Origin of the sequence: Streptomyces sp. B3I8 (genome assembly GCF_030816915.1) — a bacterium.
In the GTDB taxonomy this organism is placed as follows: Bacteria; Actinomycetota; Actinomycetes; order Streptomycetales; family Streptomycetaceae; genus Streptomyces.
In genome coordinates this window covers 5031554-5089224 of record NZ_JAUSYN010000002.1, presented here as the reverse complement: position 1 = coordinate 5089224, position 57671 = coordinate 5031554, and the positions used below count along the sequence as shown (strand labels likewise).

The window sequence follows — 57671 nt, the reverse complement described above, 5'->3', positions numbered from 1 at the left end:
GTGCAGCCGGACGCCGAACTCCGCGCAGTTCTTGCGCAGGGTCTCCAGCTGGGCGCGGGAGACCGGGTCGGCGATCGGCTTGTCGATGTCGAGGGTCGGGGTGTTGTGGTCCTCGGTCGCGATGGTGAGGTCCAGGCGCCGCACCGTGCGACCGGTCTGGCGCAGTCCGTCGAAGGCCTGCGGGCTGGTCACCTCGTGCAGCAGGTGCAGATCGATGAAGAGGAGGTCGGGCTCGCCCTCGGCGCGCCGGACGACGTGGTCGTCCCAGACCTTCTCCGCGAGTGTCCTACCCATCGCTTTCCCTCCGGCCGGCGACGACTGTGTCCGCCGGCCCAACTAGAGATCCTTGGGGGGCGGCGCCCGTTCCCTCGAGTACCGGTGAACTCCGGGCGCCCGCCGTCGTGCCCGTGGTCACCGGGCGCGCAGTGTGGTGCTGTGTGTGTCCAAGAGTGGCGCGTTCCACGGAAAATTGAACTTGCGTTTCACAGAGTGAGACGCAAGTATCGTTGCATGGACAACAGTAGCGGCGTCGGCGTCCTGGACAAGGCAGCCCTTGTCCTGAGCGCCCTGGAGTCCGGACCGGCCACCCTCGCAGGGCTGGTCGCGGCCACCGGACTGGCACGACCCACGGCCCACCGGCTGGCCGTGGCGCTGGAACACCACCGCATGGTGGCGCGCGACATGCAGGGGCGCTTCATCCTCGGTCCCCGGCTCGCCGAACTGGCCGCCGCGGCGGGCGAGGACCGGCTGCTGGCGACGGCCGGACCGGTCCTCACGCACCTGCGGGACATGACGGGCGAGAGTGCCCAGCTCTACCGCCGCCAGGGCGACATGCGCATCTGCGTCGCCGCGGCGGAGCGGCTGTCCGGCCTGCGGGACACGGTCCCGGTCGGCTCGACGCTGACGATGAAGGCGGGCTCCTCCGCGCAGATCCTCATGGCCTGGGAGGAGCCGGAGCGCCTGCACCGCGGGCTGCAGGGCGCCCGCTTCACGGCGACGGCGCTGTCCGGCGTGCGACGCCGGGGCTGGGCGCAGTCGATCGGCGAGCGCGAGCCGGGCGTCGCCTCCGTCTCCGCTCCGGTGCGGGGCCCGTCCAACCGCGTGGTGGCCGCGGTCTCGGTCTCCGGCCCCATCGAGCGACTCTCCCGCCACCCGGGCCGCATGCACGCCCAGGCCGTGATCGACGCCGCCGGCCGCCTCTCCGAGGCCCTGCGCCGCTCGGGCTGAGCACCGCTTCCTCCCGTCGCACCGGGGAGGGCCGGCCTCAACGCCGCGGCAGACCCTCCCCGCGCGACCCACCGGACCGCGACGGCGGCCCCGAGGCCGGACGGCCGAAGGCCGCCACGCTCCCGCTCAGGCGATCCGCGGCTGATCCGCATCCCGACGAGGAAGACGACGATGCCGTCTTCACTCGCGGCGGTCATGCGCCCCTCGATCGGCCTGTCCCCCATGATGTCCTCCACTCCGCTGCCCACGGCGGTCCCGAACTGCCGGAACCCGTTGCGGACAGTGCCGCTGTCCATGTTCGGACAGCGGCACTCTCCGACGGGGATCGCAAGGGATACGGGAAGCGCGGGCGGCATGCGACTGTCGGAACCGAGCGAGCACAGCGGGGGCTCGACCGCGACGATCAAGTAGTGCCTGCGGGAAGGCCTGTTGCCGCCCGGCCTGCGGATCACGGCCACCCGGGCCGGGTACGACGAGGAGCGTCTGCGCCGGCCGCGTCTGGTGCGGGCGCTGATCCAGGTGGGCCGAATCCCGGTGAACTCGGCACGGGGGGGGTGCTCGCCGCCCTCCAGAACGAGCGGCTGGACCGTAACGAGCGGCTGGGCACCGCCGGCTGGGCCCTGCCGCACAGGCCCGCCCCGGAGCGGATCGCCGCCGCCGATCTCGACCCGGTGGAGCGCTACCGGACGCCGGACGAGCAGGTGGAGGCCGCGGTGGCGCTGACGGTGCTGTACGAGCCGGTACTGCTCAGCCCGCGCCGGCTCGCGGAAGCGGGGGAATCGCGGTGGCGGTTCTGCGAGGAGCAGGCCCGCGTCCGTCGGCGGACACGACGAAGGACCCTCCCGAGGGAGGGCCCTTCGTCTTCTCGCGTACCCCCGACCGGATTCGAACCGGCGCTACCGCCTTGAGAGGGCGGCGTGCTAGGCCGCTACACAACGGGGGCGTGGATCTTGCGAGCGTCCGAGTACCGAACCACCGCAGATCCGAGCTGGTCTACCAGGACTCGAACCTAGACTAACTGAACCAGAATCAGTCGTGCTGCCAATTACACCATAGACCAATGTGGTTTAGACCAGTTCGTACCCCCGACCGGATTCGAACCGGCGCTACCGCCTTGAGAGGGCGGCGTGCTAGGCCGCTACACAACGGGGGCCCTAGCGGCTCCGACATGATCGGAACCCGTACCCCCGACCGGATTCGAACCGGCGCTACTGCCTTGAGAGGGCAGCGTGCTAGGCCGCTACACAACGGGGGCTTCGCGGATGAGATCCGCAGGTGCAGACTGAAGCGTCTGCGAGCTGGCCTACCAGGACTCGAACCTAGACTAACTGAACCAGAATCAGTCGTGCTGCCAATTACACCATAGGCCACTGGAACGCAAGCCCCTGCAGGCTTTTCGTTCTAGTACTGCGCCGCCGGTTCCCGGTGCCTCTCGGCCCGCTCGCGGTGGCGCAGGAAGAACATTACCCGAAGGTGGACGGCGCTCCAAAACGGGTTGTGACGGCTCAGCCCCCGTCGGGGCCCGGAACCACGAAGAAGTCGGTGAGGTAGCAGGTGACCTCGCCCGCCGCCGAGCGCCCGATCCAGGTGGGGTACGCCCCGTCGCCCCAGCCGGAACTGAACGCCGCCAGGTTGTGCCCGGAGTCCGGGGCCGTGACCAGGTGGGGGCCGGGGGCCCAGCCGCTGTTCTCGAAGGCGTCCCACAGCGGCCCCTCGTCGCCCTCCGCCTCGGGGAAGGAGGCGTCGGCGGCCGCGTCGTAGAAACAGCCGGCGCCGGCGTCCACGCCGTAGCCGTAGAACTCGTCCTCGCCGAGCGCGGCGGGGTCCTGGCCGGGGCACAGCGCGGGCTCCCAGTGGACGGTGGGCTCGTCGCGGACGACCAGGCGGGCGGCGGCGACGCGCAGGTGCGGCTCGTCGGACGGGGGCTCGTCGGGCTCGGTCAGGGTCGCCACGGCGGCCTCGACCGAGTAGCGGCCCGGCTCGACGGACACGGTGAACGGTTCGGTCTCGCCGCGCCCCAGCGAGACGAACGGGTCGCACGCCACGACCTGCCCGGTGGGCAGCCACAGTTCGCCGCCGCCGGCCACATGGATCGTGCCGACGGTTCCGGAGTCGTACGCGAAGGTGGAGCCGGGGGTGAACAGCCACGCGTAGTCGCGTGCGGTCATCGGCATGACGGGGACCTTCCGTGGTGCGTCGCCCGTGCGGCCGGGGGCGAGGCGGGCGAGGGACGGTGGAATGCCGAAGACTAGTCTCAAGGCCGTGAGGTTCGCGGCCGGGTGGCCCGCTCATGGATCGGCAGGCCCGGCCGAGGGGCGACGGGCCCGGCCGAGGGCCGGCGGGCGCGAGGGTTCGGATGCCGGTAATGGCCTCGCAGCCGGTCCGGTCGCAGTCCGCGGCATCACAGGGGCGAGCAACTCCCACTCCGGATCGCCGAGTTCGTACGACGCTGCACCCCACCACGATCCGCCGCCCGCACACACGAGACTGCGGCGTGCGGCCCGTCCGCCCCGGCAAGGCCTCGTCCTCGGCCCGCGCGGGATCGACGCGAGGCGGTCCCTCAGGATTCGTCCGCCGGTCGTGACGCCGGTCCGGTCAGTCCGTACAGCAGCAGGTCCGTGAGGTTGTCGATGACGTGCCGGTCGTCCTCGCCGCCGGGGGGCGTGAGCACGGCGTAGTTGAGGGTGACGAGCATCGCGCCCATCGCCACCGCGACGGACTCGGGATCGCCGGGCAGCCGGTGTCCGCGCTCGGCCAGGTACTCCAGGTGTTCCCGGATGGTTGCCGTCTGCTCGCGCAGGTCGCGCCAGACCCTTCCCGTGCCGGGGTCGTCGGCCACCATCGCCTGGAACAGCGCGAGCGTGACCGGGCGGTTCTGCCGCATCACCGTCCATGCGGCACCGACGTGGTCGCGCAGTTGGCCGCGGTCGGTCAGGTCGTGGTCACGAGGGTGCTCCAGGCCCCTCATGCGCGCGTCGATCGCCCCCTCCATCTCGGCGAGGAGCGCCTGCAACAGCTCGTCCTTGCCGGCGAAGTGTTCGTAGAACGCGCCGGTCGAGCGCCCGGCCGCGGCGGTGATGTCGGTGATCTTCGTATTGAGGTAGCCGCGCTCGCTGAACAGCCCTCGTGCCGCGTCCAGCAGCGCGGCACGGGTCTGGGCCGCCCGGATCTTTCGACTGGCGGCACTCGCCTGCGGCATGTCGTCCTCCATCGGCTCTTGACAGGCGCCAGCGTATCGGAACAGACTTTCACCGAATCCAAATTCAGTGAAAGTCGATTCGGGGAGACATCATGCGGACGATCGTGATCGGTGGCGGGGTGGCCGGACCCGCCATCGCCCTCGCACTGCGGCAGATCGGGCACGAGGTGACCGTCTACGAGGCGTACGAGGTTCCGGTCGAGGAGGTCGGCGCCCACTTCAGCCTGGCGGTCAACGGCCTGCGCGCGCTGGAGAAGCTGGGCTGCCTGGACGCCGTGCAGGCAGCCGGACACCCCATCGACCGGATGCGGTTCCACACGGGGGGCGGCCACCTCTTGGGCGACGTGCCACGCCTTCGGCGCGGCGCCGACTCGATGCGCAGCGTCGCGCTCCCGCGCGGACGGCTCGTGGGGCTCCTGCGGCGCGCGGCGCTGGACGCGGGCGCGCAGATCGTCACCGGCGAACGCCTGGTGGGCGCGACGGAGTCGGCGAACGGCGTGGTGGCCGAATTCGCCTCCGGCAGGCGCGAGACCGCGGAGCTGCTCGTCGGCGCCGACGGCATCTGGTCGACCGTGCGCGGGCTGATCGACTCGTCCGCGCCGCGCGCGGAGTACGCGGGGCTCTACGGGGTCGCCGGAATCTCCACCATGACGGGTGTCGAGCCCGGTGTCTGGGACCTCACCTTCACGCGCAACGGTGCCTTCGTGTACACCAGCATCGACGAACAGACGCAGTGGTGGACGGCCCAGATCGGGGATCCGGTCAAGCCCGATCTGCGAGGCGTCGACGACGAGGAATGGCTGCGGCGCGTCACCGAGCTGTTTCCGGAGGCGGGGCCGAGGGCCCTCCTAGGAGCCACGACATCGATAGTCGCGTCCGGCCACCTGAACGTCTGCGACCCGATCGAGAAATGGCACAGCGGGCGGATGGTCCTGGTCGGCGACGCCGCCCACCCCGTCGGCGTCGGACACGGCGCCTCGATGTGCATCGAGGACGCACTGGAACTCGCGGTGGCGCTGAGCAGCGCCCCGACCGTCCCGGCGGCGCTCAAGGCCTACGACGAGACACGCCGCCCGCGCATCGACAAACTGCTCAAGCACGGGCACAACGCCCGCGAGAGCAAGCGGCCCGGCGCCGTGAAGCGACAGATCAACGCGGTGAAGATGCGCGTACTCCTCCCGCTCTTCGAACGGGCGCAGGGATACCTGTACGACTACGAGCCGCCCTCCCTGCCCGCCGTGGGCGCCTCACCATCCGCCACGAGCCGGCTGTCCTGACCCCGAGCGGTGTCAGCCCCGGTCCGCGGGCCCGACGCCTCACTCGACGGATGACACTCCCCGTGTGGCGCCGCGCCGACGACGGCGCGGCGCCACACCCATCGAGAAGGAGGAGCGGTTGCTCACCTCGCGAGTGAGGAAGAACCTTGCCATCGGGCTGGTGATCACGGTCGTCATGACGGCGCTGTCGGTGGTCGTCGCGGACGACGGCAGCAGGGTGGAGGAGCTCAGGAAGTCGCTGATGGTGGGCCTGTCGGTGACGGGGACAGTGACAGCGGCCACCTGGTTGCTGCAGCGGAGGCGTTCGGCACCATGACCGGCGTCCGGACGCCCACCGCCCTCGGCCGCCGGAGCCGCAACGCGCGAACCATGTGGCCGTCCCTTCGGGGGCGGCCACAGACGCGCTGCCAGGAGGGCCCGGAGGCGTTGGCCGGGAGATCGTCAGGGCCGGACCGGTGGCGCACTCATCGCTGCCGTCAGGAACGCGATCGCCCATCGCCGGGCCGCCTCGCCCGTCACCGGGACCTCGCAGCCGGGGGTGGGCCGCTGATGGACCTGGAGGCGGTCGACGGCTGTCACGGCGAAGATCCCCCGCATCCGGAACGACAGCTCCTCCGTGGAAAGGCCGGGCAATGCGCGTGCGAAGGCCGTGAAGTAGCGCTCGCGGACCGAGTCCTCGGCCGTGCCGGTCCAACTGCGTGCCTCCTCGGCCGGATCGCTGAGGATCGTCACGATCAGCCGGGACCTCCGGGCGCCACCCTCGTCGCCGGCCGGCATCCCGTCGAACAGCGGCCCCGCGAACGCCTCCACCAGATCACCGACCGGCGGGTCGGGGGTGCGGGCGAGCAGTGCGTCGAGCCCGGCGCACTGGGCGGCGACGATGGGCTCGACCACACGGCGGACGACTGCCGCCATCAGTTCCGCCTTCGAGCCGAAGTGGTAGCCGACGGCGGCCAGGTTCGCTCCGGCGAGTGTGGTGATCGCGCGGATCGAGGTGCCGCGGTATCCGTGCTCGGCGAAGAGGTGCTCAGCCGCGTCGAGGATCTGACTGCGGGTGTCTGGGGTCGCCACACCAAGGACTCTACATATGTTTGAATGAAACGAACGTATGAATCAATCGAACGTATGAAGGAGGCTGGCGTGAAGCTGCTCGTCTACGGCGCCGGGGTGTGCGGCAGCCTGTTCGCCGTCCAGATGCACGAGGCGGGCCACGACGTCTCGCTCCTCGCCCGGGGCGAACGCCTGACCGCCCTGCGCCGGCATGGCGTGCGGCTTGCCGAGGAGGACGGCCCTGTCAGGCAGGTGCCGGTACCGGTGACCCGACAGCCGGACGGCGAGTACGACCTGATCACCGTCTTCGTCCGCGCCCACCAGGTGGATGCCGTGCTGAAATCACTCGCCGGTGTCCGAGGTGATGTGCTGTTCCTGCTCAACTGGGCAGCCGGCCCGGAGCCGTTGGGTGCGGCGATCGGCCACGAGCGGGTGCTGCTCGGCTTCCCCTCGACCGGCGGCACGACGGACGGCGACGTGGTCCGCCACCGCAAGGCCGACTTCCTCACCCGCCGGGTCGCGATACCGATCGGGGAACCCGACGGGCGCACCACCCCGCGACTGGAACGGATCGTGGAGACGTTCCGTACCGCGGGGATCAACGCCAAGGCCGAGCCGCGGATGGATGCCTGGCTCAGGACACACGCCGCGTTCACGGTCCCGCTCGGTCGAGCAGCATACGCGGCGGGTGGCCCGGTGGCGCTGGCCGGCGCCCCGGACGCGGTACGCGGCATGCTCCACCTCATGCGACAGAACCTCGCCGCACTGGAGACGCCGCCGGTACCACGCGCGTTCACCGTGCTGCGGGCTCTGCCGCAGGGGCTCCTCGTGGCCGTGCTCCGACGCTTCCTGAAGAGTCCGACGGCCGTGCACAGCGGACTCGACGACCTTTCGCCCGCCACGGCGGCCGAACTCGAGCGGCTGGCCGAACAGCTCCGCGCCCGCGCGGGAGTCCTCTGAGCGCCCCGTGCGGCCGGCACGGCCTCACGGGCCGCAGCGGACCAGGCCCGGCGGGGCCGTCCTGCCCCACCCTCGGTGGGGCACGGTCCTGCGCACCGGCCTCGCGAAGGTCACCGTCGGCGAGGGCGGCGGCGACGGCACCCGGCTGTCGTACGTCTTCGACCCGGAGCGCGAGTCCTTCGCCGCGTTCGCCGCAGCAGCGGCGACGACCGCCGGCCCGTCCGGCAGGGCGGCCCCGTGGCTCTGTGGGACGACATCGAGCGGTCACTCGTCGCCTGGCAGGACGCGGGAAGTCCCGAGATCACCGTCGTGCGGCTCCGCATCACCGCCGAGGCGCGCACGTACTGGACCGAGGGCGATCCGTCGCTGCGGTGGCGGCACCGGATCGGCTGAGCAGCGGGGGCGGTACCCGGAGGTTCGTCGGGTGCCGCCCCCTTCCGTGCGTCGCGGTGGTTACGCCGTCAGGCGGGTCAGGGCCGCGTCGATACGGGCCAGGGTCTTCTCCTTGCCCAGGACCTCCAGGGACTCGAAGAGGGGAAGTCCCACCGTGCGGCCGGTGACGGCCACGCGGACGGGGGCCTGGGCCTTGCCGAGTTTGAGGCCGTGGGCCTCGCCGGCGGCGAGGACGGCTTCCTTCAGGGAGTCGGGGGACGTCCAGTCGGCCGCGTCCAGGTTCTCGCGGGCCGTGCGGAGGAGGGCGTCGCTGCCTTCCTTCATCGCCTTCGTCCACGACGCCTCGTCGAAGACCGGCTCGGCCAGGAACAGGAAGTCGACGTTGTCCGTGATCTCGGAGAGGACCTTCAGACGGGTCTGGGCGTGCGGGGCGATCGCCTGCCACTTGGACTCGTCGAAGTCCTCCGTGGCCCAGGGCGCGAAGGGGGCCTTCAGCCAGGGGGCGCAGCGCTCGGTGAAGTCCTTCACGTCGAGCAGGCGGATGTGGTCGGCGTTGATCGCCTCGGCCTTCTTCAGGTCGAAGCGGGCCGGGTTCGGGTTGACGTCGGAGATGTCGAACGCGGCGACCATCTCCTCGACCGAGAAGATGTCCCGGTCGGCGGAGAGGGACCAGCCCAGCAGGGAGAGGTAGTTGAGCAGGCCCTCGGGGAGGAAGCCGCGCTCCCGGTAGAGGTTCAGGGAGGCCTGCGGGTCGCGCTTGGAGAGCTTCTTGTTGCCCTCGCCCATGACGTAGGGGAGGTGGCCGAAGTGCGGGACCCGCTTGGCGACGCCCAGCTCGATCAGGGCCCGGTAGAGGGCGATCTGGCGGGGGGTGGAGGAGAGCAGGTCCTCGCCGCGCAGGACGTGGGTGATCTCCATCGCCGCGTCGTCGACCGGGTTGACGAGGGTGTAGAGCGGGGCGCCGTTGGCGCGGACGATGCCGTAGTCCGGGACGTTCTCCGGGAGGTACGTGATCTCGCCGCGGACCAGGTCGTCGAAGGTGATGGCCTCGTCGGGCATGCGGAAGCGGACGATCGGCTCGCGGCCCTGCGCCTTGTACTCCTCGACCCGGGCGTCGCTCAGGTCGCGGCAGTGGCCGTCGTAGCCGGAGGGGCGGCCGGCGGCGCGGGCGGCCTCGCGTCGCTCCTCCAGTTCGGAGGTGGTGCAGTAGCAGTGGTACGCGTGGCCCGCGTCGAGCAGCTTCCGGGCGACCTCCTTGTAGAGGTCCATGCGCTGCGACTGGCGGTACGGCGCGTGCGGGCCGCCCGTCTCGGGGCCCTCGTCCCAGTCGAAGCCGAGCCAGCTCATGGCGTCGAGGAGCTGCTGGTAGGACTCCTCCGAGTCGCGGGCCGCGTCGGTGTCCTCGATACGGAAGACCGATGTACCGCCGGTGTGCCGGGCGAACGCCCAGTTGAACAGGGCCGTGCGGACCAGGCCCACGTGGGGGTTACCGGTGGGCGAGGGGCAGAAACGGACACGGACTGCTGAGGGGACGGGTGCGCTAGCCACGCTTGACAACCTTGTTGGTGAGAGTGCCGATGCCTTCGATGGTGACGGCGACCTCGTCGCCGACGTGGAGGGGGCCGACCCCTGCCGGGGTGCCGGTGAGGACGACGTCGCCGGGGAGCAGCGTCATGGCCTCGGAGATGTTGACGATCAGGTCCTCGATGGGGTGGATCATCTCGCTGGTGCGGCCGAGCTGGCGTTGTTCGCCGTTGACCGTGAGCTGGACGGTCGCGTCGTTCGCGGTGGCGAGGTCCATGTCCGTCTCCACCCAGGGGCCGAGCGGGCAGGCGGTGTCGAAGCCCTTGGCCCTGGCCCACTGCTTCTCGCGGCGCTGGACGTCGCGGGCGGTGAGGTCGTTGGCGCAGGTGTAGCCGAGGATGACGTCCTTGACGCGGTCGCGCGGGACCTCGCGGCACATGCGGCCGATGACGACGGCCAGCTCGGCCTCGTGGTGCAGGTCCTCGGAGAAGGAGGGGTAGGCGATCTCGTCGCCGTGGCCGATCACCGAGGTGGAGGGCTTGAAGAAGGCGAACGGGGCGTCCGGGACGTCGTTGCCGAGTTCGCGGGCGTGCTCGGCGTAGTTGCGGCCGAAGGCCACGACCTTGCTGGGGAGCACCGGGGGGAGCAGCCGCACCTTGTTCAGCGGGACCTTGGTGCCGGAGAGCTCGAAGTCCGCGAAGGGGATGCCCTTGATGATGTCGAGGACGAGCTCGTCGGGGCGGTCGCCTTCGACCGCCCCGAAGGCGACGTTGCCGTCGATGGAGAACCTGGCGATGCGCACGGGATGCTCGCGCCCCTTACCTGTTGCCTGATCGTCTGTGCCGGGTGGGCCGCCCGTGGCGGGCGGGCCGGCGGGTCCGGTGACCAGGCTAACGTGCGGGGGTGGGGGTTCGCCCGGGATGGTTTTCGCCCCCGCCGCCCTTATTTTCGCCCCCCCGCCCTTGCCCTTCCCGTCCCTTCAGGGCTCCGCCCCTGCCCCGAGGGGGGTGCGTAGCCGGCTGACCGCCGGTGGGGGTGCGCCGCGCGGTTCCCCGCGCCCCTCAAGTGGGCTACTCCGCAGCCGACGCCTGGACGGGGATCTCCATCAGTACCGTGCGGCGGGGGTTGGCGGTCTGGGTGGGGAGGTCGACGGTGTGTTCCGGCTGCTCGGTGGGCTGCAGTTCCTCGGCGTCCGCCAGGTGGGCCAGCGTGGTGCGGCGCGGGTTGGCAATGTTGTGGAACATCATCGTCGTCTTCACGGTTGTACTGAACCTCGTCGGTGAGAGCGCCCCGCGGCGCTCCACTGAGGGGGCCGCTCCGGGCGGGTTGTCGGATTCGCCATCTCTGTAAAGCGTCAGGCTAAACATCCAATTCCCGGGGGAAGTCGTGAAGACGCCCTGATCCCCATGTGAGTTTGCTCACTTACCCACCCATAAAAAGGTCGAATCGGACCCTTATCTTCCGGTAACGAAAGGGACATAACTGGCTATCTGGCCATTCCGCTCCTGATCATGGCGACTGGGACACCGTGCGCGGGTCAACGGCTCGTAGGGGTACGTCCGTTATGTACGCACGCCCTCTCTACGCCCGGTGATTCACCCCTCACGTCGCGTCACCGTGATGACGGGCTTACCCATGGGCCTTGTTGGAGATCCTGCACTGTGCTGGAATCTCACGGACCGCCGCAGGATCGAGCCGGCGCACAGGGGGCGCACCAGCGCCGGGGTGGCGGCGAGATAGGGGGAACCAGCGCCGGTCACTCACGACCACCATGGGGGGCGTATTTCAGGGCGCCCCCTACGACGCCGACACCGTCCCGCCGTTCACGCGGAGGGGCGCCTGGTCCAGAGGTTGCGACGCTAGTGCAGGGACGTTTCAAGAGGGATGGCAGTGCTTCGGCGGAGCCGGAGCCGCACGGCGGGACTGGCCCCAATGCCGGCAGTTCCTCCCCCCAGCGCGCCCAGAACCCGGCGCCCACGGCCGGGCCCGACTCCTCCGGTCGTCCGGGCGGGAACTCCACCCAGGGCCGGACGGGCGGTTCCGCCGCGGCCGCTGGGCGCCCCGGCGCGTCCCCCGACGCCACGCTGCCACCGGTCAAGCCCAAGGCGGACGGTCCGAGCGGCCCCGGTCCGCGAATAGCCCTGCGCAACTGGCGCATCTCCACTCGTCTGGTCTCGCTGCTCGCGCTCCCCGTGGTCGCGGCGACCTCGCTGGGCGCCCTGCGCATCAGCGACTCCATGGACCAGATCCAGCAGCTCGACAACATGAAGCTGCTGACGGACATGACCCAGCAGGCCACCGAGCTCGCCGCCGCGCTGCAGAACGAGCGCGACCAGTCGGCCGGCCCGCTGGCCAACGGCGCCAAGGCGAACGACTTCACGGTCAAGGGCGCACGGGACCGGACCGACCAGGCGCGCGTCAGCTTCGTCGACGCCACGCAGGCGGTCAACGACGCGTCCAACGACGGCGGACTGTCGGGTGTACGCGAGTCCGTCGTCGGCCTCGTGGGCGAGCTCGGCAACCTCAACTCGATCCGCAACGACGCCTACCAGGACAACAAGAACGCCGCCCAGACGGTCGAGGCCTACCACCGGCTGATCACGCAGCTGCTCGACCTCTCGCAGAACATGGCGCAGGCGACCAGCAACCCGGAGATGATCCAGCGCACCCGCGCGCTGACGGCCTTCTCCACCGCCAAGGAGTACGCCTCCGAGCAGCGCGCGGTCATCGCGGCCTCGCTGCCCACCACGAACGACAGGTTCGGCAAGCTCTCGGACAGCGACCGGCAGTACGGCCAGTCGGCGCTGGAGGGCGAGAACTCCGAGATGAAGAGCTTCTCGGACATCTACAGCGGCAGCGCGACGGACCTCCTGGCGCCGATCTCCGACGGCAACGCCACGATCAAGGCCTCGGACAACTACGCGACCCGCGTCCTGCGCAACCCCGACGGCATGCGCACGCAGTCCAAGCGCTCGTACAAGGACTGGGTCGACGACGACTCCGACAAGCTCCTGCTGATGTCGAAGATCGAGACGACACTGCTGAGCGAGATGGAGCAGAAGGCGCGTGAGCTGCGCAACGAGTCGCAGCAGGAAGCGATCCTCTCCGGTGCGCTGATCCTGCTCGTCCTCGGTGTCTCGCTGGTCGGCGCCTTCATCGTGGCCCGGTCCATGATCCGCTCGCTGCGCCGGCTGCAGGAGACCGCCACCAAGGTCGCCCAGGACCGGCTGCCCGAGCTGGTGCAGCAGCTCTCCGAGTCCGACCCGCAGGACGTCGACACGTCCGTGGAGTCGGTCGGTGTGCACTCCCGGGACGAGATCGGCCAGGTGGCCGCGGCCTTCGACCACGTGCACCGCGAGGCCGTCCGGCTCGCCGCCGAGCAGGCCCTGCTGCGGGGCAACGTCAACGCGATGTTCACCAACCTCTCGCGCCGGTCGCAGGGTCTGATCCAGCGTCAGCTCTCGCTCATCTCCGAACTGGAGTCCCGCGAGGCCGACCCGGACCAGCTCTCCTCGCTGTTCAAGCTCGACCACCTCGCGACCCGTATGCGCCGGAACGGCGAGAACCTCCTGGTCCTCGCGGGCGAGGAGCCGGGCCGCCGGTGGACCCGCCCGGTCCCGCTGGTCGACGTGCTCCGCGCCGCCGCGTCCGAGGTGGAGCAGTACGAGCGCATCGAACTGGCCGCGGTGCCGACGACCGAGGTCGCCGGCCGCGTGGTCAACGACCTCGTCCACCTGCTCGCCGAGCTGCTGGAGAACGCGACATCGTTCTCCTCCCCGCAGACCAAGGTGAAGGTCACCGGTCACGCGCTGCCCGACGGCCGCGTGCTGATCGAGATCCATGACACCGGCATCGGTCTCTCCCCCGAGGACCTCGCGGCGATCAACGAGCGGCTCGCCTCGCCGCCCACCGTGGACGTCTCCGTCTCCCGCCGCATGGGTCTGTTCGTGGTCGGCCGGCTCTCCCAGCGCCACGGCATCCGCATCCAGCTCCGCCCGTCGGACTCCGGCGGTACGACGGCGCTGGTCATGCTCCCCGTCGACGTCGCCCAGGGCGGCAAGAAGCCGCAGGGCAAGCCCGGCCAGGGCGGCCCCACCGGTGGTCCGGCGGCGGCCGCCGCCGCGGCCGGCGCGGCCGCGGCCCGGCGCCAGAACGGCGGCCCGCAGAACGGCGGCCCGCAGGGCGGCGACTCCGCGGGCGGCGGTCTGCTCGGCGGGGCCCCTCAGCGCGGGCAGGTCGGCGCGGGCCAGGGTCCGCGGGTGGCACTGCCGGGTGCGGGCCAGGGCGGCCGGCCGGGCGGACCGGGCGGTGCCCGGGGTCAGCAGGGCGGCGGTGCCCCCTCACTGTTCGAGCAGAACGCCTTCGAGCCCGGTTCGTCCGGCGCCCCGCAGGGTCGTCCGGCCCCGGCGGGCGCGGGCGGCGGCTACGGCCAGGGGGCGCCCGGCGCCCCGCAGGGGATGCAGGCGGCCCAGGCCTTCCAGGACTCCGGCACGCCGCGTCGGGACGGGGCCGACGCCCGCCCCGCGGCCGAGGCTTCCGGGCAGTCCGGCCAGGCCCCGCAGGAGCGGCGGCCGAAGGGCTCCGGTGGCCGGCGCAGGCCGCTGCTGCCCGGCCGCGGCGGCCCCCGCGCGGAGCTGCCCGGCGGCAACCCGCAGCCGCGTACGCCCAGTTGGGGCGACGAGAACGCGCAGCCGACGCCGCGCCCCTCGCTGGACGCCCCGCGCGGCCACGAGGAGCCGGACGCCCTGTCGTCGACCTCCCGGATGCCGCGCATCGACGACCGGCAGGGGCCGGGCTCGACCGCCGAGATCCCCCAGGTCGGCGCCCCGTCGTACGACGGGTTCGACGACCGGCTGAACAGCCGGCTCGACGACCGGGCCACGAACGTCACGAACCAGAACACCGGCGGCGACTACTCCGCCCCTGGCGGGGAGTTCCCGCGCAGGGACACGGGCGGCCGGCAGGACACCGGAGCGTACGTCCGCCCGGACGTGTTCGGCGCCCCGCAGCAGAACGCGCCTCACCACAACGCGCCCCAGCACAACGGCCTTCAGCACAACGGCTCGCAGCAGGACGGTTACCCGTACAACGCCGCGCAGCCGGGCGCCCCGCGCCCGGACCGGGCGGGCGGCCCGGCCTCCTACCCGGGCCAGGACAACGGCCAGTACGCCCCGCAGCGCGGCCAGGACACCGGCCAGTACGCCCCACAGCGCCACGGCCAGGACAACGGCCAGTACGCCGCCCCGCACCAGGCCCACGACACCGGGCAGTTCCCGGCCGCCGGCCAGGGACAGAACCGGGGCCAGGGCCGGGACAACGGCCAGTACGCCCCGCAGGGCTACGCCGCCCAGGACCCCTCGTCCACCGGCCAGTTCCCGGCGCAGGGCTACGCCGCGCAGGATCCCTCCTCCACCGGCCAGTTCGAGCGGCCGCAGGTGAACGGCGGCGCCGCCGACTTCGGCGCGCCCCGGCCGCCCGCCCCGCAGCGTCCGGTGCACCGCGAGCCGGAGGCGCTGCCCCCGGCCTCCGGGCCGGGCGACGGGCGGACCCCGCTGTACGACAACCTCGAGACCAACTGGTTCCACGGCGCGGGCCGCGCCGACGAACCGCAGCAGCAGGTGCCCGCCCCGGCACCCCGGTCGGCGGCGGCCCGGACGCCTGCTCCCGCGCACACTCCCCAGCCCGCTCCCGAGCGGCGTCCGGCCGAGGCGGCCTGGCGCAGCTCGCCCAACGACGACCTGGTCCGGCAGGCGGAACGCGTACGGCAGCCGGCATCCGGTGGTGTCACCACCTCCGGTCTGCCGCGACGGGTGCCGCGCGCCAATCTGGTTCCGGGTACGGCACAGCAGCAACAGCACCAAACCGGTCCGCAGGTCTCGCGTGCGCCAGATGACGTACGCGGCCGGCTGACCAATCTCCGACGGGGCATCGCCCAGGGTCGTCAGGCCGGTCCTCCCGGTAGCGGCCAGACCGGCAGCTTCCCCAGCCCCACTCACCAGCAGGAGCGTTAGTTGAGCCCGATGAGCCAGGCGGCACAGAACCTCAACTGGTTGATCACCAACTTCGTGGACAACACCCCCGGGGTGTCCCACACCGTCGTCGTGTCCGCCGACGGACTCCTTCTGGCGATGTCCGAAGGGTTTCCGCGGGATCGCGCGGATCAGCTCGCGGCCGTCGCGTCCGGTCTCACGTCGCTGACGGCCGGGGCCTCCCGGATCTTCGAGGGCGGCAACGTGGCGCAGACGGTCGTGGAGATGGAACGCGGCTTCCTCTTCCTCATGTCCATCTCCGACGGCTCGTCCCTGGCCGTGCTCGCCCACCCCGAGTGCGACATCGGTCTCGTCGGCTACGAGATGGCGCTACTGGTCGACCGTGCGGGCGCGGTGCTCACACCGGACCTGCGCGCCGAGCTCCAAGGCAGTCTGCTCCACTGATCGGCCCGGTACCACCCACCTCACCAAATCACCGTCCGGCCGCCACAATCCCCCCACCGGCCCCGTCAGACGGCAAGACCGACCGACCTGCTGTCCCGCCCGGAGGATCCATGACCCCGCCCACCGCCTCTCATGATCCGTACGCCGAGCCGTACGGGGACGAGGGCGACCAGCCGCTGGTACGTCCGTACGCGATGACCGGCGGCCGGACGCGGCCGCGTTACCAGCTGGCCATCGAGGCGCTCATCAGCACGACGGCCGACCCGGCGCAGCTCATGGGGCTGCTGCCGGAGCATCAGCGGATCTGCCACCTCTGCCGTGAGGTGAAGTCGGTCGCGGAGGTCTCGGCGCTGCTTTCCATGCCGCTGGGTGTTGCTCGGATTCTTGTCGCGGACCTCGCCGAGGCCGGTCTTGTCGCGATCCACCAGCCCGGTGGCGACGAGAACGCCGGTGGCGCTCCGGACGTGACGCTGCTCGAAAGGGTGCTCAGTGGACTTCGCAAGCTCTGACGGGGGTCGCGCGACGACCTCCGCCAAGATCGTGGTGGCGGGCGGTTTCGGCGTGGGGAAGACCACGTTCGTCGGCGCCGTCTCCGAGATCAACCCGCTGCGCACGGAGGCCGTCATGACCTCCGCGTCGGCGGGGATCGACGACCTGACCCACACCGGGGACAAGACCACCACCACGGTGGCCATGGACTTCGGACGTATCACGCTCGACCAGGACCTGATCCTCTACCTGTTCGGCACCCCGGGCCAGGACCGGTTCTGGTTCATGTGGGACGACCTGGTGCGCGGCGCCATCGGCGCGGTGGTGCTCGTGGACACCCGGCGCCTGGCCGACTGCTTCCCCGCGGTCGACTACTTCGAGAACTCCGGGCTGCCCTTCGTCATCGCCCTCAACGGCTTCGACGGCCAGCAGCCCTACAACCCCGAAGAAGTACGCGAAGCCCTCCAGATCGGCCCCGACGCCCCCATCATCACCACGGACGCCCGACACCGCGCCGACGCCAAGTCGACACTCATCACCCTCGTCGAGCACGCGCTCATGGCGCGCCTGCGGTAACCGCGAGCGACTGACGCGACCGAGGTAGTCGACACGGACGAACGGAGCACGTGGGTCACTCACGTCGTACGGCACTTGTCGTACACCTCGACGTAGAAGCGGCGGAGCCGGCTGTGGTGTTTGACACGGTCGGCCCCGCTGTTCATAACGTTTCGACGTAGAAATCGGCCTGCGCCGACACGCGTCGCGGTCGCTCGGTGCCCCTGCGCGCACGAAAGCCCCGTCTTTTGGCGGGGCTCGCTCTTTATGACCGTTTTATCTGGGCCTTACATCCCTCGGAATCGTTGCTTTCCGATGTTTGGAAGACCAGAGGTCCGCGTGCTGGAATGCCTGAACTGCCCAGTAGTCAAGGACGTACAGGTCCGTGCAGGTCGAGATACAGGTCATCGACAGGGCTCCGGAGACACCGCGGCACGACGTCGGTGCCGTCGCCGAGAGGTTGTTGGTCGAGTGAGGCGAAGCAAGAACGGTCCCGAGCCGTCGGCACGGGGCAACTTCACCCCGCCGCCGCGCGGTGCGGCGTCCGCACAGGCTTCCGGAGCGGATTCCGCGGCGCCGCCCAAGTCCGGTGGCCGTCTCTCCCCCCGGAACTGGCGGGTGCCCACCCGGCTGAACGCGATCCTGCTCATACCTGTGGGTGTCGGCCTGGTCATGGGCGGCTTCCAGGTGAAGAACTCGATCGACACCTGGAACGAGGCCCGGGACGCCGAGAGCACCGCACGGCTGGTGCGCGCCTCCCTCACCTACGCCGACGCCCTCTACCAGGAACGGGACGTCTCCGCCGCTCCCCTGCTGCAGGGCAAGGGCGCCAAGGACGCCACCGTCGTCCAGGTCCGCGCCAACACGGACCAGGCCGCCGACGCCTTCGACCGGGCGGCCAAGGACATGCCGCACAAGCCGGGCCTGGAGCGCCGGCTCGCCATCTTCCGCAAGTCCGAGACCGGGCTCGTCCCGCTGCGCCAGGCCGCGTACACCCCGAAGCTCACCGGCGTGCAGACGGAGGAGGGCTACGTCGAGGTCGCGCACCCGCTGATGGAGTTCGCCAACGAGCTCGGCCTGGGCACCGGCAACATCACCAGTTACGGCCGTACCGTCTACGCGATCTCGCTGACCAAGGCGGCGCTCTCGCTGGAGCGTTCCATCGGCACCCATCTGCTCCTCAAGCCGGGCACCTCCGAGGACAGCCTGGGCAAGCAGCGGGTGGCGCTGTCCTCGTACGCCTACCTCGAGAACATCGCCGTCGAGGAGTACATCGGCGGCGGCACCGAGCAGGACGCCGCGAAGCTGGCCGCCGCGAAGAAGCAGATGAAGCGGGACGGGCAGGAGCAGGCCAGGAAGGCCGCCGAAGCCGCGCAGGCCAAGGGCGAGACGTACGTCCCGCCGCCCGCCGACCCCACCAAGATGGTGTCGGCGCTGGCCACGCTGCCCTCCACCGACCAGACGGCCCGCGCCCGGCTCGCCGGCAAGGGCATCACCGCGGAGAACTGGTGGGGGGCCAACACCCTCCGCTACGACGCCTACCGCAAGATCGAGTCGGACCTCACCGACAACGCGGTGTCGGACGCCTCCGCCATCGCGGACGACGCCAAGCAGTCCGCGTTCCTCACCGGCGGCATCGTGGTCGTCGCCCTCCTGGCCGCGTTCCTGCTGGCCGGGCTCATGGCCCGGCAGATGAGCCGCTCGATGCGCCGGCTGCGCAACGCCGCGTTCAGCGTGGCCGAGCAGCGGCTGCCGATGCTGGTCGACCAGCTCTCGCGGACCGATCCCGGCCGGGTCGACACCCGGGTCGCGCCCATCCCGATCGCCACCACGGACGAGATCGGCGAGGTCGCCCGCGCCTTCGACCAGGTGCACCGCGAGGCCGTGCGGCTCGCCGCCGAGCAGGCCCTGCTGCGGGGCAACATCAACGCGATCTTCACCAACCTCTCGCGCCGCAACCAGTCGCTGATCGAGGGCCAGTTGACCCTGATCACCGACCTGGAGAACAACGAGGCCGACCCCGACCAGCTGGAGGCCCTCTTCCGGCTGGACCACCTGGCCACCCGTATGCGGCGCAACGGCGAGAACCTCCTCGTCCTCGCCGGTGAGGAGCCCGGCCGCCGCTGGGACCAGCCGGTCCCGCTGGTCGACGTGCTGCGCGCGGCCTCCTCGGAGGTGGAACAGTACGAGCGCATCGAGCTGTCCGGCGTCCCCGAGGCCGAGATCCACGGTCGCGCGGTGACCGACCTCGTGCACCTGCTCGCCGAGCTGCTGGAGAACGCCACCACGTTCTCCTCCCCGCAGACCAAGGTCCGGGTGACCGCGACCAGGCTGCCCGACGGCCGGATCATGACCGAGATCCACGACAAGGGCATCGGTCTGACCGCCGAGGACTTCGCCGACATCAACCACAAGCTGGCCAACCCGCCCACCGTGGACGTGGCGATCTCCCAGCGCATGGGCCTGTTCGTGGTCGGCCGGCTGGCCGACAGGCACGGCATCCGGGTCCAGCTCCGCCCCTCCGGCGAGCAGGCCGGCACCACCTCGCTGGTCATGCTGCCGGACGCGATCACGCACGGCGGCGGTGGCGAGGCCGGGCACCCGGTCGGCGACGAGTTCACGGTCTCCCAGCTCATCCCCGAGCAGCCCTTCCCCGGCGAGAGCTTCGCGGGCCCGCCCCTGCGCACCGCCGCCGAGCTGGGCTTCGACGACAGCCGTTACGACGGGGGGCCGGACGACCTCCGCGACCTGGACCCGGTGGGCCGCTCCCTGGCCCGCGGCGAACGCCGGGCCGCGCTGGAGGCGCAGGCCCAGACCGAGCCCACGGCGGACGGCTCCGAGCCCGCCCAGGCACGGCAGCCGTACCCGGACGACTTCGCCGCGCAGTACGAGGCCCAGCAGCAGTCCGCCTACGACGACGGGCAGGGCGGCCAGGACGGCCAGGCGGCCGGCTACCCACAGACGCCGACGGCGTACGGGACGGGGCAGGGCTACGCCGACCCGGCCACGGGCTACGACCAGCCGCAGCCGGGATACGACCGCCAGGGTGCGTACGAGCAGCCGCAGCAGCCCGCGTACGGCGAGACGTACTTCGCGCCGGACTCGGCGCCCGGCGGCGGCGGGGACTTCCCGGCGACCGGCGGCTACCCCGAGTCGGGGTATGCGGAGCCCGCCCAGGACGCGCAGGCACCGGCCGGACCCGCGGCCCCGGACACCCGTTCGGGACTCGACACCGGGGCCTACCAGGAGGACTGGCCGCAGCAGGAGGAGTACCCGGGCGGATATCGCTCCGAGTACGCTCCGGAAACGGAATCCTCGCAGGCCGCTGACGTGGGCGAGTCCGACCGCGTAGGCTTCGACCGTCCGGGGCCGGCCCCCGCCGTCGGCCCTCAGCTGACCGACGCCGGACTGCCCCGCCGCGGTAGCCCCGCGGCCGGTGTGAACGGCGCCGGGGCGCGACAGCGGACGGCGGCACCCGAACCTCCGGCGGCGCCGGTGGAACCGGGCGGCGACTGGCGCTCGGCCAACGACGAGCGCTGGCAGCACGCCTCCCAGCTCCGTAAGCCCAAGGCGGGCGGCGTGACCGCCTCCGGGTTGCCGCGCCGGGTCCCCAAGGCGAACCTCATGGAGGGCGCCGCGGAACCCACCGAGCAGGGGGGCCCACAGGTCTCCCGCGCCCCCGAGGACGTGCGGGGCAGGCTGAGCAACCTGCGCCGGGGCGTCCAGCGGGGACGCAGCGCAGGAAGTGACAAGAACGGCCAGGCCACAAGGAATGAGCACAGTGGCCCTGACAGCACCTACAACCAGGAGCGTTAGTGTGAGCCCGATGAGCCAGGCGGCACAGAACCTGAACTGGTTGATCACCAACTTCGTGGACAACACCCCGGGGGTGTCCCACACCGTGGTGGTCTCCGCCGACGGACTCCTTCTGGCGATGTCCGAAGGTTTCCCCCGCGACCGCGCCGACCAGCTGGCGGCCGTCGCCTCGGGGCTGACTTCGCTGACCGCGGGTGCCTCGCGCATTTTCGAGGGCGGCAGCGTGAATCAGACGGTTGTGGAGATGGAGCGGGGATTCCTGTTCCTCATGTCCATCTCCGACGGCTCCTCCCTCGCGGTTCTCGCACACCCTGAGGCGGACATCGGTCTCATCGGGTACGAGATGGCCCTTCTGGTCGACCGTGCCGGTACGGTTCTGACACCGGATCTCCGCGCGGAGCTCCAGGGGAGCCTTCTCAACTGACCAGCGGACCGTGCGTCGTGGCGTTCCGGCGCCGTAAGGTTTCGGGACGCGGCTTCCACGAGTTTCGGGTGCCCGGCACAGTCGGAGGAGGAGAGAACGTGACTACACCCCCAGGCGGTTCGCCTTCGAACAGCTGGTCGTACGGGCCCCCACAGGGCCAGGGCGACGGCTCGGGGCAGCGGTACGACTTCTCCTCCACCCCCCGGCACGGCTCGCCGTACCCGCCGCAGGGTCCCGGTCCGTCGCCGTACGACCAGCCCTCGGCACCGCGCATCCAGCCCGTGCAGCCGCAGCGACGCACCCCCGAGCCGGCGCCCGCGGGGGCGTCGAACCCACTGGTGCGCCCGTACGCCATGACGGGCGGCCGCACCAGGCCCCGCTACCAGCTCGCCATCGAGGCGCTGGTGCACACCACCGCGCAGCCGCACCAGATGCAGGGTCAGTTGCCCGAGCATCAGCGCATCTGCCAGCTTTGCCGTGAGATCAAGTCGGTCGCCGAGATCTCGGCCCTTCTGACGATCCCTCTCGGCGTGGCCAGGATCCTCGTCGCCGACTTGGCGGAAGCGGGCCTGGTCGCCATTCATCAGCCCGGCGGCGACGAGAGCGCCGGCGGACAGCCAGACGTGACTTTGCTCGAAAGGGTGCTCAGTGGACTTCGCAAGCTCTAGCGGAGGGCCTTCCCGCTCCACCACGTCCGCGAAAATCGTGGTGGCGGGCGGTTTCGGCGTGGGGAAGACCACGTTCGTCGGCGCCGTCTCGGAGATCAACCCGCTGCGCACAGAGGCCGTCATGACGTCCGCGTCGGCGGGGATCGACGACCTGACCCACACCGGGGACAAGACCACCACCACGGTGGCCATGGACTTCGGACGTATCACGCTCGACCAGGACCTGATCCTCTACCTGTTCGGCACCCCGGGCCAGGACCGGTTCTGGTTCATGTGGGACGACCTGGTGCGCGGCGCCATCGGCGCGGTGGTGCTCGTGGACACCCGGCGCCTGGCCGACTGCTTCCCCGCGGTCGACTACTTCGAGAACTCCGGACTGCCCTTCGTCATCGCCCTCAACGGCTTCGACGGCCAGCAGCCCTACAACCCCGAAGAAGTACGCGAAGCCCTCCAGATCGGCCCCGACGCCCCCATCATCACCACGGACGCCCGACACCGCGCCGACGCCAAGTCGACACTCATCACCCTCGTCGAGCACGCGCTGATGGCGCGCCTGCGGTAACCGCGAGCGGCGGTCACGGGAGCGGCTGCCCGGTCGCCCCCGGGGCCGCGTCGCCGACTGCGGGAGCCACCGCAGCGCCCGCAACGCCCGCACAATCCACTGCCGTACCTGCCCGAGCCCTCCTGCCGGGTCGAAGGGGCGAAGCCCCGCGACCGAGGGGGGCTCTCGCGGTACCCGGAAAACCAGGAACTCCCTGCCCTCCGAGCCACCTGTCAGCCTGTGTGAGCCGGCCGCTCACCGCCGCGTCGTCCCCTTCATCTGCTCAGGACGCGCGACCGAGCCGCCGGTTCACGCTTCCTCGACAGAAGGCACGGAAGACCCATGGCGGACAACCAACTCACCCCCCACGCGGACCTGTTCGATCTGACCGGCAAGTGCGCACTTGTCACCGGCGGCACCAGGGGAATCGGGAGGATGATCGCACGCGGCCTGCTGCAGGCGGGCGCCCGCGTCCTCATCAGCTCACGCGGCGCGGAGGCGTGCGCCGAGGCACAGCGGCACCTGTCCGAGTACGGCGACGTCCGGGCGATCCCCGCCGACCTGTCCAGGCACGACGAGTGCCGACGCCTCGCCGGCCTCGTCCGGGCCGACTCGGAACGGCTGGACATCCTCGTCAACAACGCGGGAGCGATGTGGCGCGAGCCGCTGGAGACGTTCCCGGTCGAGGGGTGGGACCAGGTGATCGACCTCAACCTCAAGTCGCCGTTCTGGCTGGTGCAGGCGCTGCTCCCGGCACTGCGCGGTGCGGGCACCGCCGACGATCCCGCGCGGGTCATCAACATCGGCAGCATCGCCGGAGGCATCCATGTCGCCGGTGCGCCCAACTACTCGTACGCCAGCAGCAAAGCGGGACTGCATCAGCTCACCAGAGTGCTCGCCAGGGAACTGGGCCCGCAGCACATCACGGTGAACGCGGTGGCCCCGGGACCGTTCCCGTCGCAGATGATGGCGACCACGCTCGAAGCCATCGGCGACACGATCGCGGCGAAGGCCCCTCTGCGCCGGCTCGGCCGCGACGACGACATGGCAGGCGTCGCCGTCTTCCTCGCCGGCCGGGCCGGGTCCTACCTCACGGGCACCGTCATCCCCGTCGACGGCGGCATCGCCACGACCGCGACAGGCACCTGAGCCTCGGCGGGAGGCTTCGCGGGCGGCCGGCGTCGCGGGGTACTGGCAGTGCCTCCCACCTCCCACGGGCAACACCTATCGTGGAGAGATGACCACGACCGACCCACGCACCGAGATCAAGCAGTTCCTGACCTCGCGTCGCGCGCGGATCGCGCCCGAGCGGGCCGGACTGCCCGCCTACGGCGGCAACCGCCGGGTCACGGGCCTGCGCCGCGAAGAGGTGGCTCTCCTGGCCGGGGTGTCGGTCGACTACTACGTGCGCATGGAGCGCGGCAGCCTCACCGGCGCCTCGGACGGGGTGCTCGACGCGCTGGCCTCGGCACTGCAACTCGACGAGGCCGAGCGCGCCCACCTGTTCCACCTCGCACGGCGGTCCGGAACATCCGGCGATCCACGCCGCCGACGCCCCGCGACGACCGTGCGTCCGGCGCTTCAGCAGGTGCTCGACGCCCTCACCGAGGCGCCGGCGTGGGTGTGCAACAACCGTTACGACGTGCTGGCCACGAACCGGCTCGCCCGCGCCCTCTACGCACCGATGCCGGCCGACCCGCGACGCCCGGCGAACACCGCGCGCTTCCTGTATCTGCGTCCCGAGGCGGCGAGGGCGTTCTTCGTCGACCACGAGCACCTCACCCACGACGTGGCCGCGAAGCTGCGCATGGAGGCGGGCCGTGACCCGCACGACGAGGAACTGATCGCCCTGATCACCGAACTGTCCACGCACAGTGAACTGTTCCGCCGGCGATGGGCGTCCCAGGACGTCCGGCACCACCGGTCCGGACGCAAGCGGCTGCACCATCCGGAAGTGGGCCGGCTCGACCTGGACGTCGAGACGATGCACCTGCCCGCCGAGCCCGGCCTGCTCCTGAACGTCTACACCGCGCCCGCCGGCACGCCGGCCGCGGACGGTCTGGCCCTCTTGGCGTCATGGGCGGCCGACCGGGAAGCAGGGGCGCCCCGGACACAAGCACTCGGCTGACGCGCGCCCTCCGGTCAGGCGCACTCGCGGGCGGGTACGACGAAGGGGCCCCGCCGCAGCACGCGGCGGGGCCCCCTTCTCGCGTCTTGTGACCTCAGCGCCAGCTGTGGGGGGCGCGGAAGCCGTTCTCGCGCTCCAGCCGGCGCCAGCCGGCCCGGGGGCGGCCGCGGTGACCGGGTGCCGGAGCCTCCTGCCGGGCAGCCGCCCGGGCCAGCAGCACCGCCGTGATCGCCGCGACTTCCTCGGGCCCGGCGTGCCCCTTCTCGACGCGGATGTCAGGAACGTTCATGGGTGTCAGTCTCCGTGAGGAAGGTGTCCGCAGGGTTACTGCGGCGGGTTGCCGTGCTTGCGGGACGGCAGATCGGCGTGCTTGGTCGCCAGCATCGCCAGGGACTTGATGAGTACCTCGCGGGTCTCGGAGGGGTCGATGACGTCGTCGACCAGACCGCGCTCGGCCGCGTAGTACGGGTGCATCAGTTCGGACTTGTACTCCTTCACCATGCGGGCCCGCATGGCGTCGGGGTCCTCCGCGCCGGCGATCTGCCGGCGGAAGATGACGTTGGCGGCGCCCTCGGCGCCCATCACCGCGATCTCGTTGGTCGGCCACGCGTACGTGAGGTCCGCGCCGATGGACTGGCTGTCCATGACGATGTACGCGCCTCCGTACGCCTTGCGCAGGATCAGGGAGATCCGCGGCACGGTGGCGTTGCAGTAGGCGTACAGCAGCTTCGCCCCGTGCCGGATGATGCCGCCGTGTTCCTGGTCGACGCCGGGCAGGAAGCCGGGGACGTCCAGGAGGGTCATGATCGGGACGTTGAAAGCATCACACATCTGCACGAAGCGGGCGGCTTTTTCGCTCGCCTCGATGTCGAGCACGCCCGCCAGCACCTGCGGCTGGTTGGCGACGATGCCGACGACCTGGCCGTCGAGCCGGGCCAGTGCGCAGATGATGTTCCGCGCCCAGCGCTCGTGGACCTCCAGGTACTCGCCGTCGTCGACGATCTCCTCGATGACCTTGGTCATGTCGTACGGCCGGTTGCCGTCCGCCGGGACCAGGTCGAGCAGGACCTCGGAGCGGCGGTCGGCGGGGTCGGAGCACTCGGCGCGCGGCGGGTGCTCCCGGTTGTTCTGCGGGAGCAGCGAGAGGAGGTAGCGCACCTCGGCGATACACGTCTCCTCGTCGTCGTAGGCGAAGTGGCAGACGCCGGAGGTCTCGGCGTGCACGTCGGCGCCGCCCAGGCCGTTCTGGGTGATCTCCTCACCGGTCACCGCCTTGACCACGTCCGGGCCGGTGATGAACATCTGCGAGGTGTCGCGGACCATGAACACGAAGTCCGTGAGCGCCGGGCTGTAGGCCGCGCCGCCCGCGCAGGGGCCGAGCATCACACTGATCTGCGGGATGACGCCGGACGCCTTGGTGTTGCGCTGGAAGATGCCGCCGTAGCCGGCGAGCGCGCTGACACCCTCCTGGATGCGGGCGCCGGCGCCGTCGTTGAGGGAGACCAGCGGGGCACCGGCCGCGATGGCCATGTCCATGATCTTGTGGATCTTCGTGGCGTGGGCCTCGCCCAGCGCGCCGCCGAAGATGCGGAAGTCGTGGGCGTACACGAAGACCGTGCGGCCCTCCACCGTGCCCCAGCCGGTGATGACACCGTCGGTGTACGGCTTCTTGGCCTCCAGGCCGAACCCGGTGGCCCGGTGCCTGCGCAGCTGCTCGACCTCCTGGAAGGAACCGGGGTCCACCAGCAGCTCGATGCGCTCCCGAGCGGTCAGCTTGCCCTTGGCGTGCTGCGCCTCGGTCGCCTTCTCGCTGGGGCCCGCCAGCGCCTGCGCACGGATCTCGTGCAGCTCGGCGACCCGGCCGCGGGCATCCGCAGGTTCGCCGGTGGGTTCGCCCGTCGTCTCTTCCAAAACGGTCATGTAGTGACCTTACGAAGCCGACCGGCTAATGCGAGCCGTCGACTCCGTACAGTCTCCGGGGCGTTTTCCTGGTGCCACTGAACAGAACCCTGCCGGGATGCAACCGTTTCGACTGTTCAGAGGGGGCGTGCGTTGTAGGGGGCGCACAAAGGGACGCGGGGAGACCGCGCTCACAATCGGTGCCCGCGCATGCCCGCACCGGAGTGACGGCCGGCGTCCGACCGGAGGCACGGACCGCACGGCACACGCGCTCGTGCGGAGTTCTCGGCGACTTGGCCGAAACGATGCCGATGATGTTGAACTTTGAACAGAATGGCGCTACGGTGAAAAGGTAGTTAGTTCAACTTTCAATCACCTACCCTCGATCAAAGGAGTGCGCCATGGGTATCTTCGGCCGCAGCAACGACGAGACCGCCTCCGCCGCGGGTGCCACCGCGGTGAGCCCGGACCTGGCGGCACTGACCGGCGACTACGTCATCGACCCCGCCCACTCGACGATCGGCTTCACGGCGCGGCACGCGATGGTCACCAACGTCAAGGGCAGCTTCAAGGACTTCGACGGCACGCTGCACCTCGACGGCAGCGACCCGTCGCGCTCGACGGCCACGATCGACGCGAAGATGGACAGCATCGACACCGGGTCCGCCGACCGGGACGGGCACCTCAAGAGCGCGGACTTCTTCAAGACGGAGGAGTTCCCGACGATGACGTTCCGCTCCACCGCGGCGGAGGCCCTCGGCGGGGACGACTACCGGATCACCGGTGACCTGACCATCCTCGGCACGACGCGGCCGCTCACGATCGACCTCGAGTTCAACGGGGCCGCGAAGGACCCGTTCGGCAACGAGCGGGTCGGCTTCGAGGGCAAGGCGGAGATTCTGCGGTCGGAGTGGGGGCTGACGTGGAACGCGGCGCTGGAGACGGGCGGCGTGCTGGTGTCGGACAAGATCAAGCTGGTGTTCGACATCTCGGCGATCAAGCAGGCGTGAGCCGGGGGCGCTTGCGCCCCCCTCTCTCTCCTTGACGCCCGCCCTCCGCACCCTGTTCCGGGGAGGGCGGGCGTCCGGGCCCCGGCCCTTTTTCCTCGCCCCCGCGGCCCCTGCCCTTCCCATCCCCGGGGGCTCCGCCCCTGCCGGGTTCCCCGCGCCCCTGAAAATCCACTCCCCTGCCGGGGCACTCAGCGGCAGTCGCCGTACGACGGGAGCGGGCCGTGGGGGTCCGTCGCAGTCCGTCGCGCAGCTCTGCCCAGCAGACACCCACCACTCCCGGGATACGGCAGTACGCCCGGCGGCGACGGACTCCACGCACCCCCACGGCCCCGACCCCACCCCACACCCGTAGGCGCACGCTCAGCCCGAGACACCCCGCGGCGACGGACTCGACGCACCCCCCGCGCACGCTCAGAATCCCCGCCGGCCCCGCACCACCGGAAACCGCGCGTACCTTTCGCGTCGTTCCGGGTACTCCGGACCCATGACCTCCGCACCGACCCGCGGCCTCCGCGCCTGGCTGGTCGCCCTCCTGGCGGCCGCGCTGACGGTGCTGTTCACCGCCACGCCGGCGCCCCACGCCCACGCCGCCTCCGGCACCCCCGGCACCTCCGACGTCTCCACCGTGGCCGCCGCTCTCCGCAGGAGCCCCGTCTACGTGGACCCCGCCGCCTCCGACCAGCTCTCCGCGTCGGCCGCCCGCGACCTCGCGAACCGGATCGAGGACGCGGACAAGCCCGTCTTCGTCGCCGTGCTGCCCGCCGGCTTCCCCACGCAGAACCTGTTCACCGACCTGCGCACGGCGACCGGCATCACCGGCCTGTACGGCGTCCGGCTCGGCGACCGTTTCGACGCCCGCGCCGACTCCTCCGTGCTGCCCCGGACCGCCGTGCGCAACCTGGTGGGCAGCGTGCGGGGCGAGGACGCGCGGGCCCAGCTCACCGACTTCACGGACCGCGCCCTGGCAAACGCCGGCGGCCACGCCCCGTCCAGCTGGGGCGGTGGGGGAAGCGGCGGCGACGCGTCCTCGACCGCGCTGATCACCGTCGGCGCGGTGGTCGTCCTCGCGGGCGCGGGCGCCTACGCACTCACCCGCCGCAAGCGGCGCCGGCGGGAGAACGAGCAGCGGGCCGCGCTGGAACGGCTGCGGGTGGTCGTCGACGAGGACATCACCGCGTTCGGCGAGGAACTCGACCGGCTGGACTTCCGACCGGGTGAACCGGGCGCGGACGACGCGATGCGCGCCGACTACGGGCGCGCCCTGGACGCATACGAGCAGGCGAAGTCCACGATGGCGGGCGCACGGCGCCCGGAGGACGTGCGCGGGGTGACCGAGTCGCTGGAGGGCGGTCGGTTCTCGCTCGCACGGCTGGCCGCGCGGCGGGAGGGGCGGCCGCTGCCGGAGCGCCGGCCACCGTGCTTCTTCGACCCCCGGCACGGGCCCTCGGTGGAGGACGTGGAGTGGGTGCCGGCGGGGGGCGCTCCGCGCCGCGTGCCGGTGTGCGCGGCGGACCGTGCGCGACTGGCGGACGGGCGCGAGCCGATGGTGCGGGAGGTGGAGACGGACTGGGGCCGCCGACCGTACTGGGACGCGGGTCCGGCGTACGGGCCGTGGGCGGGCGGCTACTTCGGCGGCGGTCTGCTGCCGGGGCTGCTGGTCGGCACGATGCTCGGCGGCCTGATGTCGGGTCCGGGCTACGGGGCGTACTACGGCGGCGGCTACGGCTACGGGGGCGCCGGCTACGGCGACGGCGGCTTCGGCGGTGGCTACGAGGGCGGCGACGTCTCCGGCTCCGACTTCGACCCGGGCGACTTCGGCGGCGGCTTCGGTGGGGGCGGCGGCTTCGGCGGGGGCGGCGGTGGCGGTGACTTCGGCGGGGGCGGCGGGGACTTCTGAGCGTGCGCCTACGGGTGCGTGGTGGGTCGGGGCCGTGGGGGTGCGTCGAGTCCGTCGCCGCCGGGCGTACTGCCGTATCCCGGGAGCGGTGGGTGTCTGCTGGGCAGAGCTGCGCGACGGACTGCGACGGACCCCCACGGCCCGCTCCCGTCGTACGGCGACTGCCGCTGAGTGCCCCGGCAGGGGAACGGCTTTTCAGGGGCGCGGGGAACCGCGCGACGAGCCACGACGGGCCCGTACTCGCCCGTGGACCGGTCCCGTCGTCCCTACGGGGTCGAAGGGGCGGAGTCCCCGGGGATGGGAAGGGCAGGGGCGGCGGGGGCGAAAAACCCCCGCTGCCCCTGCCCAGGCAGGGGCTAGCGGCCCGCGGCCCCGTACGCCGCGGTGAGCGCGCTCACCGCCTCCCCGTACCGCCCGCTCAGCAGCGCGCGATCCGCCTCGGCGAACGGCTTCGCCGTCGCCTCGGTCAGCGCGGATCCGATCCGCTGCTGCACGAGGAGGCGGGCCTCGGTGACCGCCTCGCGGCCCTGCCGGTCGGCTCCCCACCGGTCGGCCGCCCTCGCAGTGGCGGACAGCGCCCGCAACGTGCCGAGGCCACCCTTCGGCACATGCGTGCGCGTGGTCAGCCCCCATCCGAACGGGAACTGCGGAGCGTACGACGCGTCGCCGACGTTGATCGGGAGCTGGGACTCGGACTTCGGCCAGGTCACGGGCAGTTGCCCGGTGAACGGCCGGCGTCCGTAGAGGACGTCGGCAACCCCGTCGCCCTCGGTTCCCGGCAGCCAGGAGGCGACCAGCGCGTCGGTCTCGCCGAGGAGGTCCCCGACGAGCTGGGGGCGTCCGGAGACGACCAGGACGACGCACTTCATCGCCGCGCAGACCGTGTGCACCGCCGCCTTGTCGGCCGCCGTCAGTTCCAGGTCGTTGCCGTTGCCGACGTCGCCCACGCCCTCGGCGTACGGGGTCTCGCCGACGACGACCACGCCGACGTCGTAGCCGGACGTCGGCGCCGACGCGTCCTTGGAGTACGTGACGTGCCCGCCGGCGTTCCGCATGCCCTGGAGGATCGTGGTGCCCCGGGTGATGTCGCCGGAGGAGCCCTGCCAGGTGAGGGTCCAGCCTCCCGTCTGGTTGCCGAGGTCGTCGGCGTTGGAGCCGGCCACGTAGACCTTCTGGTGGCGGGAGAGCGGCAGGACGCCGTGCGCGTTCTTCAGCAGCACCTGGGACTCCGCCGCGGCCTGCCGGGCCACCGCGCGGTGCGCGGCGGAGCCGATGCGGGAGGCGCCGCTCGTGTCGGCGTAGGGGTGTTCGAAGAGGCCCAGTCTGAACTTCTGGGTGAGGATGCGGGACACGGCGTCGTCGATGCGGGCCTGGGTGACGCGACCGGCCTTCACCTCGTCGGTCAGCGTGCCGGCGAACTCCTTGTACGTGTACGGGACCATCGCCATGTCCAGGCCCGCGTTGACGGAGGTGCGGACGTGGGCCGCGTTGTCGCCGGGGAGCTGGTCGATGCCGTTCCAGTCGCTGATGACGAAGCCGTCGAAGCCCATCCGGTGTTTGAGTACGCCGGTGATCATGTCGGCGCGGGCGTGCATCTTCACCGGACCCCGGCCGTCGCCGACGATGTCGAGCGAGGAGAACGACGGCATGACCGTGCCGATGCCGCGGTCGACGGCCGTCTTGAACGGGGAGAGGTGGACCGCCTCCAGTTCGGACCGGGTGACCGTGGTGACGCCCTGGTCGATGGTGTACGTGCCGGTGGTGGAGGAGCCGTAGGCGGTGCCGCCGTCGGCGGCGAAGTGCTTGGCGGTGGCCAGCACCTTGTCGTCGCGGTCGAGGTCACGGCCGTCGGCGCGGCCCTGGAGGCCCTGGATCACCGTCTCCATGGACTTCACCAGGGCGGGGTCCTCGCCGAAGGACTCGTAGGCGCGGCCCCAGCGTTCGTCACGACTGACGCAGAGGCAGGGGGCGAAGTCCCACGGCACACCGGTGGCGCGCACCTCCGCGGCCGTCACCTCGCCGGTCCGCCCCGCGAGGGCGGGGTCGCGGGTGGCGCCGAGGCCGATGTTGTGCGGCATGATCGTCGCGCCGGCCAGGTTGTTGTGGCCGTGGACCGCGTCGACGCCGTAGATCAGCGGGATCTGGAACCGGGTGGCCTGCGCGCGGAGTTGGAAGCCGTCGATCATCCTCGCCCACGCCCCGGGGGTGTTGGGCGTGGGGGTGGAGCCGCCGCCGGAGAGCAGGGAGCCGAGGGCGTAGGTGGCGATGTCGCCGGGGGCGGTCATCGCGCCGCGCTCGGCCTGGGTCATCTGGCCGGCCTTCTCCGCCGGGGACATGCGGGAGACGAGGTCCGCCACGCGCTTCCTGATCGGCAGGTGGGTGTCGAGATACGGGAGACCGTGAGCGTCCACCACCACCTGCGGGGCCTCCGCGGGAGCCCTGGCGCCGGTCACCGTCAGCTTGAGCGGGATCGTTTCCGCGGATTCGGCGGAGCGGTCCTTCAGGGTGCGGACGTGGACGGTGCGCGTGGTGCCGGAGGCGGTGCCGGCCGGGAAGGTGAGCTCTCCGGTGGCAGGGGCGTAGTCCTTGCCGGCCGTCGCGGTGCCGGACGGGTCCGTGGTGTACGTGACGGTCACGGGCTCGTCGAGGGGTGCGGCGCCGGTGGTGGCGACAGTGACCTCGACGTCGGCCGTGCGGCCCTCCCGCACCGGGTACACGGCGGCGTCGGTGGTGACGGAGGCGCGCCGCGACTGGTCGGCCTTCCCGTACAGCTCGACGTCGTCCATGGCGAAGTCGCCCGTGACCCCGACGGGGAGGGTGAGGGCGTAGCCCCACATCTGGGTGAGGCCCAGGACCTGGTCGATGCCGCCGACGGGCTGGTAGTCCGTTCGATAGGTGAAGCCGGTGAAGGGCAGCTCGATCTGTTTCCAGCCGGTGAAGTCGTCGGTGAAGGAGGTCGTCCAGAGTTCGGAGGCCTCGCCGTTCGCGCCGCCGTCCTTGATCTCGAAAGGGATCTTCTTGCCGGTGTTCCGGCCGTCCCACCACAGGCGGACGCCCTGGTGGGCGGACCAGTCGTGGGCCGGGCGGTCGGCGGCGAAGTCGTGGGTGAAGCCGCCGTAGCCGGAGATGTCGTAGCTGCCGGTGAGGACCTTGTCGCCCTCGGGGGCGTCGGCGCGGGCGGTCAGGGCCAGCGTGGGCGGGTCGTCGTTGTCGCCGCCCCAGGTGAAGATCCCCTCGGCCGGCTGGGCGGCGAAGGGGACCTCGCCCTCGAAGCGGTCGACGGGGACGGGAGCGGGGACGGGATCACCGGCGCCGGCGGCCGCGTGGGCGGCGGCGAGCGGGAGGAGGGAGGTGAGCAGGGTCGCGGAGACGAGCAGGGCGGTTCTTCGCAATGGACCTTCCCCTTGGCTCTCGTAAGGGTCCTTCGGCTCCGGGGTCCTCCCCTGAGTCCCTGGCCCCTCGTGTGCTCTCAGGACTTAAGTCAGGGCGTGAGTCAACTGGGGTCCCGGGAGAGCGTCAAGACGGCCGGTCGGAACTGGTGCACAGTCAGGGCATGGGCGCGACACAGGTGTTCCGGCTTCAGGTGATGAACGCGGGACCCCTTGACGCGGGGCTCCCGCCGTCATTTACTCACGGCTCGCACGCCTTCCCCCCACTCCCCAGAAGGGCGGCGCACCATGAGGAGACCCCTGCCCGCGGTCCGGCTGCTCCTTGCCGGGCTGCTCACCACCGCCGGGCTGACCACCGCCTCGCTGACCGCCGGGGCCCCGCCCGCGCACGCGGCGGGCGAGTCGGTGACGGCCTGGCTGACCACGACGGACGACGCCGGCGGACGGCATGTCGTACGGGGCCTGGAACCGCAGACGCCGTTCGCCTTCCAGTCCGGGACCGGTGGTGGTGGGGAGAACATCACCGTCGACGAGAACACCCGCTACCAGACCTTCACCGGCGGCGGCGCCTCCTTCACGGACACCGCGGCCTGGCTGATGAACAGCTCCGGGGCGCTGAGCCAGTCCACCCGGGACGCGACCATGCGGAAGCTGTTCTCGCCGACGGACGGCATCGGGCTGTCGTTCCTGCGCAATCCGATGGGCGCCTCGGACCTGGCACGGTTCGGTTACACGTACGACGACGTGCCGGCCGGGCAGAGCGACCCGGACCTGTCCGAGTTCTCGCTCGCGCACGACCTCGCCGACGTGGTGCCGCTGACCCGGCAGGCGCTGCAGCTCAACCCCGCGCTCACGGTGATGGCCTCGCCGTGGACCGCGCCCGCCTGGATGAAGGACAGCGGTCAGCTCAACGGGGGCTGGCTGAAGGCGGAGGACTACGGGGCCTATGCCTCGTACTTCGTGAAGTACCTCCAGGCGTACCAGGGCCAGGGCGTGCCGGTGAAGTACGTGACGGCGCAGAACGAGCCGACGTGCTGCTCCGGTTACCCGTCGATGAGCTGGAACGCCTCCGGGCTCGCGTACTTCACCAAGAACGAACTGCTGCCGAAGCTGGCGGCCGCGAACCTGTCGACGAAGGTGCTGGCGCACGACTGGAACTGGGACGTGTACGACGGGTACGCCGCCCGGACGGTGGACGACGCGGCGGTCCGCTCCCACCCCAACTTCGGCGGGATCGCCTGGCACGGGTACGGCGGGGACGTCGGCAAGCAGACGTCCGTGCACAACCAGTACCCCGCTCTGGACGCCTTCGGCACCGAGCACTCCGGCGGCACCTGGATCGCCGACCAGCAGCGCGAGGACATGCACAACATCGTGGACTACACCCGGAACTGGGCGAAGTCGGTGACCAAGTGGTCGCTGGCGGTCGATCAGAACATGGGGCCGCACAACGGGGGGTGCGGGACCTGCACGGGGCTGATCACCGTGCACGACGGCGACGGCCGCTCGGGGCAGGTCGACTACACGGTCGAGTACTACGACATGGGGCACCTGACGAAGTTCGTGCGTCCGGGCGCCCAGCGGATCGCCTCGACGGCGTCGTCCGCCGTGCCGAACGTGGCGTGGCGCAACCCGGACGGGTCGAAGGCACTGATCGCCTACAACGAGGGCGCGGGCGCGAAGACGGTGACAATCGACTGGGGTGCGCAGCACGCCACTTACTCGCTGCCGGGGCGGACGTCGGCGACGTTCACGTGGTCCGGGACGCAGGCCGGCGGCGGGGATCTGTCGGGGGCGTTCGTGGGGCTCGCGGGCAAGTGCCTGGACGTGGCGGGTGGTTCGTCCGCCGACGGGACGGCGGTGCAGCTCTACGACTGCAACGGGTCGGCGGCGCAGCGGTGGACGGTGGCGGCGGACGGGACCGTGCGGGCGCTGGGGAAGTGTCTGGACGTGGCCTCCGGCGGTACGGGGGACGGGGCGAGGACGCAGTTGTACGGGTGCAACGGGACGGGGGCGCAGGTGTGGTCGTACAACGCGGCGACGGGTGATGTGGTGAACGTGGCGGCGGACAAGTGTCTCGACGTGACGGACAACTCGTCGGCGAACGGGGCGCGGGCGCAGATCTGGACCTGCACGGGGGCGGCCAACCAGAAGTGGGGGCTGCGGAGCTAGGGCCTCTCGTTCGGATCATTCCGGCGTCGCGGGGTCCGGCACGCGCCTCCCAGCCGGCCTGATCCGAACGAAAGACCCTAGGGCCCTCGGGGGCCGGGATTCCTCCGGGCTGTTTTCCCGCCCCCGCCGCCCCTGCCCTTCCCGTCCCTTCAAGGGGCTCCGCCCCTCGGACCCCGGGGCGGACGGGAGTGGGGGCGCCCGGGAGCTCGGGGGTGGGATGTGTGCGCGGGGTGCGGGGTGCGTTGTGGCTTGTCACGCAGTTCCCCGCGCCCCTGAGGACCGGGCGCAGCCCCGGTCCAGGGGCGCGGGGAACTGCGCGAGCGGGCACCACTCACCCGCAGTCGCCGTACGAGCTCAGGCACCCGGGCTCTTCCGCGCCTGCCCAAAGGGGGCACCCCCTACTCCGCCGGGGTGACCCCCGCCCGCAGCAGGCCGTACGTGTACGCGTCCTCCAGGGCCTGCCAGGACGCGGCGATGACGTTCTCCGCGACGCCCACCGTGGACCACTCCCCCACGCCGTCCGACGTGGAGATCAGCACGCGGGTCGTGGAGCTCGTGCCGTGCTTGCCTTCCAGGATGCGGACCTTGTAGTCGACCAGCTCCAGCGCGGCGAGCTGGGGGTAGAACCGTTCCAGGGCCACCCGCAGCGCCCGGTCGAGCGCGTTGACCGGGCCGTTGCCCTCCGCCGTGGCGACGATGCGCTCGCTCTTGGCCCAGAGCTTGACCGTGGCCTCGTTGGCGTGGGTGCCGTCGGGGCGGTCCTCGACGATGGCCCGCCAGGATTCCGTGCGGAAGTACCGCAGCGGCTTGCCGGCCACCTCCTCGCGCAGCAGCAGTTCGAAGGAGGCGTCGGCGGCCTCGTACGTGTACCCCTTGAGCTCGCGCTCCTTGACCCGCTCGACGACGCGGCCGACGAGCGCGCGGTCGCCGCCGAGGTCGATGCCGAGTTCCTTGCCCTTGAGCTCGATCGAGGCGCGGCCGGCCATGTCGGAGACCAGCATCCGCATGGTGTTGCCGACCTGTTCGGGGTCGATGTGCTGGTACAGGTCGGGGTCGACCTTGATCGCGGAGGCGTGCAGTCCGGCCTTGTGGGCGAAGGCGGAGACACCGACGTAGGGCTGGTGGGTGGAGGGCGTGAGGTTGACGACCTCGGCGATGGCGTGGGAGATGCGGGTGGTCTCGCGGAGCTTGCCGTCGGGCAGGACCTTCTTGCCGTACTTCAGCTCCAGCGCGGCGACGACGGGGAACAGGTTGGCGTTGCCGACGCGCTCGCCGTAGCCGTTGGCCGTGCACTGGACGTGGGTGGCGCCCGCGTCGACGGCGGCGAGGGTGTTGGCGACCGCGCACCCGGTGTCGTCCTGGGCGTGGATGCCGAGGCGGGCCCCGGTGTCGGCGAGGACGGTGGCGACCACGGCCTGGATCTGGGCCGGGAGCATGCCGCCGTTGGTGTCGCACAGGACGACGACATCGGCACCGGCCTCGGCGGCGGCCCGTACGACGGCCTTGGCGTACTCGGGGTCGGCGCGGTAGCCGTCGAAGAAGTGCTCGCAGTCGACGAAGACGCGCCGGCCCTCGGAGCGGAGGAAGGAGACGGTGTCGCTCACCATGGCGAGGTTCTCGTCCAGGGTGGTGCGCAGGGCGAGTTCGACGTGCCGGTCGTGGGACTTGGCGACCAGGGTGATGACGTCGGCGCCGGAGTCCAGCAGCGCCTTGACCTGGGGGTCCTCGGAGGCTTTGGCGCCGGCGCGGCGGGTGGCGCCGAAGGCGACGAGCCGGGCGTGCCGGAAGTCGATCTCCTGCCGGGCGCGGGCGAAGAACTCGGTGTCGCGGGGGTTGGCGCCGGGCCAGCCGCCCTCGATGAAGCCCACGCCGAAGTCGTCCAGGTGCCGTGCGATGGCCAGCTTGTCCGCGACGGTGAGGTTGATGCCCTCGCGCTGCGCGCCGTCGCGCAGCGTGGTGTCGAAGACGTGGAAGGAGTCGTCGAGCTCGCTGGGTTCCGTCGTCATGGTGTCAAGGCTCCTGTAAGGGATCTCGGTCTGTTCCGGATTGACCGGTTCCGCCGCTCTCCAGGGTCCCTCGCGCTCTCTTCCCGGTGGGTGGTGGGCCGGGAAAAACGAAAAACCCCTCGCGGGTGCGAGAGGTCTGCGCGCGGGTCGAGGACGACGGTGTCCGCCCGTACCTGGTCGTACGAGACGGTCACTGCGGACCGGCGCGCCTGCTGCCAATAATCATGGCGAACGAGAGCACGGGGGCATTTTGGCACAGTCCGGCCGTCGGCCCCACGGCCGTCTCAGGATGCGGGCGCGGGGGTCCCGCCTGTGGGGAGGCGGGACCCGCCGGGGCCGGCTGCGGGTCGGTCGCGGGTCGGCCGGTTCAGCCGATGCGGCGCATCCACCCGTGGGTGTCCTCGGTGACGCCGCGCTGCAGGCTGAGCAGGGCCTCGCGGAGCCGGGCGGTCACGGTGCCGGGGGTGCCGTCGCCGTGGGTCCACTCGCCGCTCTTGGTGCGGACCGTGCCGATCGGGGTGACGACGGCGGCGGTGCCGCAGGCGAACACCTCGGTGAGGGCGCCGGAGGCGGCGTCCTCGCGCCACTGCTGCAGGGTGACGACGCCCTCCTCGGCGGTGTAGCCGAGGTCCCGGGCGACGGTGAGGAGGGAGTCGCGGGTGATGCCCTCCAGGATGGAGCCGGTCAGCGCCGGGGTGATGATGCGGTCGCCGTAGACGAAGGCGATGTTCATGCTGCCGGACTCCTCGACCTTGGTGCGGGTCACCGCGTCGAGGTAGACGACCTGGTCGCAGCCGTGCGCGGCGGCCTCGGCCTGGGGCAGCAGGGAGGCGGCGTAGTTGCCGCCGGTCTTGGCGTCGCCGGTGCCGCCGGGGACGGCGCGCACGTGGTCCTCGGAGACCCAGATGGTGACCGGCTTGACGCCGCCGGCGAAGTAGGCGCCCGACGGGGAGGCGATCAGCATGAACAGGTACTCGTTGGCCGGGTGGACGCCGAGTCCGGTCTCGGAGGCGAACATGAACGGCCGCAGGTAGAGCGACTCCTCCCCGCCGTGCGGCGGGACCCAAGCCGAGTCCTGGGAGAGCAGGGCGTCCAGGGCGGCGAGGAACAGCTCCTCGGGCAGCTCGGCCATGGCCATGCGGCGGGCGGAGGTGCGGAAGCGGCGGGCGTTGGCCTCGGGGCGGAAGAGGGCGATGGAGCCGTCGGGCTGCCGGTAGGCCTTGAGCCCCTCGAAGATCTCCTGGCCGTAGTGGAGCACGTGGCTGGAGGGGTCGAGGGAGATGGGCCCGTAGGGAACGAGCTGTGCGTCGTGCCAGCCGCGTCCCTCGGTCCACCGGATGGTCACCATGTGGTCGGTGAAGTGGCGGCCGAACCCGGGGTTGGCCATGGCCGCCTCCCGTTCGGCGACGGGCAGCGGGTGTGCGGAGGGCTTGAGCTCGATCGTGGGCGTCGTCATGAGTGGTTGTCCTTCACCGGTCGTGTGTGACGGGCCGCGCTCACGTCCGTACCGCCCGTGGCGGTTGGTAGGACGTCCGAGCATTCCCTCATGCCGCGGCTCCGCGTTCGATTATCGCAAGCGTGGAACCGTGGACGAAACGGTGTGAATGCGGCCCTTGGGCGTGCCCAGGTGGATAGATGGTGGCACCCGGCGAGGGCATGGAAAAGCCGCCGGGTGCGGATGCGACCCGGCGGCCTTCTCGTCCCTGTGTACAGGGGGGTTGAGCAGGGCTGCGGGTCAGCCGGCTACTCGGGCGACGAGGGCGTCGCCGATCTCGGCCGTGGAGCGGGCGGGCACGCCCACGCGCTCCGCGAGGTCGGCGGAGACGGCCTCCTCGATGCGCGCGGCCTCGGCCTCGTGGCCGAGGTGGCGCAGCAGGAGGGCGACGGACAGGACGGTGGCCGACGGGTCGGCCTTGCCCTGGCCCGCGATGTCGGGCGCCGAGCCGTGCACCGGCTCGAACATGGAGGGGTAGGTGCCGCTCGGGTTGATGTTGCCGGAGGCGGCGACCCCGATGCCGCCGGAGATGGCGGCGGCCAGGTCGGTGATGATGTCCCCGAAGAGGTTGTCGGTGACGATCACGTCGAAGCGCTCGGGCTGCGTGACGAGGTAGATCGTCGCCGCGTCCACGTGCATGTACTCGGTGGTGACGTCGGGGAACTCCTCGGCCACCTTGTTGAAGACGTTCGTCCACAGGTGCCCCGCGAAGGCGAGCACGTTGTTCTTGTGGACGAGGGCCAGCTTCTTGCGCGGGCGGGCCTGCGCCCGGGCGAAGGCGTCACGCACCACACGCTCGACACCGAAGGCCGTGTTGACGGAGACCTCGGTGGCGACCTCCTGGGGGGTGCCCTTGCGGATGGTGCCGCCGTTGCCCGTGTACGGGCCCTCGGTGCCCTCGCGGACTACCACGAAGTCGATCTCCGGCTGACCGGCGAGCGGGGTCTGCACGCCCGGGAGCAGCTTGGAGGGCCGCAGATTGACGTGGTGGTCGAAGGCGAAGCGGAGCTTGAGCAGGAAGCCGCGCTCCAGGACGCCGGACGGCACCGACGGGTCGCCGATGGCGCCGAGCAGGATGGCGTCGTGGGTCTGGAGCTGTTCGAGGTCGGTGTCGGTGAGGGTCTCACCGGTGGCGTGGTAGCGCCGGGCACCGAAGTCGTACTCCTTGGTCTCCAGCTTCACATCCTGCGGAAGGACGGCGGAGAGCACCTTCAGGCCTTCGGCGACGACCTCCTGGCCGATGCCGTCGCCGGGGATGACTGCGAGATTGATGCTGCGAGACATGGCGTCACGGTACGCCATGTCTTAGAGCGTGACACGGACTGTCCGCAGTGTGGACAGTCCGTGCGGACGGTCCATGCCGGCCCGTGGGGACGGACACGGCCGGCCCGGCGTCGTACGACGCGGAGGTCGTGAGCGGCCGGCGACAGGCGGTGGGCGGCGGGGCTCAGTGCCCCGTCTGGCCGCCGTTGTCCCGGCGGTCGAGGGCACGCTGGAGGGCGGCGGCGGCGTTCTTGCGGTCGGTGTCCGTCGTACGGGGGTGACGGACGCGGCGGCGGGCGGTCGTCTCGGCCATGGGAAATCGACTCCTCAGCCAGCGGTGGGAAAACGGGAGAACGACGTGACGCCAAAAGGAGCGGGGAACGCGTGCCGCAGGGATCACCTGCCTCGGGCACGGCTCACAGCCGCCATTCGCTTGGTCGAGCGAGACGTTCGGCTCCTACAAAAATAAGGGACGGGAAGCCAGGTGTCTGCACAATTACTTGGGCTTCCTACTATCTGAGACGGCGCCCGCGCTCACCCACCCGTGACCTGGTGAATCATCTGAGTGGATGAGGACCATGACGGCGACTGAAGTCTCCCGGAATTCCGCTTCCGTACTCGACCGGGCCGAGCACGGCGAAACCGTCGTGCTCACCAGAGGCGGCCGCCGACCGGCCACACTGGCCCCGGCGCCGCGCCGCGACGACCGTGCGGTCGAGCGCAGGAAGGCCGGTCCGAAGAAGGCCCGCAAGGCCCCGCGGTACAGCGAGCGCCAGGGTCTTTCGTCTGGATCAGGCCGGCTGGGAGGCGCGGTGCGTCTTCGACCGACCCGAGCGGGGTCCGGTGCGTGCGGCTGCGAGGCGGAGGAGGGCGCCAGGGCGGAGCCCTGGCAACCGACGACAACGCCGCAGAGGCGCGTGCCAAACCCCGCGACGCCGGAATGATCCGAACGAGAGGCCCTAGGCGCACCCCGGACCGCCTCCACCGGCGTCCGGACACCGCATGCGCGTGACCTACACCGCCAAGGGCGGCGTCGCCGTCACCGTGGGCGTCGCCGTCTTCGACACCGGGGGTCCATGCCCGTCTCCTCGCCCACGTGCGCGGAGAGGGCAGTCCGCGTGGCGCGCACGACCTGATCATCGCCGCCACGGCTGCCGCGACGGCCCGCACGCTGCTCACCACCGACACCGCGGCCTTCGACGCCCTGCCCGGCGTCCGCACGACAGCGGGATGACTCCGCCGGACGTTCGCGTCCCACGCGCCGAGGGCGCCCCCGGGAAGGAGGCGCCCTCGGCCGGAGGCGGGGGTCAGCCCATGTGGGGGTAGGTGTAGTCCGTCGGCGGGACCAGGGTCTCCTTGATGGCCCGGGTCGACGTCCACCGCATGAGGTTCTGCGGCGCGCCCGCCTTGTCGTTGGTGCCGGAGGCGCGTCCGCCGCCGAAGGGCTGCTGGCCGACGACCGCGCCCGTCGACTTGTCGTTGATGTAGAAGTTGCCGGCCGCGTACCGCAGCTTCTCCATCGTGTACGCGGCCGCCGCCCGGTCGCCCGCGATGACCGACCCGGTGAGCGCGTAGTCCGACACGGACTCCATCTGCGTGAGCATCTCGTCGTACGCGTCGTCCTCGTACACGTGCACGGCGAGCACGGGGCCGAAGTACTCGGTGCGGAACACCTCGTTCTCCGGGTCGGTGCACGCGATGACGGTCGGCCGGACGAAGTAGCCGACCGAGTCGTCGTAGGTGCCGCCCGCCACGATCGTGCAGGCCGGGTCCTCCTTCGCCCGGTCGATCGCCGCCTTGTTCTTGGCGAAGGACCGCTCGTCGATGACCGCGCCGAGGAAGTGGGTCAGGTCCGTGACGTCGCCCATGGAGAGCCCGTCGACCTCGGCCGCGAACTCCTCCTTGAAGCCGCTGTTCCAGATCGACGCCGGGACGTACGCGCGCGAGGTCGCGCTGCACTTCTGCCCCTGGTACTCGAAGGAGCCGCGGGTCAGCGCGGTCTTGAGCACCGCGCGGTCCGCCGACGGGTGCGCGACCACGAAGTCCTTGCCGCCGGTCTCGCCCACGAGGCGCGGGTACGTCCTGTACTTCTCGATGTTGCCGCCGACCGTCTTCCACAGGTACTGGAACGTCGGGGTCGACCCGGTGAAGTGGATGCCGGCCAGGTCGCGGTGGTGCAGGGCGACCTCGGAGACCTCGACGCCGTCACCGGTGAGCAGGTTGATGACGCCCTTGGGGAGGCCCGCCTCCTCCAGCAGCTCCATGAGCAGCACGGCCGCGAGGGTCTGCGTCGGCGACGGCTTCCACACGACGACGTTGCCCATCAGCGCGGGCGCGGTCGGCAGGTTGCCGGCGATCGCGGTGAAGTTGAACGGGGTGATCGCGTAGACGAAGCCCTCCAGCGGGCGGTGGTCCATGCGGTTCCACACGCCCGGGGAGTTGGCCGGCGGCTGCTCGGCGAGGATGCCGCGCGCGTAGTGCACGTTGAAGCGCCAGAAGTCGACGAGCTCGCAGGGGCTGTCGATCTCGGCCTGCTGGGCGGTCTTGGACTGCCCGAGCATCGTCGCGGCGGCCAGCTTCTCGCGCCAGGGGCCGGCGAGCAGTTCGGCGGCGCGCAGGAAGATCGCGGCGCGGTCGTCGAAGGAGAGCGCGCGCCAGCCCGGCGCGGCGGCCAGCGCCGCGTCGACGGCGTCCTGCGCGTCCTGGCGCGAGGCGTGCCGGAACGTGCCGAGAACGGCCTTGTGGCGGTGCGGCTGGACGACGTCGAAGGGCTCGCCGCCGCCCATCCGCTTCTCGCCGCCGATGGTGCAGGGCAGCTCCCTCGGGTTCTCGGCGAGTTCCTTGAGAGCGGCCTCCAGTCGGGCCCGCTCGGGCGAACCGGGGGCGTAGCCGTGCACCGGCTCGTTGACGGGGGCGGGGACCCGGGTCACAGCGTCCATGGTTTCCGTAACTCCTTGTGTGAGCGGTGTTGTCGGGGCGGGGGCGGGAGGAGGGCGGGGGCGGGAAGGGAGCGAGTCGGGCTCAGCCCCTGCCGACCATGCTCCTGGCGAAGAACCGCAGGTTGGCGGGCTTCTCCGCCAGCCTCCGCATGAAGTACCCGTACCAGTCCGTGCCGTACGCGGTGTACACCCGCATGCGGTGGCCCTCGGCGGCCAGCCGCAGGTGCTCCTCGCTCCGGATGCCGTAGAGCATCTGGAACTCGTACTCGTCCAGCTTGCGTCCCGCGCGCCGGGCCAGTTCCTGGGAGACGGCGATGAGGCGCGGGTCGTGCGAGCCGACCATCGGGTAGCCCTCGCCCTCCATCAGCGTCCGCAGCACGCGGACGTACGCCTTGTCGATCTCGTGCCGGTCCTGGTACGCGACCGAGGCGGGCTCCTTGTACGCGCCCTTGACCAGCCGCACCCGGCTGCCGCTCGCGGCGAGCCGGCGGGCGTCGGCCCCGGTGCGGAACAGGTACGCCTGGATGACGCAGCCGGTCTGCGGGAAGTCCCGCCGCAGCTCCTCGTGGACGGCGAACATCGAGTCGAGGGTGGTGTGGTCCTCGGCGTCCAGCGTGACGGTCGTGCCGATCTCGGCGGCGGCCTCGACGACGGGGCGGACGTTCGCCAGCGCCAGTTCGTGCCCGCCGGGCAGCGCTTGGCCGAACATCGACAGCTTGACGGACATCTCGGCGCGCCGGCCCAGTTCCATCGGCTTCAGCCGGTCGATGAGCTCCAGGTACGCGTCACGCGCGGCGGCGGCCTGCTCGGGCGTGGTGATGTCCTCGCCGACGACGTCCATGGTGAGTTCGAGCCCCTTGCCGGTGAGCTCGCGGACGACCGGCACGATGTCGTCGACGCTCTCCCCGGGGATGAACCGGTCGACGACCGGCCGGGTCACCGGGGCGGCCGAGACCAGCCGGCGCAGTCGGTCGCTGCGCGACGCGGCGAGAATCACGGGACCCAGCACGGGCCACCTCCACTGGAACGCTCGTAGGACACGCGTAGGACTTACGCCGGGGGTCGTGTCCGGGCCGTGTCCGACGGTCCGGGTACGGCACGGGGAACCACGGTGAAACCTAGGGATGTCCGCCTTCCCCGGCCATCGACAGCTGTCACGCATCCGTGCCCCGGATCTCAGACAGATGTATGAAGGGCGGCCGCCGCTGCGGGACAATGACGAGGTGACGGCGGACCGCAGGAGTGAGCGCGCGAGTGACCCCGACGGCCCCGGTGACGGACCCGGCGGCGGTCCCGGCGACGACCACCGGGCCGAGCACCGCGGGGAGCACCGCGACGACCACCGGAGCGAGCACCGCGACGACCACCGGGGTGACTACCAGGACCTCGTCGACGAGATCTCCGCGCTCCTCGGTGCCCCCGCGACGCTGGAGAACCGGGACTTCGAGCTGATCGCCTTCGGCGCCTACGACAGCGACGAGGAGCTGGACGCCTCCGCGCTGGACCCGGTGCGCACCCGGTCGATCCTCACCCGTCGTTCCACCGCCGCGGTCCGGGCCTGGTTCGAGGGGTTCGGCATCACCCGGGCGACCGGTCCGGTCCGCATCCCGCCGACCCCGGAGGCGGGGGTGTACCGGGGAAGAATCTGTCTGCCGGTGCGCCATCGGAGTGTCGTGCTCGGCTATGTGTGGCTGCTGGACGGCGACCCGGGCCCGACCGAGCGGCAGCTCGCGGCGGCGATGGAGGTGACGGGGCGGATCGGCGCGCTGCTCGTCGACGAGGTGCGGGACCGCGCGGACCTGACCCGCGAGCTGCGGGCGGTACTGACCGCGCAGGACGGCTGGCGGCGGGACATGGCGATCGCGGAGCTGCGGACGGGGCTGGGCGAACGGGCGGAGGCGGTGCACACGGTGGTGTGCGTGGCGCCGTGGCCGTCGGCCGACCCGGACGACGCCCCCTCGGTGCGTACGGTGCCGGGCGCGGTGGCCCGGTGCACGGTGCCGTGGGGAACGACCGGGCAGAGCCTGGCCCTGCTGGTCCGTCTGCGCTCACCGGACGCTCCGGCCCCGGCCCTGACGGCGGCGGCCCGGCTGCTGGAGCGCGCGGCGCCCGGCGGCGGACCGGCTCCCGGCGGCGGATCCGCGGCCGGTGTCGCCGTGGCCCGGCGCGCCCTCGCCGAGCTGGGTGCCGCCTGGCGGGAGGCCACCGCCGCGACCCGGGCCGCGCTGGCCGAGCCGCGCCTGGGCCCCGTGGCCTCCTGGGCCTCGATCGGCCCGTACCGCCTGCTCACCGCGCTGCCTCCGAGGACGGCGCACGACCCCGCCGTGCGTGAGCTGCTCTCCCCCGCGCACCGCGACCTCGCCCGTACCGCCGAGGTGTTCCTCGACTGCGCCGGGCAGGCGGGGCGGGCGGCGGCGGAGCTGGGGATCCACCGGCAGACGCTGTACTACCGGCTGTCACGGGTGGAGCGGCTGACGGGGCTGGACCTGGACGACGGCGAGGACCGCCTGCTGCTGCACATGGCCCTGAAGTCCCGCCGGCTCTGAGGTCCCGCAGGTTCCACATCGAAATGGACCGTACCCGCGCACACTGAACAGCGTGAGCGGGCGATTCCACGATTCCCTGGGCAATGGCCCCGGACAGTGACCATCGTCCTCGGGATGGCCGTTCGGAGTCCGGCTCCGACGCCCGAAGCGCGTGCAGAGCCTGCGGTGTTGATCAGGTACGACGCACTACGGCCTTGGCGCGGCCGTCCAGAGCTCAGTCCGATCGCGGTACCTCTGGCAGGGCGGAAGTACGCGAGCCCACCAGCACCAGGGCCGGACGGCTCAACAGACCCCAGCCGGCCGTCAAGTGGGCGTGTATCTCACGGTGTTGGGAGTGGCTGGGTAACCTGCTCTGTACGCGTCAGCCGCGTGCGCGGTGGTCAGGCGGGTACGAGGCGCGGCAGGGACATGCGGGTGAGGGGGCACGCGTGGAGCGGGATGCGCAAGGGGAGGGCCGAGCGGGCGACGGGGATGTCGACAACAGCGTCAGCGGGGGCACGCAGTACGGTCCCGTCTTCCAAGTACGGGACTTCAACGGTCCCGTCACGATCAACCCCGCCGTGGTTCCACCGGGCAGGGCGGCCGGTGACCCGGGCCTGACCCTGGCCGCGGACGACCTCGCGTCGGCAGTCAAAGGCCAGTGGAGGGAGGAGGCGGCGCTGAGACGGCTGAACGATCCGTATCCGCTTCCGGTCCGATGGCGGCCCGCCGCCCCTGAGCTTTTGGAGCCCTGGCGTTCGCTGGTCCGGCTGGCTACGACCGGAATCGGTTGGGCATCGGCTTCGCCGTCCGACTGGGCGTCCGGGCCTGAGGCGTTGTCCGGGGGCGGCGGCGAGCTGGTAGGGGTGTTGTCCCGGGTACCCACGGGGCGCCTGGTCGTGCTCGGGGAACCGGGGTCCGGCAAGAGTGTGCTGCTGATGCGGCTGGTGCTGGACCTGCTCGCGCACCGCCGCCACGGCGACCCGGTACCCGTGCTTGTCCCACTCGCCTCGTGGGACCCGGATCGGGAGGAACTGGATCTGTGGCTGGAACAGCGGCTGGGCATCGACTATCCATGGCTCGGCGATCCCGGACGAACGGGATCCAGCAAGGGACGGGAACTCCTGGACGCCGGCTGGATCATGCTGGTGCTGGATGGACTGGATGAGATCCCCGACGGCGTCCGAGGCCGTGCGATCGCCAGGATCAACGACACCCTCGGCCCCCGCCCGAACCTCGCGATGGTCCTCAGCTCGCGCAGCGCCGCCTTCGCCACCACCGTCCGGCCCCGCAGCGGACCCGAGGTGAGAGTGACCGGCGCAGCGGGCGTCGAGATCGAGGCGCTGGACTTGGACACCGTCGCATCGTACTTACGGGACTCCGCCGGCGGGCCGACCAACGAAGCCCGCTGGCAGGAAGTATTTGCCGCGCTGGACGCCGGGCACGACCCCCATCCCTTGAGCCGGCTGCTCACGACACCACTGATGGCGTACCTGGCCCGCGTCGCTTACAACCCCTCGCCCGACGCGGCGGAGGACATCGCGTGCCGCTCCGGGCCGGACGGCCGCCCGAGGGAGCGAGCGCGGGGCGCCGAACGGGACCCCGCGACGGACGAGCGCCGTGCCCTCGTCGGCCATCCAGTCGAACTACTGGACCGCTCGGAGTTCCCCACCCCCGCCGCGATCCAGGCGCATCTGCTGGACGCCTTCATCCCCGCCTCCTATGCGCGGCAGCGAACTTCGCCCCCGGCCCGAACGGCCACGCCTTCACGATCGAAGTACAGGTGGACGCGCGGGCAGGCAGCCCACTTCCTGACCTGTCTCGCCCGTGACCTGGAGCACCGCCGGCAAGGCACCACCGACCTCAGATGGTGGGACCTCCCCGACGCGGCGCCGAGGATTCTGGCCGGAGCCGCCGTGGGCCTCGTGGCGGTGCCGGCCGGAGTGGTGATGCCGTTCGGCGCGTGGCTCGGGGTCGGCATGATCGTCGGCGTCGCCGTGGCGGTGGCGGGCCGCCGGTGGAGTCCCCCCACCGGGAGTTTCAACCGCGGGCTGGCAGGAGGTCTGATCGGCAGCCTCCTCGGGTCCACGTTCGGCCTCGGCATCCGCTCCATGCTCGGGATCGAAAGCCCGGCAGGGTATCTCGTCAGCGGACTCGCTCTGGGCCTGGTGCCCGGGTTCCTCGGAGGTTTCCGGGCTGGGCTGGCAGGCGGTGTCGCGGCTTCCTTCGTCGGAGCGTTCGTCGGCCGGCCCGAGATGGGGGACTCGGCGCCGTGGGTCAACAGCGTCGGGTTCGCCATAGCCGCGGCCTGCGTGGTCACCCTGGGCCACAGCCGCCTTCCGGCGCGAGGACTCCGCTGGTCACCGCTCGGCATCCTCACCGGCCTGGGCGGCGGTCTCGCCCTCGGGATCGCGGTAACTCTTCAGGCCGGCCTGCTCGACGGGCTGCTGTCGGGCCTGGTGGGAGCCGTCGGCGGTTCCTTCGGCGCGGGGCTGGAGGCCAAGCCGGCCCCGGCGACAGCCGCGGCTGATCCGCAGACCGTACTGGACCAGGACCGCGGCACGTTCTGGACCACCGCGATGGCGGGCGGCCTCGCCATCGGCATCGCCGCTTCCCTCGTCATCGGATCGATTCTGGGGCCGTGGCGGGGGGCCCTGGCCGGGGTGGCCGACGGGGTGGCGACGGGCCTGGCCTGGGGCTTTCTCCAGGCCAGGTACGGATCGTTCACGCTCGCCCGATGCTGGCTCGCCCTGCGCGGCCAGGTGCCATGGCGGCTGATGCCGTTCCTCGCGGACGCACATCGGCGGGGAGTGCTGCGGCAGGTCGGCGCCACGTACCAGCTCCGCCACGCCGAACTGCAGCGTCGCCTCGCCGGGAGGCCGTGAGCCGGTTCCCGTCGGCGACGCCGGTTCAATCCTCTTGCGCGCCGGCCGCGGCGGAAGGCGCCGCGCCACCTGGGGCAGGGGGCGTCGGTCCGTGCGTGTCGGCGGGCACCGCACGAGGAGCGGCCGAGCCGTGGGCGGTGATGGTGAGACCGGAGAAGTCCCTGCCCATGACGACGGGGCCGTACTGGGTGCCCCCGCTGACCTGGTTCGACACCGCACCCTCACTGGTACGCACCGACTGCGCCTGCTGCCACCAGTTCTCCAGTGCGAGGCGGAACTCCGCGTTGAGCGCGGCGCGCACGGCAAGGGCCGTACTCAATCGCTGGGCCCGCTCCAACTCGCCGGGATTCTGCGTCAGTGCTGTGAGCTCGGCCTCACCGGAACTCACCACGAGCGCACCGGCCTCGTCGTCGGCCCCGGCGCGGCGGAACGGGCGGTGGATCAGCGCACCCAACGCCGCCCACGCCTGTCGGCCGGCCTCACCACCGATACCCCCTGCCAGAGCCGCCAGCGCGGCTGCTGAGATCGGATCCATCACCACTCCCCTCTCACGGATCGGTCACCGCGCCCGCCCGCTGCGCACCGGGCAACACGCCCACGGAGCATGCCCCGTCCAACGGCACCATGCCCCCGGCCCTAGGGTCTTTCGTCTGGATCGGGCCGGCCGGGAGGCGCGGTGCGTCTTCGACCGACCCGAGCGGGGTCCGGTGCGTGCGGCTGCGAGGCGGAGGAGGACGCCAGGGCGGAGCCCCGGCAACCGACGACAACGCCGCACAGGCGCGTGCCGGACCCCGCGACGCCGGAATGATCCGAACGAGAGGCCTAGGTCCTCTCTGGTGAGGAGACCCCCCTTGTCCGGTTGCCCGGCTGCATTCCGGCGGGTGGCCGACAGAGATCCGGACGCCCTGCGACACCGCCACCACCAGCTATGTGGACCAGGTGATGCGACCGGCACCGATTGTGACAGTCGGTCTGCCCGAACGACACCGTTCGCTCATGCCACGCCGACGCGGACCGTGCTCATGTCACGCGGAACTCGGCGTTCGCCGAGGAGCCGGTGCGCACAAGACCGTGGACCCCACAGTCCCTCCGGCTCCGACGGCCGAGGCCGCCGCGGGCCCCCGCGTCCCCGGGCGCGGGCGGCCCCGCCCCCGGCCGCGGCGGTCGGGAGCGGGGCGGTCGGGGGCGGGGCCGCTGATCACCGCCCGTCAGGCGGCCTCCTGATGGGCGGCGAAGGTCTGCACCAGATGGTGCAGCCGGTACCGGCCCGGGGTCGGCTCCTGGAGGAGATTGGCGTCGGCGAGGCCCTCCAGCAGGGTCTCGGCCTCGCCGGGCGTGACCCCGGCGAGCGGCGCGGCCGCCTGGCTGTCGATGTCCCGCTCCTTGCGCAGCGCGAGGCGGTGCAGCATCCGTCGCTGCGGGGCCGACAGCCGCAGATACGAGAGCTGGAGCGAGCGGGCGATGCCGTAGGCACCGGACGAGGGGCCCGAGGAGAGACGTTCCGCCAGATGGCTGAGGTTCCAGCCGGGGCGGGCCCGCAGCCGGGCGCCGGCGAGTTTGAGGGCCAGCGGCAGCCGCCCGCACTGTTCGACGACCGCCTCGATCAGGTGGACCGGTTCGGCCCCGATACGGCGCGCGCCGACGACGTCCGTGAACAGCCGGGAGGCCTCGCCCGGGGCGAGGAGGTCCAGGGTGAGCAGCGACGACCGGTCCAGCCGGGCCAGCCGGCAGCGGCTGGTCACGAGGGCCCGGCAGCCCGGCGCGAGCGGCAGCAACGGCTGGATCTGCGCCTCGTCCACGACGTCGTCCAGCACCAGCAGCATCCGCCGGTGCCGCGTCAGACCGCGGAACAACGACGCGCGGGCGCCCGTGCCGGACGGCAGTTCGGGCCCCGGCACGCCCAGCGACCGCAGCAGTATGCCCAGCACGGCGGCCGGCCGGACGGCGGGCCGGGGCTGCGCGAACCCCTGGAGGTCGACGAAGAGCTGACCGTCGGGGAAGTGCGGGGCGAGCTGGTGGGCGAGGTGCACGGCGAATGCGGTCTTGCCGACGCCCGCCATGCCGTCCACCACGCCGACCGTGACCGCGCCGTCGCTCCGGTCCGGCGCGGTCAGCAGTTCGCGCAGCTGGCCGAGCTGGGCGTGGCGCCCGACGAAGTCCTGCGGATCGGCGGGCAGTTCGCGCGGTACCCGGCCCGCGACCGGAGCGGCGAAGGCGGGCGCGGCGGCGCGGACGGGCAGGTCCAGCGCCGGGTCGCCCGCGAGGATGCGCTGGTGCAGCCGCCGCAGCTCCGAACCGACGGCGATGCCGAGTTCGGTGCGCAGCCGCTCGGCGATCCGCTGGTACGCGTCGAGCGCCTCGGCCTGCCGGCCCTGCCGGTAGAGCGCCAGCATGAGCTGCGCCCAGAACCGTTCCCGCCACGGGGAGGTCCGCACCACGTCGTGCAGTTCGGCGACGACCTCACGGTGCGCCCCGCGTTCGAGGTCGAGGTCGATGCGCTGCTCCAGCGCGCTGTGGTGGAGTTCGGTGAGTCCCGGCACGAAGTCGCGGTGCAGGGAGTCGGAGGGCACGTCGGACAGCGCGGGCCCGTTCCACAGGCCCAGCGCCTCGCGCAGCAGCGTGCCCCGTCGCGCGTGGTCGCCGTCGCCGGCGGCGCGCTGGGCCGCCGCCAGCGCGCCGCGGAAGCGCAGCAGGTCCAGCTGGGAGTCGTCGGCGGTCAGGAGGTAGCCGCCGGGGACGGTGCGGATCGGCTCCGGCGTCCGGTCCCGGCACGGAAGCAGTGTGCGGCGCAGTCGCATGACGTAGGACCGCACAGTGATGTGGGCACCTTTGGGCGGGTTCTCGCCCCACAGGTGCCGGACCAGTTCGTCCGCGGTGACCGTCTGGTTGGCGTGCAGCAGCATCGCCGCCAGAACGATCCGCAACTTCGCGGCGGGAACGAGCACTTCCCTTCCCTCGCTCCTCACACACAACGGGCCGAGTAAAAGAAATTCCAAACCTTCCGCCTGCGTCGCCATTGACGTCTCCCGTCGAAGATCCCCTGCGATCACGATGATCACTGCGTACGACACGGATCGGGCTCGCGGCGACACGGCGAAAGGTGAGGTTCCGGCCACCCAAAACCCGCGCCACCGCCCCGCCACACAGATGCCACCGGCACCTGCGAGTCTTTATGCATCCGGTGATCGACGGCCGAGGCAAGACGATTTGCGGCCACACCTTCATCGCACCGTAAATCTGGCCGGGAATCACCGTATGCACCTTCCGTGACATGACGCCCGAACCCGAAGGAGTGGGTCCCGTGTACGACTCGTCAGCGCTGGTCGAGGAAGTCTCCGGCTGGCTGTCGAAACCGGCCGACGAGGTGGATCGTGGATTCGCCGGAAAGGAACGCACCCGAATACTGGCGGCGGTCGCGGAACTGAACGGCGCCGCACTCGCCGGCGATTCCGAGGGCTTCTACCACCAGCAGCTCCTGCTTTCCCGCATCTACAACCTGATCCTGCGCATCCCCGAGGAACCGACCGCGGAGGGCTCGACCGCGGTCCACGAGGTGACCCGGCTCCTGGAACGGGCGACGCTGGAGGGCGAGGACCGGCAGCTGGACGGCACGCTGCTGGAGGATCTGCCCGCCGAGCCCGGCGCGTACCTGTCCTGGCTCAAGGACCGGGCGCGGCGCCACCGCGTGTTCAAGCACCCGTACTACATGGATTTCATCCGCCATCACGCGACGGCGGCGGATGTGCGCACGTACATGATCCAGGAGTCGGTCGTCGACGGCCGGTTCGACGACCTGCTGGCCCTGATGCAGGTGGGCACCTCCGGCCCCGCGAAAATGGAGATCGCGGGCAACTTCTGGGACGAGATGGGGAACGGGAAGCCCGCGGAGGTCCACACCCATCTCTTCAACCAGATATTCGACGTGTTCGAGGTGTCCCAGCGGGAGCTGGAGGAGTCGCTGACCGCCACCGCCCTGCTGAGCGGGAACCTCGCGGTGCTCCTCAGCCGGTACCGCCACCGCTATCCGGAGGCCGTCGGCTTCCTGGGCATGACCGAATGGCTGGTGCCGGACCGGTTCGTGCAGGTGGTGAGCGCGTGGGAGCGCCTCGGCCTGCCCGAGGTGGGAATCGTCTACCACCGGCTGCACATCACCGTGGACTCCCAGCACGCGGCCGGCTGGTTCCACAACATCGTGAAACCGTCCGCGCCGTCGGAGTACATGCGCCGGGGAATCGCCCGCGGGGCGCTGTGGCGGCTCAATTCCTCGGCCCGCTATCTCGACGAACGACTCGCCGAGGTGTCCGGGCGGATGCCCGGCGAAAAGCCGGAGCACCACGCCTCCGCAGAAAGCATGCAGCCGGTTTCCGGCTAGTCCTCAGCCGCACGGAAAGGCCCCCTCGGAAAAGACCAGCGACGCTTTCGTGGAACATGCCTCTCGGGAAGGAAGCCGCACTTCATGCCTCTGTCCGAACAGCACTTCTCCGTCATCGACCTCCCGGCGATCCAGCAGGACATACTGGATAGTTACGACAACTGCCCGGTCGACGACTACATGGGAAACGGAACACGGTTCAAGCGGTTCTCGCAGTACCGGATGAGTCACGAAAAAGGCTCCGGCTGGACCTTCGAGCTCCTGCCGCACCGGGATTACACCGCGTTCAAGAAGTTCAACAAGGTCGGCGGCGGAATGCGCCGGGGGTACCTGCCGATCGAGGTGGACTTCACGCCCCTCATCCGGGCCGGCGCGGAGGCCTTTCCGCTGGACACCGCGGACGACTGGCAGATCAACGTGCACCAGAACCGCACCCGGGCCACCGGTGAGAAGGCCGGCCCGCTGACCCCTGAGGGCGTCCACCACGACGGGCACGAGTACGTGATGATCGCCGTGCTGCGGCGCAACAACGTCGGCGGCGGCCTGACCCGGCTGTGGGAGCCCGGCGCGACGGAGCCGTTCTGGAACGGGACGCTGGACGCCGGGCAGGCGGTGCTGCTGGACGACCGGGCGATCGCCCACGACGTCACCGACGTGCTGTCCGCCGACGGCGGCCCCGGGCACCGCGACATCGTGATCGTCGCCTTCTCCCGCTGGAGCGAGAAGTGGTACGGCGACGACCACGACGAGGCGGTCCTCAGCGACGCCGAGGAGGCGGCGGCGATGTAGCCGCGGCACCCCTCGGCGCGACCGGGCGGGGCCGCACACCGCACGTGGTGTGCGGCCCCGCCCGCGCGGAACGGCCGGACATCGCCGGGGACTTCCCCTGATGGCCGGCGGACAGCGAGCAGCGGACAGCAGGCAGCGAAAGCAGGGGGCACAGCACATGCACGACTTCGTGAAGTACCAGGCACTGGGCAACGACTACCTCGTCGTCGATCCGCTGCGGATCGACCTGCTGGGCCTGCCCTCCGCGCCGACGGCCGCGCGCCTGCTGTGCGACCGGCACCGCGGCATCGGTGCCGACGGGGTGCTGGTGGGGCCCCTCGGTGCGGTGCGGGCCGGTGAACCGGTCGTCCTGCGCACCTTCAACCCCGACGGCAGCCCGTGCGGCCGGAGCGCCAACGGGCTGCGCATCTTCGCGCTGTATCTGTCCCAGCACCGCGGCGGGGGGCGGGACGTCGTCCTGCGTACCCACGCGGGGGACACGGCGGTGCGGATCGACGACCCCGCGGCCGGACTCGTCCGGGTGGACATGGGGCAGCCCTCCTTCGAGGCCGCGGACGTCCCCGCCCCGGATCTGCCCGGACCCGTCGTCGACCGGGTGCTGGAGGTGTCCGGGCGACGGCTGCGGGTGACCTGCCTGAACAACGGCAACCCCCACACCGTGGTCCCGCTCCCGGAGGTGTCCGCCGCGCTGGCACGGGAGCTGGGCCCGGCCATCGCCGGCCATCCGGCCTTCCCCGAACGCACCAACGTGCAGTTCCTGCGCGTGCTCGACCGCGGCACGGTGGAGATCGAGATCTGGGAGCGCGGGGCCGGCTACACCCTGGCCTCCGGGGCCGGCGCCTGCGCCGCGGTCAGCGCGGCGCACGTCCTGGGGCTGGTGGACCGCGCGGTACGGGTGCGGATGCCCGGCGGTGCCGTCGGGACGACCGTCGACCCGCGGGGCGCGGTCACCCTGGCCGGGGTGGTGGAGCAGGTGGCGGCCGGAACCCTGGCGCCGATGTTCCTCGACCGCCTCGGGGCGGCCGCGTGACGCCCGCGGCCGGTGGCGCCGGCACCGTCGCACCGTCGTACTACTCCATCGCCCGCTGGACGTTCGAGGACTCCGCGGGCCGTTACGACATCGACCTCGGCAACAGCTACGTACCGAGCCACCCGCTGTCCGACCTGACCGTGCCCGCCGCCCTCACCCTGGACTACGGCACCGACCGCGGCACCGCGGCGCTGCGCCGGCTGATCGCCGGGCTGTACGGCGGCGGAGGACCCGAGTCGGTCACCGTCACGCACGGCGCGCAGGAGGCCCTGTTCCTGCTGTTCGACGTCCTGGTGCGGCCCGGCGACCAGGTGATCGCGTTCGCCCCCGGCTGGCAGCCGCTGCTGGACCTGCCGTCCCGGCTCGGTGCCCGTACGACGGTCCTGCCGTACGGGCCGGACCTCAGCGTCGACGCGGCCGCCGTGGCCGCGGCGGCCGGCGACGACCTGCGGCTCATCGCGCTGAACTCGCCCTGCAACCCCACCGGCCGGCGGATCGGGAAGCGCGCGCTGCGCGACCTCGCCGCGCTGGCCGCGGAACGGGACGCCTTTCTGCTGGTCGACGAGGAGTACGCGATCGACCTCTCGCGCTCGGCGGCCGTCGGCCGCGACCGGGTGGTCTCGGTCTCCGGGCTGTCCAAGACCTACGGCCTGCCGGGGCTGCGCATCGGCTGGATGTACGGCGCCCCGGGCCTCGTACGGGCCTGCGCGGAGCGGAAGTTCCTCACCTCGATCGCCAACTCCGTGCTGTGCGAGGCCCTGGCCTGCTCCGTGCTGGAACGGCACGAGGAGTTCACGCGGGAGTACCACCGGCTGTGCGCCCCGGGGCTGCGCCTCGTTCAGGAGTGGGCGGCCCGCAACGGCGACGCGGTGCGGCTGGTACCGCCGCAGGACACGCCCTTCGCCTGGGTCCGGCTCCGCACCGGGGAGCCCTCGCTGGCGCTGTGCCGCCGCGCGCTGGCGGCGGGCGTACTGCTGACGCCCGGCGAGACGATGGGCTGCGACGAGGGATTCCGGCTCGGCTTCGCCCGCGACCCCGCGACGGTGACCGAGGGCCTCGCGCGCCTGGACACCGTGCTGCGACCGGACGGCCCGCCGGCCGCGCCCTGACCCCACGGCGCGGGTCGGACGACCCCGGCACGGGACGGGCCCGGAACCGGGGCCGGGGCGCGGGACGAACCCGGGGCCGGGATGCCGGGCGCGTCACGGCCCCGCGGGCGCGGTCACGGCTTCGCCGGCCGCATCTCCTCCGCCGACTGCGCCTGGTCGTCCACGGACTCCGCCCCTTCGGCCGGCCGGGGCACCTCCCCGGCCGGAGCCGGCGCCGGTTTCGGCGGCGACGTACGGGTGAGCAGCACGCCACTGACGATCATCAGCGCGCCGAGCGCGGTGTTCCACCCCAGCGACTCGTCGAGGAAGAGCACCCCGACGATCGCCGCCCACAGCGGGGTCAGATACGCGACCGTGGAGGCGACGGTCGAACCGACGGCTCGGATCACCGACAGGTTCCACATGTAGGCGAGTCCGGTGCCCAGCGCGCCGAGCACCACCATGGCGGCCAGCGCCCCCGGCCCGCCCCAGTGCGGTGCGCCGCCCGTCAGCGGGGCGCACAGCGCGAGTTCGACGGCGCCCCAGCCGACCTGGATGGCGGTCAGCGTGATGGCGGGGACGTTCCCGGCGGAGAGGAACCGGCGGGTGTAGGTGTAGCCGAGCCCGTACGAGGTGGTGGCGACCAGGCAGATCAGGCTGCCCTTGAGCAGCGAGGACTGCCCGCCGGACCACACGCCGAGCACCACCAGGGCACCGCACAGACCGGTGGCGATGCCCGCCAGCCGGCGCGCGGTCGGCTTCTCGTCCGGCAGCATGATCAGTACCCAGACCAGCGTGAACAGCGGGATGGTGGAGTTCCACACGCCCGCCGTGACCGAGCTGATGTACCGCTCGCCCCAGGCGAACAGGGTGAAGGGGAAGGCGTTGAGCACCGTCCCCACCACCAGGGCGTGCCCCCACACCCGCCAGTCGCGGGGCACCTCCAGCCGCCGTAACAGGACCAGGGACCACAGCACCAGCGCGCCGAAGAAGCAGCGCCAGAAGGCGACCCAGCCCGGTTCGATGCCGGCCTTGACACCGATCTTGATGAGCGCGAAGCCGGAGCCCCAGATCATCGAGCAGACGACGAAGTGGGGCACCCACGACTTGGCCGGCACGTCGGACAACGCGTCCACGGAATTCGCCACTTGGGTTCCTCTCGGTTGCGGGCGTGCAGCGGTGCGGGTGCGGATGTACCGGTCAGGCGGCGGGGCGGGAGCCGTTCGCCACCGCCGCGGCGGCGAAGGCGCGTACCAGCGGGTGCGGCCGGGAGGTGTCGTCGGCCAGTTCGGGCTGGAACAGGGTGCACAGGAAGAAGGGGTGGCCCGGCAGTTCGGCCATGCGGGGCCGGCCGGCGTCGTCGTGGCCGGTGAAGCGCAGCCCGTGCTCGCTCAGGGTGCCGGCGTGGCGGGGGTCGAGGGCGTGCGTGCACTGGTAGCGCTCCACCGTGGTGCGGGTGCCGAGCGCCTCCTCGGCCAGGGAGCCGGGTTCGATGTGCACGGCCGCCTCGTGGCCCGCGAGGTCGCGCGCGAGCGGGACGATCAGCGGCAGCCGGCTGCCGGGGGCGTGTTCGGCGTGCGCGGCGTCGGGCATCGCGCAGACATGGCGGGCGAACTCCAGGAGGGCGTGCAGGAAACCGCCGCAGGTGGCGAGCAGGGGGATGTTCCGTTCGCGGGCGGTGCGCACCGCGGTCACCGCTCCGGCCTCGCTGCGGTACGGGCTGCCGGGGACCAGCCAGACGCCGTCGAACCCGGCCAGGTCGCGCGGATCCTCCAGCCGGGAGGTGGGCACCCAGTAGGCGTCCACCAGCAGCCGTTCCCGTCGCCAGAGGGCTTCCAGCATCGGCGCGTACCGGGTGTGCGCGGGCACGCCCGCGGACCGCTCGCCGACGAGCGCGATCCGGGCGGGGCGTGCGTCGGGCCGCGCGTCGAGTCGTGCGTCGGGCCGTGGGTCCGGCCGTACGGGTGAGGCAGTGGTCGGGGGCACGCCGGAATCATCCAGCGGCCGCGCCAAGTAGCGCAAACGATGGTTTCTGATCCCTTGATAAGCGATGCTGATGCCGTGGATCCGCGACTGCTCCAGACGTTCTCGACCGTCCTGACGCTCGGCTCCTTCTCCGCCGCCGCCCGCGAACTGGGCTACACGCAGTCGGCGGTCTCCCAGCAGATCGCCTCGCTGGAGGGGGAGTTGGGCACCGAGCTGATCCACCGGCGGCCGGTCGGGCCGA

General features: G+C 71.6%; 46 protein-coding genes, 5 tRNA genes and 2 pseudogenes (2 of these 53 running past the window's edge). 28 read left to right on the top strand and 25 right to left on the bottom strand.

Going from position 1 to position 57671, the window contains the following annotated elements; all coding sequences use genetic code 11:
- Positions 1 to 294, bottom strand: partial view of a 3-isopropylmalate dehydratase large subunit gene (leuC, locus tag QFZ64_RS24870; protein WP_307069280.1) — the 5' end (the start) only. It extends 1131 nt beyond the left edge of the window; 294 of the gene's 1425 nt are visible here — the first part of the coding sequence; its start codon is at positions 292 to 294; its stop codon lies off the left edge, out of view.
- A gap of 216 nt (positions 295 to 510) precedes the next feature.
- On the opposite strand from leuC, the gene ndgR reads away from it, so the two are divergent.
- Both ndgR and QFZ64_RS24860 read left to right on the top strand, forming a co-directional pair.
- Positions 511 to 1227, top strand: a complete 717-nt coding sequence (gene ndgR / locus QFZ64_RS24865; protein ID WP_006139611.1) for an IclR family transcriptional regulator NdgR — start codon at positions 511 to 513, stop codon at positions 1225 to 1227.
- 414 nt (positions 1228 to 1641) lie between these two features.
- Positions 1642 to 2135 (top strand): annotated as a pseudogene (locus QFZ64_RS24860) (hypothetical protein).
- On the opposite strand, the gene QFZ64_RS24855 reads toward QFZ64_RS24860, so the two are convergent.
- The 7 genes from QFZ64_RS24855 to QFZ64_RS24825 form a co-directional block, all read right to left on the bottom strand.
- Positions 2098 to 2170 (bottom strand) — tRNA-Glu (locus tag QFZ64_RS24855). The pseudogene QFZ64_RS24860 and the gene QFZ64_RS24855 sit on opposite strands and share 38 nt — an antisense overlap.
- Positions 2171 to 2215: 45 nt before the next feature.
- A tRNA-Gln gene (locus QFZ64_RS24850) sits at positions 2216 to 2287 on the bottom strand.
- A 20-nt stretch (positions 2288 to 2307) separates the two neighbouring features.
- Positions 2308 to 2380, bottom strand: a tRNA-Glu gene (locus tag QFZ64_RS24845).
- Between the two features lie 29 nt (positions 2381 to 2409).
- Positions 2410 to 2482: transfer RNA gene (locus tag QFZ64_RS24840), tRNA-Glu, on the bottom strand.
- A 43-nt stretch (positions 2483 to 2525) separates the two neighbouring features.
- Positions 2526 to 2597: transfer RNA gene (locus QFZ64_RS24835), tRNA-Gln, on the bottom strand.
- A 135-nt stretch (positions 2598 to 2732) separates the two neighbouring features.
- Complete coding sequence (locus QFZ64_RS24830; RefSeq protein WP_307069277.1) at positions 2733 to 3401, bottom strand: DUF4241 domain-containing protein; 669 nt, start codon at positions 3399 to 3401, stop codon at positions 2733 to 2735.
- A gap of 386 nt (positions 3402 to 3787) precedes the next feature.
- On the bottom strand, positions 3788 to 4426 hold the full coding sequence (locus tag QFZ64_RS24825) for a TetR/AcrR family transcriptional regulator (RefSeq protein ID WP_307069275.1): 639 nt from the start codon (positions 4424 to 4426) through the stop codon (positions 3788 to 3790).
- Between the two features lie 92 nt (positions 4427 to 4518).
- Here QFZ64_RS24825 and QFZ64_RS24820 point away from each other — a divergent pair, with 92 nt between their 5' ends.
- Both QFZ64_RS24820 and QFZ64_RS24815 read left to right on the top strand, forming a co-directional pair.
- Positions 4519 to 5703, top strand: a complete 1185-nt coding sequence (locus tag QFZ64_RS24820; RefSeq protein WP_307069273.1) for an NAD(P)/FAD-dependent oxidoreductase — start codon at positions 4519 to 4521, stop codon at positions 5701 to 5703.
- 64 nt (positions 5704 to 5767) lie between these two features.
- On the top strand, positions 5768 to 6019 hold the full coding sequence (locus QFZ64_RS24815; RefSeq protein ID WP_307069271.1) for a hypothetical protein: 252 nt from the start codon (positions 5768 to 5770) through the stop codon (positions 6017 to 6019).
- 125 nt (positions 6020 to 6144) lie between these two features.
- Here QFZ64_RS24815 and QFZ64_RS24810 read toward each other — a convergent pair whose 3' ends face one another.
- Positions 6145 to 6774, bottom strand: coding sequence for a TetR/AcrR family transcriptional regulator (locus QFZ64_RS24810; RefSeq protein WP_307069269.1), 630 nt, complete (start codon positions 6772 to 6774; stop codon positions 6145 to 6147).
- A 69-nt stretch (positions 6775 to 6843) separates the two neighbouring features.
- On the opposite strand from QFZ64_RS24810, the gene QFZ64_RS24805 reads away from it, so the two are divergent.
- Both QFZ64_RS24805 and QFZ64_RS24800 read left to right on the top strand, forming a co-directional pair.
- A complete protein-coding gene (locus tag QFZ64_RS24805) occupies positions 6844 to 7713 on the top strand; it encodes a ketopantoate reductase family protein (RefSeq protein WP_307069267.1) in 870 nt (289 codons plus the stop codon).
- Between the two features lie 237 nt (positions 7714 to 7950).
- Complete coding sequence (locus tag QFZ64_RS24800; RefSeq protein ID WP_307069265.1) at positions 7951 to 8106, top strand: hypothetical protein; 156 nt, start codon at positions 7951 to 7953, stop codon at positions 8104 to 8106.
- A gap of 60 nt (positions 8107 to 8166) precedes the next feature.
- Here QFZ64_RS24800 and gltX read toward each other — a convergent pair whose 3' ends face one another.
- The 3 genes from gltX to QFZ64_RS24785 form a co-directional block, all read right to left on the bottom strand.
- The gene (gene gltX / locus QFZ64_RS24795; protein ID WP_307069263.1) at positions 8167 to 9654 is read right to left on the bottom strand and encodes a glutamate--tRNA ligase; all 1488 of its coding nucleotides are present in this window, start codon (positions 9652 to 9654) and stop codon (positions 8167 to 8169) included.
- Complete coding sequence (locus QFZ64_RS24790) at positions 9647 to 10432, bottom strand: fumarylacetoacetate hydrolase family protein (RefSeq protein WP_307069262.1); 786 nt, start codon at positions 10430 to 10432, stop codon at positions 9647 to 9649. Before QFZ64_RS24790 ends, gltX begins: the two co-directional genes overlap by 8 nt.
- 268 nt (positions 10433 to 10700) lie before the next feature.
- Positions 10701 to 10889 (bottom strand): hypothetical protein, encoded by a 189-nt coding sequence (locus tag QFZ64_RS24785; RefSeq protein ID WP_307069260.1) that lies wholly within the window; start codon positions 10887 to 10889, stop codon positions 10701 to 10703.
- Between the two features lie 603 nt (positions 10890 to 11492).
- On the opposite strand from QFZ64_RS24785, the gene QFZ64_RS24780 reads away from it, so the two are divergent.
- From QFZ64_RS24780 to QFZ64_RS24735, 10 genes are all read left to right on the top strand, one after another.
- The gene (locus QFZ64_RS24780; protein ID WP_307069259.1) at positions 11493 to 15641 is read left to right on the top strand and encodes a nitrate- and nitrite sensing domain-containing protein; all 4149 of its coding nucleotides are present in this window, start codon (positions 11493 to 11495) and stop codon (positions 15639 to 15641) included.
- Positions 15642 to 15650: 9 nt separating this feature from the next.
- Entirely contained in the window at positions 15651 to 16064 is a 414-nt protein-coding gene (locus QFZ64_RS24775) for a roadblock/LC7 domain-containing protein (protein WP_030382516.1), read from the top strand.
- A 110-nt stretch (positions 16065 to 16174) separates the two neighbouring features.
- Entirely contained in the window at positions 16175 to 16573 is a 399-nt protein-coding gene (locus tag QFZ64_RS24770) for a DUF742 domain-containing protein (RefSeq protein WP_006139628.1), read from the top strand.
- The gene (locus tag QFZ64_RS24765; protein ID WP_006139629.1) at positions 16554 to 17129 is read left to right on the top strand and encodes an ATP/GTP-binding protein; all 576 of its coding nucleotides are present in this window, start codon (positions 16554 to 16556) and stop codon (positions 17127 to 17129) included. The genes QFZ64_RS24770 and QFZ64_RS24765 overlap by 20 nt, the downstream gene beginning before the upstream one ends.
- Positions 17130 to 17579: 450 nt before the next feature.
- The gene (locus QFZ64_RS24760; RefSeq protein WP_307069256.1) at positions 17580 to 20924 is read left to right on the top strand and encodes a nitrate- and nitrite sensing domain-containing protein; all 3345 of its coding nucleotides are present in this window, start codon (positions 17580 to 17582) and stop codon (positions 20922 to 20924) included.
- A gap of 10 nt (positions 20925 to 20934) precedes the next feature.
- Complete coding sequence (locus QFZ64_RS24755) at positions 20935 to 21348, top strand: roadblock/LC7 domain-containing protein (protein ID WP_030948713.1); 414 nt, start codon at positions 20935 to 20937, stop codon at positions 21346 to 21348.
- Positions 21349 to 21446: 98 nt separating this feature from the next.
- Positions 21447 to 22016, top strand: a complete 570-nt coding sequence (locus tag QFZ64_RS24750) for a DUF742 domain-containing protein (RefSeq protein WP_307069252.1) — start codon at positions 21447 to 21449, stop codon at positions 22014 to 22016.
- Positions 21997 to 22578 carry an ATP/GTP-binding protein gene (locus QFZ64_RS24745; RefSeq protein ID WP_040894731.1) on the top strand — a complete coding sequence of 194 codons (582 nt, stop codon included), beginning with the start codon at positions 21997 to 21999 and terminating at the stop codon, positions 22576 to 22578. Before QFZ64_RS24750 ends, QFZ64_RS24745 begins: the two co-directional genes overlap by 20 nt.
- 321 nt (positions 22579 to 22899) lie before the next feature.
- Entirely contained in the window at positions 22900 to 23706 is an 807-nt protein-coding gene (locus QFZ64_RS24740) for an SDR family oxidoreductase (RefSeq protein ID WP_307069250.1), read from the top strand.
- An 88-nt stretch (positions 23707 to 23794) separates the two neighbouring features.
- Positions 23795 to 24685, top strand: a complete 891-nt coding sequence (locus QFZ64_RS24735; RefSeq protein ID WP_307069248.1) for a helix-turn-helix transcriptional regulator — start codon at positions 23795 to 23797, stop codon at positions 24683 to 24685.
- A gap of 94 nt (positions 24686 to 24779) precedes the next feature.
- On the opposite strand, the gene QFZ64_RS24730 is transcribed toward QFZ64_RS24735, so the two are convergent.
- On the bottom strand, positions 24780 to 24974 hold the full coding sequence (locus QFZ64_RS24730) for an acyl-CoA carboxylase subunit epsilon (RefSeq protein WP_307069247.1): 195 nt from the start codon (positions 24972 to 24974) through the stop codon (positions 24780 to 24782).
- 35 nt (positions 24975 to 25009) lie between these two features.
- On the bottom strand, positions 25010 to 26605 hold the full coding sequence (locus QFZ64_RS24725; RefSeq protein ID WP_307069246.1) for an acyl-CoA carboxylase subunit beta: 1596 nt from the start codon (positions 26603 to 26605) through the stop codon (positions 25010 to 25012).
- Positions 26606 to 26985: 380 nt separating this feature from the next.
- On the opposite strand from QFZ64_RS24725, the gene QFZ64_RS24720 reads away from it, so the two are divergent.
- Complete coding sequence (locus QFZ64_RS24720; protein WP_307069245.1) at positions 26986 to 27594, top strand: YceI family protein; 609 nt, start codon at positions 26986 to 26988, stop codon at positions 27592 to 27594.
- A 484-nt stretch (positions 27595 to 28078) separates the two neighbouring features.
- On the top strand, positions 28079 to 29491 hold the full coding sequence (locus tag QFZ64_RS24715; protein WP_307069242.1) for an LPXTG cell wall anchor domain-containing protein: 1413 nt from the start codon (positions 28079 to 28081) through the stop codon (positions 29489 to 29491).
- A gap of 356 nt (positions 29492 to 29847) precedes the next feature.
- On the opposite strand, the gene QFZ64_RS24710 is transcribed toward QFZ64_RS24715, so the two are convergent.
- Positions 29848 to 32883, bottom strand: a complete 3036-nt coding sequence (locus QFZ64_RS24710; RefSeq protein ID WP_307069240.1) for a glycoside hydrolase family 3 N-terminal domain-containing protein — start codon at positions 32881 to 32883, stop codon at positions 29848 to 29850.
- A 285-nt stretch (positions 32884 to 33168) separates the two neighbouring features.
- On the opposite strand from QFZ64_RS24710, the gene QFZ64_RS24705 reads away from it, so the two are divergent.
- Positions 33169 to 35052, top strand: coding sequence for a ricin-type beta-trefoil lectin domain protein (locus QFZ64_RS24705; protein WP_307069239.1), 1884 nt, complete (start codon positions 33169 to 33171; stop codon positions 35050 to 35052).
- A gap of 398 nt (positions 35053 to 35450) precedes the next feature.
- Here QFZ64_RS24705 and cimA read toward each other — a convergent pair whose 3' ends face one another.
- The 4 genes from cimA to QFZ64_RS24685 form a co-directional block, all read right to left on the bottom strand.
- A complete protein-coding gene (gene cimA / locus QFZ64_RS24700) occupies positions 35451 to 37058 on the bottom strand; it encodes a citramalate synthase (protein ID WP_307069237.1) in 1608 nt (535 codons plus the stop codon).
- Between the two features lie 367 nt (positions 37059 to 37425).
- Positions 37426 to 38514, bottom strand: coding sequence for a branched-chain amino acid aminotransferase (locus QFZ64_RS24695; protein ID WP_307069235.1), 1089 nt, complete (start codon positions 38512 to 38514; stop codon positions 37426 to 37428).
- 279 nt (positions 38515 to 38793) lie between these two features.
- Entirely contained in the window at positions 38794 to 39837 is a 1044-nt protein-coding gene (locus tag QFZ64_RS24690; RefSeq protein ID WP_307069233.1) for a 3-isopropylmalate dehydrogenase, read from the bottom strand.
- Between the two features lie 163 nt (positions 39838 to 40000).
- Positions 40001 to 40129: a hypothetical protein gene (locus tag QFZ64_RS24685; RefSeq protein WP_307069232.1), complete on the bottom strand. Its 129-nt coding sequence runs from the start codon at positions 40127 to 40129 to the stop codon at positions 40001 to 40003.
- Between the two features lie 382 nt (positions 40130 to 40511).
- Here QFZ64_RS24685 and QFZ64_RS24680 point away from each other — a divergent pair.
- Positions 40512 to 40589 (top strand): annotated as a pseudogene (locus QFZ64_RS24680) (30S ribosomal protein S9); the annotation flags it as partial.
- A gap of 323 nt (positions 40590 to 40912) precedes the next feature.
- A complete protein-coding gene (locus QFZ64_RS24675; RefSeq protein WP_307069230.1) occupies positions 40913 to 41050 on the top strand; it encodes a hypothetical protein in 138 nt (45 codons plus the stop codon).
- 73 nt (positions 41051 to 41123) lie between these two features.
- On the opposite strand, the gene pruA is transcribed toward QFZ64_RS24675, so the two are convergent.
- Together pruA and QFZ64_RS24665 are read right to left on the bottom strand one after the other, a co-directional pair.
- Positions 41124 to 42755: an L-glutamate gamma-semialdehyde dehydrogenase gene (gene pruA / locus QFZ64_RS24670; protein WP_307069228.1), complete on the bottom strand. Its 1632-nt coding sequence runs from the start codon at positions 42753 to 42755 to the stop codon at positions 41124 to 41126.
- Positions 42756 to 42837: 82 nt separating this feature from the next.
- Complete coding sequence (locus QFZ64_RS24665; RefSeq protein WP_307069227.1) at positions 42838 to 43764, bottom strand: proline dehydrogenase family protein; 927 nt, start codon at positions 43762 to 43764, stop codon at positions 42838 to 42840.
- A 388-nt stretch (positions 43765 to 44152) separates the two neighbouring features.
- On the opposite strand from QFZ64_RS24665, the gene QFZ64_RS24660 reads away from it, so the two are divergent.
- Entirely contained in the window at positions 44153 to 45301 is a 1149-nt protein-coding gene (locus tag QFZ64_RS24660; RefSeq protein ID WP_307071853.1) for a helix-turn-helix domain-containing protein, read from the top strand.
- Positions 45302 to 46149: 848 nt separating this feature from the next.
- The gene (locus tag QFZ64_RS24655; RefSeq protein WP_307069225.1) at positions 46150 to 48165 is read left to right on the top strand and encodes an NACHT domain-containing NTPase; all 2016 of its coding nucleotides are present in this window, start codon (positions 46150 to 46152) and stop codon (positions 48163 to 48165) included.
- 25 nt (positions 48166 to 48190) lie between these two features.
- Here the strand turns inward: QFZ64_RS24655 and QFZ64_RS24650 are convergent, their stop codons facing one another.
- The gene (locus tag QFZ64_RS24650) at positions 48191 to 48700 is read right to left on the bottom strand and encodes a hypothetical protein (RefSeq protein ID WP_307069223.1); all 510 of its coding nucleotides are present in this window, start codon (positions 48698 to 48700) and stop codon (positions 48191 to 48193) included.
- Positions 48701 to 49373: 673 nt separating this feature from the next.
- The gene (locus tag QFZ64_RS24645) at positions 49374 to 51110 is read right to left on the bottom strand and encodes an AfsR/SARP family transcriptional regulator (protein WP_307069221.1); all 1737 of its coding nucleotides are present in this window, start codon (positions 51108 to 51110) and stop codon (positions 49374 to 49376) included.
- Between the two features lie 356 nt (positions 51111 to 51466).
- On the opposite strand from QFZ64_RS24645, the gene QFZ64_RS24640 reads away from it, so the two are divergent.
- The 4 genes from QFZ64_RS24640 (at position 51467) to QFZ64_RS24625 (ending at position 55465) form a co-directional block, all read left to right on the top strand.
- Positions 51467 to 52537, top strand: a complete 1071-nt coding sequence (locus QFZ64_RS24640; protein WP_307069219.1) for an iron-containing redox enzyme family protein — start codon at positions 51467 to 51469, stop codon at positions 52535 to 52537.
- An 84-nt stretch (positions 52538 to 52621) separates the two neighbouring features.
- Positions 52622 to 53326: a 2OG-Fe dioxygenase family protein gene (locus QFZ64_RS24635; RefSeq protein WP_307069217.1), complete on the top strand. Its 705-nt coding sequence runs from the start codon at positions 52622 to 52624 to the stop codon at positions 53324 to 53326.
- Positions 53327 to 53483: 157 nt separating this feature from the next.
- Positions 53484 to 54356, top strand: coding sequence for a diaminopimelate epimerase (gene dapF / locus QFZ64_RS24630; protein ID WP_307069215.1), 873 nt, complete (start codon positions 53484 to 53486; stop codon positions 54354 to 54356).
- Entirely contained in the window at positions 54353 to 55465 is a 1113-nt protein-coding gene (locus QFZ64_RS24625; RefSeq protein WP_307069214.1) for a pyridoxal phosphate-dependent aminotransferase, read from the top strand. The genes dapF and QFZ64_RS24625 overlap by 4 nt, the downstream gene beginning before the upstream one ends.
- 113 nt (positions 55466 to 55578) lie before the next feature.
- Here QFZ64_RS24625 and QFZ64_RS24620 read toward each other — a convergent pair whose 3' ends face one another.
- Together QFZ64_RS24620 and QFZ64_RS24615 are read right to left on the bottom strand one after the other, a co-directional pair.
- On the bottom strand, positions 55579 to 56592 hold the full coding sequence (locus QFZ64_RS24620; RefSeq protein WP_307069213.1) for a DMT family transporter: 1014 nt from the start codon (positions 56590 to 56592) through the stop codon (positions 55579 to 55581).
- 52 nt (positions 56593 to 56644) lie between these two features.
- Positions 56645 to 57430, bottom strand: a complete 786-nt coding sequence (locus QFZ64_RS24615) for a hypothetical protein (protein WP_307069211.1) — start codon at positions 57428 to 57430, stop codon at positions 56645 to 56647.
- Between the two features lie 75 nt (positions 57431 to 57505).
- Here QFZ64_RS24615 and QFZ64_RS24610 point away from each other — a divergent pair, with 75 nt between their 5' ends.
- Positions 57506 to 57671: the 5' end (the start) of a LysR family transcriptional regulator gene (locus QFZ64_RS24610; RefSeq protein WP_307069209.1), read on the top strand. Its footprint extends 716 nt past the window's final position; 166 of the gene's 882 nt are visible here — the first part of the coding sequence; the start codon lies at positions 57506 to 57508; its stop codon lies beyond the right edge, outside the window.

What these genes read in the sequence shown, in the direction of transcription:
- QFZ64_RS24830 (WP_307069277.1), bottom strand. Translation starts at nt 3,401, where the DNA reads ATGCCGATGACCGCACGCGACTACGCGTGGCTGTTCACCCCCGGCTCC.
- QFZ64_RS24755 (WP_030948713.1), top strand. Translation starts at nt 20,935, where the DNA reads ATGAGCCAGGCGGCACAGAACCTGAACTGGTTGATCACCAACTTCGTG.
- QFZ64_RS24690 (WP_307069233.1), bottom strand. Translation starts at nt 39,837, where the DNA reads ATGTCTCGCAGCATCAATCTCGCAGTCATCCCCGGCGACGGCATCGGC.
- QFZ64_RS24740 (WP_307069250.1), top strand. Translation starts at nt 22,900, where the DNA reads ATGGCGGACAACCAACTCACCCCCCACGCGGACCTGTTCGATCTGACC.
- cimA (WP_307069237.1), bottom strand. Translation starts at nt 37,058, where the DNA reads ATGACGACGGAACCCAGCGAGCTCGACGACTCCTTCCACGTCTTCGAC.
- QFZ64_RS24735 (WP_307069248.1), top strand. Translation starts at nt 23,795, where the DNA reads ATGACCACGACCGACCCACGCACCGAGATCAAGCAGTTCCTGACCTCG.
- QFZ64_RS24695 (WP_307069235.1), bottom strand. Translation starts at nt 38,514, where the DNA reads ATGACGACGCCCACGATCGAGCTCAAGCCCTCCGCACACCCGCTGCCC.
- QFZ64_RS24635 (WP_307069217.1), top strand. Translation starts at nt 52,622, where the DNA reads ATGCCTCTGTCCGAACAGCACTTCTCCGTCATCGACCTCCCGGCGATC.
- QFZ64_RS24820 (WP_307069273.1), top strand. Translation starts at nt 4,519, where the DNA reads ATGCGGACGATCGTGATCGGTGGCGGGGTGGCCGGACCCGCCATCGCC.
- ndgR (WP_006139611.1), top strand. Translation starts at nt 511, where the DNA reads ATGGACAACAGTAGCGGCGTCGGCGTCCTGGACAAGGCAGCCCTTGTC.
- QFZ64_RS24650 (WP_307069223.1), bottom strand. Translation starts at nt 48,700, where the DNA reads ATGGATCCGATCTCAGCAGCCGCGCTGGCGGCTCTGGCAGGGGGTATC.
- QFZ64_RS24720 (WP_307069245.1), top strand. Translation starts at nt 26,986, where the DNA reads ATGGGTATCTTCGGCCGCAGCAACGACGAGACCGCCTCCGCCGCGGGT.
- QFZ64_RS24730 (WP_307069247.1), bottom strand. Translation starts at nt 24,974, where the DNA reads ATGAACGTTCCTGACATCCGCGTCGAGAAGGGGCACGCCGGGCCCGAG.
- QFZ64_RS24715 (WP_307069242.1), top strand. Translation starts at nt 28,079, where the DNA reads ATGACCTCCGCACCGACCCGCGGCCTCCGCGCCTGGCTGGTCGCCCTC.
- QFZ64_RS24705 (WP_307069239.1), top strand. Translation starts at nt 33,169, where the DNA reads ATGAGGAGACCCCTGCCCGCGGTCCGGCTGCTCCTTGCCGGGCTGCTC.
- QFZ64_RS24825 (WP_307069275.1), bottom strand. Translation starts at nt 4,426, where the DNA reads ATGCCGCAGGCGAGTGCCGCCAGTCGAAAGATCCGGGCGGCCCAGACC.
- QFZ64_RS24770 (WP_006139628.1), top strand. Translation starts at nt 16,175, where the DNA reads ATGACCCCGCCCACCGCCTCTCATGATCCGTACGCCGAGCCGTACGGG.
- QFZ64_RS24775 (WP_030382516.1), top strand. Translation starts at nt 15,651, where the DNA reads ATGAGCCAGGCGGCACAGAACCTCAACTGGTTGATCACCAACTTCGTG.
- pruA (WP_307069228.1), bottom strand. Translation starts at nt 42,755, where the DNA reads ATGGACGCTGTGACCCGGGTCCCCGCCCCCGTCAACGAGCCGGTGCAC.
- dapF (WP_307069215.1), top strand. Translation starts at nt 53,484, where the DNA reads ATGCACGACTTCGTGAAGTACCAGGCACTGGGCAACGACTACCTCGTC.
- QFZ64_RS24685 (WP_307069232.1), bottom strand. Translation starts at nt 40,129, where the DNA reads ATGGCCGAGACGACCGCCCGCCGCCGCGTCCGTCACCCCCGTACGACG.
- QFZ64_RS24725 (WP_307069246.1), bottom strand. Translation starts at nt 26,605, where the DNA reads ATGACCGTTTTGGAAGAGACGACGGGCGAACCCACCGGCGAACCTGCG.